General features: G+C 66.9%; 59 protein-coding genes and 1 tRNA gene (2 of these 60 cut by a window edge). 29 read left to right on the top strand and 31 right to left on the bottom strand.

Annotated elements, in window-relative coordinates; translation table 11 throughout:
• From ACT4ML_RS06230 to ACT4ML_RS06215, 4 genes are all read left to right on the top strand, one after another.
• Positions 1–1,799: the final stretch of an Eco57I restriction-modification methylase domain-containing protein gene (locus tag ACT4ML_RS06230; protein WP_444720084.1), read on the top strand. The gene continues 2,002 nt to the left of window position 1, outside the view; only the last 1,799 of its 3,801 coding nucleotides appear in the window; its start codon lies beyond the left edge, outside the window; it ends in the stop codon at positions 1,797–1,799.
• Positions 1,800–1,922: 123 nt separating this feature from the next.
• Entirely contained in the window at positions 1,923–2,063 is a 141-nt protein-coding gene (locus ACT4ML_RS06225; RefSeq protein ID WP_444720083.1) for a hypothetical protein, read from the top strand.
• A 2-nt stretch (positions 2,064–2,065) separates the two neighbouring features.
• Positions 2,066–3,565: a glycosyl hydrolase family 28-related protein gene (locus ACT4ML_RS06220; RefSeq protein WP_444720082.1), complete on the top strand. Its 1,500-nt coding sequence runs from the start codon at positions 2,066–2,068 to the stop codon at positions 3,563–3,565.
• A 106-nt stretch (positions 3,566–3,671) separates the two neighbouring features.
• A complete protein-coding gene (locus ACT4ML_RS06215; protein ID WP_444720081.1) occupies positions 3,672–4,049 on the top strand; it encodes a hypothetical protein in 378 nt (125 codons plus the stop codon).
• Between the two features lie 136 nt (positions 4,050–4,185).
• Here ACT4ML_RS06215 and ACT4ML_RS06210 read toward each other — a convergent pair.
• From ACT4ML_RS06210 to ACT4ML_RS06200, 3 genes are all read right to left on the bottom strand, one after another.
• A tRNA-Pro gene (locus tag ACT4ML_RS06210) sits at positions 4,186–4,258 on the bottom strand.
• Between the two features lie 101 nt (positions 4,259–4,359).
• Complete coding sequence (gene trmY, locus ACT4ML_RS06205; RefSeq protein WP_444720080.1) at positions 4,360–4,962, bottom strand: tRNA (pseudouridine(54)-N(1))-methyltransferase TrmY; 603 nt, start codon at positions 4,960–4,962, stop codon at positions 4,360–4,362.
• Positions 4,963–5,031: 69 nt separating this feature from the next.
• Entirely contained in the window at positions 5,032–5,589 is a 558-nt protein-coding gene (locus ACT4ML_RS06200) for a metal-dependent hydrolase (RefSeq protein WP_444720079.1), read from the bottom strand.
• A 109-nt stretch (positions 5,590–5,698) separates the two neighbouring features.
• Between ACT4ML_RS06200 and ACT4ML_RS06195 the strand changes: the two genes are divergently transcribed.
• Positions 5,699–5,884 carry an HVO_A0556 family zinc finger protein gene (locus tag ACT4ML_RS06195; protein ID WP_138246105.1) on the top strand — a complete coding sequence of 62 codons (186 nt, stop codon included), beginning with the start codon at positions 5,699–5,701 and terminating at the stop codon, positions 5,882–5,884.
• A 151-nt stretch (positions 5,885–6,035) separates the two neighbouring features.
• Here the strand turns inward: ACT4ML_RS06195 and ACT4ML_RS06190 are convergent, their stop codons facing one another.
• The 3 genes from ACT4ML_RS06190 to ACT4ML_RS06180 all read right to left on the bottom strand — a co-directional run bounded on the left by ACT4ML_RS06190 (position 6,036) and on the right by ACT4ML_RS06180 (position 7,817).
• A complete protein-coding gene (locus tag ACT4ML_RS06190; RefSeq protein ID WP_444720078.1) occupies positions 6,036–6,224 on the bottom strand; it encodes a hypothetical protein in 189 nt (62 codons plus the stop codon).
• Between the two features lie 8 nt (positions 6,225–6,232).
• The gene (locus tag ACT4ML_RS06185) at positions 6,233–6,424 is read right to left on the bottom strand and encodes a DUF7511 domain-containing protein (RefSeq protein WP_444720077.1); all 192 of its coding nucleotides are present in this window, start codon (positions 6,422–6,424) and stop codon (positions 6,233–6,235) included.
• Positions 6,425–6,707: 283 nt separating this feature from the next.
• Positions 6,708–7,817: a S1C family serine protease gene (locus tag ACT4ML_RS06180; protein ID WP_444720076.1), complete on the bottom strand. Its 1,110-nt coding sequence runs from the start codon at positions 7,815–7,817 to the stop codon at positions 6,708–6,710.
• Positions 7,818–7,960: 143 nt separating this feature from the next.
• Between ACT4ML_RS06180 and ACT4ML_RS06175 the strand changes: the two genes are divergently transcribed.
• The 3 genes from ACT4ML_RS06175 to ACT4ML_RS06165 all read left to right on the top strand — a co-directional run bounded on the left by ACT4ML_RS06175 (position 7,961) and on the right by ACT4ML_RS06165 (position 10,774).
• Positions 7,961–9,340 (top strand): tRNA pseudouridine(54/55) synthase Pus10, encoded by a 1,380-nt coding sequence (locus ACT4ML_RS06175; RefSeq protein ID WP_444720075.1) that lies wholly within the window; start codon positions 7,961–7,963, stop codon positions 9,338–9,340.
• 51 nt (positions 9,341–9,391) lie between these two features.
• Positions 9,392–10,063 carry a ribonuclease HII gene (rnhB, locus tag ACT4ML_RS06170; RefSeq protein WP_444720074.1) on the top strand — a complete coding sequence of 224 codons (672 nt, stop codon included), beginning with the start codon at positions 9,392–9,394 and terminating at the stop codon, positions 10,061–10,063.
• 105 nt (positions 10,064–10,168) lie between these two features.
• A complete protein-coding gene (locus ACT4ML_RS06165) occupies positions 10,169–10,774 on the top strand; it encodes a trimeric intracellular cation channel family protein (protein WP_444720604.1) in 606 nt (201 codons plus the stop codon).
• Between the two features lie 5 nt (positions 10,775–10,779).
• On the opposite strand, the gene ACT4ML_RS06160 is transcribed toward ACT4ML_RS06165, so the two are convergent.
• The 3 genes from ACT4ML_RS06160 to lonB are packed head-to-tail and all read right to left on the bottom strand — an operon-like array spanning position 10,780 to position 14,359.
• Complete coding sequence (locus tag ACT4ML_RS06160) at positions 10,780–11,127, bottom strand: hypothetical protein (protein ID WP_444720073.1); 348 nt, start codon at positions 11,125–11,127, stop codon at positions 10,780–10,782.
• Positions 11,128–11,152: 25 nt separating this feature from the next.
• On the bottom strand, positions 11,153–12,196 hold the full coding sequence (locus tag ACT4ML_RS06155) for a lysostaphin resistance A-like protein (protein WP_444720072.1): 1,044 nt from the start codon (positions 12,194–12,196) through the stop codon (positions 11,153–11,155).
• Entirely contained in the window at positions 12,197–14,359 is a 2,163-nt protein-coding gene (gene lonB, locus ACT4ML_RS06150) for an ATP-dependent protease LonB (RefSeq protein WP_444720071.1), read from the bottom strand. It abuts the gene before it with no gap.
• Positions 14,360–14,658: 299 nt separating this feature from the next.
• Between lonB and ACT4ML_RS06145 the strand changes: the two genes are divergently transcribed.
• Positions 14,659–15,177, top strand: a complete 519-nt coding sequence (locus tag ACT4ML_RS06145; protein ID WP_138246114.1) for a nicotinamide-nucleotide adenylyltransferase — start codon at positions 14,659–14,661, stop codon at positions 15,175–15,177.
• Between the two features lie 84 nt (positions 15,178–15,261).
• On the top strand, positions 15,262–16,113 hold the full coding sequence (locus ACT4ML_RS06140) for an SAM hydrolase/SAM-dependent halogenase family protein (protein ID WP_444720070.1): 852 nt from the start codon (positions 15,262–15,264) through the stop codon (positions 16,111–16,113).
• 37 nt (positions 16,114–16,150) lie between these two features.
• Here the strand turns inward: ACT4ML_RS06140 and ACT4ML_RS06135 are convergent, their stop codons facing one another.
• The gene (locus tag ACT4ML_RS06135; protein WP_444720069.1) at positions 16,151–16,522 is read right to left on the bottom strand and encodes a HalOD1 output domain-containing protein; all 372 of its coding nucleotides are present in this window, start codon (positions 16,520–16,522) and stop codon (positions 16,151–16,153) included.
• 121 nt (positions 16,523–16,643) lie between these two features.
• Positions 16,644–18,188, bottom strand: coding sequence for a thermosome subunit alpha (gene thsA / locus ACT4ML_RS06130; protein ID WP_444720603.1), 1,545 nt, complete (start codon positions 18,186–18,188; stop codon positions 16,644–16,646).
• A 187-nt stretch (positions 18,189–18,375) separates the two neighbouring features.
• Between thsA and ACT4ML_RS06125 the strand changes: the two genes are divergently transcribed.
• Together ACT4ML_RS06125 and ACT4ML_RS06120 are read left to right on the top strand one after the other, a co-directional pair.
• Positions 18,376–19,209 (top strand): amidohydrolase family protein, encoded by an 834-nt coding sequence (locus tag ACT4ML_RS06125; protein WP_444720068.1) that lies wholly within the window; start codon positions 18,376–18,378, stop codon positions 19,207–19,209.
• Between the two features lie 249 nt (positions 19,210–19,458).
• Positions 19,459–20,820 carry a GntP family permease gene (locus ACT4ML_RS06120; protein ID WP_444720067.1) on the top strand — a complete coding sequence of 454 codons (1,362 nt, stop codon included), beginning with the start codon at positions 19,459–19,461 and terminating at the stop codon, positions 20,818–20,820.
• Between the two features lie 78 nt (positions 20,821–20,898).
• On the opposite strand, the gene ACT4ML_RS06115 is transcribed toward ACT4ML_RS06120, so the two are convergent.
• Positions 20,899–22,251 carry a glycerate kinase type-2 family protein gene (locus ACT4ML_RS06115; RefSeq protein WP_444720602.1) on the bottom strand — a complete coding sequence of 451 codons (1,353 nt, stop codon included), beginning with the start codon at positions 22,249–22,251 and terminating at the stop codon, positions 20,899–20,901.
• A gap of 89 nt (positions 22,252–22,340) precedes the next feature.
• Positions 22,341–24,035 (bottom strand): bifunctional phosphoribosylaminoimidazolecarboxamide formyltransferase/IMP cyclohydrolase, encoded by a 1,695-nt coding sequence (purH, locus tag ACT4ML_RS06110; protein WP_444720066.1) that lies wholly within the window; start codon positions 24,033–24,035, stop codon positions 22,341–22,343.
• A gap of 176 nt (positions 24,036–24,211) precedes the next feature.
• Between purH and purB the strand changes: the two genes are divergently transcribed.
• From purB to ACT4ML_RS06090, 4 genes are all read left to right on the top strand, one after another.
• Complete coding sequence (gene purB / locus ACT4ML_RS06105) at positions 24,212–25,597, top strand: adenylosuccinate lyase (protein WP_444720065.1); 1,386 nt, start codon at positions 24,212–24,214, stop codon at positions 25,595–25,597.
• 132 nt (positions 25,598–25,729) lie between these two features.
• Complete coding sequence (locus tag ACT4ML_RS06100) at positions 25,730–26,152, top strand: EamA family transporter (protein ID WP_444720064.1); 423 nt, start codon at positions 25,730–25,732, stop codon at positions 26,150–26,152.
• Positions 26,152–26,568 carry an EamA family transporter gene (locus ACT4ML_RS06095; protein WP_444720063.1) on the top strand — a complete coding sequence of 139 codons (417 nt, stop codon included), beginning with the start codon at positions 26,152–26,154 and terminating at the stop codon, positions 26,566–26,568. Before ACT4ML_RS06100 ends, ACT4ML_RS06095 begins: the two co-directional genes overlap by 1 nt.
• An 81-nt stretch (positions 26,569–26,649) precedes the next feature.
• Positions 26,650–26,913 (top strand): hypothetical protein, encoded by a 264-nt coding sequence (locus ACT4ML_RS06090; protein WP_444720062.1) that lies wholly within the window; start codon positions 26,650–26,652, stop codon positions 26,911–26,913.
• Positions 26,914–26,979: 66 nt separating this feature from the next.
• Here ACT4ML_RS06090 and ACT4ML_RS06085 read toward each other — a convergent pair whose 3' ends face one another.
• Genes ACT4ML_RS06085 through lysA form a run of 3 tightly spaced genes read right to left on the bottom strand, consistent with a single transcriptional unit; the run spans position 26,980 to position 30,414 of the window.
• Positions 26,980–28,167 carry a M20 family metallopeptidase gene (locus ACT4ML_RS06085; RefSeq protein WP_444720061.1) on the bottom strand — a complete coding sequence of 396 codons (1,188 nt, stop codon included), beginning with the start codon at positions 28,165–28,167 and terminating at the stop codon, positions 26,980–26,982.
• The gene (gene dapF, locus ACT4ML_RS06080; protein WP_444720060.1) at positions 28,164–28,994 is read right to left on the bottom strand and encodes a diaminopimelate epimerase; all 831 of its coding nucleotides are present in this window, start codon (positions 28,992–28,994) and stop codon (positions 28,164–28,166) included. Before dapF ends, ACT4ML_RS06085 begins: the two co-directional genes overlap by 4 nt.
• A 4-nt stretch (positions 28,995–28,998) precedes the next feature.
• Entirely contained in the window at positions 28,999–30,414 is a 1,416-nt protein-coding gene (gene lysA / locus ACT4ML_RS06075) for a diaminopimelate decarboxylase (RefSeq protein WP_444720059.1), read from the bottom strand.
• A gap of 146 nt (positions 30,415–30,560) precedes the next feature.
• Here lysA and ACT4ML_RS06070 point away from each other — a divergent pair, with 146 nt between their 5' ends.
• The gene (locus ACT4ML_RS06070; RefSeq protein ID WP_444720058.1) at positions 30,561–31,310 is read left to right on the top strand and encodes a hypothetical protein; all 750 of its coding nucleotides are present in this window, start codon (positions 30,561–30,563) and stop codon (positions 31,308–31,310) included.
• A 105-nt stretch (positions 31,311–31,415) separates the two neighbouring features.
• Here the strand turns inward: ACT4ML_RS06070 and ACT4ML_RS06065 are convergent, their stop codons facing one another.
• The 5 genes from ACT4ML_RS06065 to dapA form a co-directional block, all read right to left on the bottom strand.
• Positions 31,416–31,796, bottom strand: coding sequence for a type II toxin-antitoxin system VapC family toxin (locus ACT4ML_RS06065; RefSeq protein WP_444720057.1), 381 nt, complete (start codon positions 31,794–31,796; stop codon positions 31,416–31,418).
• Between the two features lie 6 nt (positions 31,797–31,802).
• A complete protein-coding gene (locus tag ACT4ML_RS06060; RefSeq protein WP_444720056.1) occupies positions 31,803–32,054 on the bottom strand; it encodes an AbrB/MazE/SpoVT family DNA-binding domain-containing protein in 252 nt (83 codons plus the stop codon).
• A gap of 154 nt (positions 32,055–32,208) precedes the next feature.
• Entirely contained in the window at positions 32,209–33,045 is an 837-nt protein-coding gene (locus tag ACT4ML_RS06055) for a 2,3,4,5-tetrahydropyridine-2,6-dicarboxylate N-succinyltransferase (protein ID WP_444720055.1), read from the bottom strand.
• Positions 33,042–33,809, bottom strand: a complete 768-nt coding sequence (dapB, locus tag ACT4ML_RS06050) for a 4-hydroxy-tetrahydrodipicolinate reductase (protein ID WP_444720054.1) — start codon at positions 33,807–33,809, stop codon at positions 33,042–33,044. The genes ACT4ML_RS06055 and dapB overlap by 4 nt, the downstream gene beginning before the upstream one ends.
• Positions 33,806–34,732 (bottom strand): 4-hydroxy-tetrahydrodipicolinate synthase, encoded by a 927-nt coding sequence (dapA, locus tag ACT4ML_RS06045; RefSeq protein WP_444720053.1) that lies wholly within the window; start codon positions 34,730–34,732, stop codon positions 33,806–33,808. Before dapA ends, dapB begins: the two co-directional genes overlap by 4 nt.
• A 351-nt stretch (positions 34,733–35,083) precedes the next feature.
• Between dapA and ACT4ML_RS06040 the strand changes: the two genes are divergently transcribed.
• Together ACT4ML_RS06040 and ACT4ML_RS06035 are read left to right on the top strand one after the other, a co-directional pair.
• Positions 35,084–35,908: a M48 family metallopeptidase gene (locus tag ACT4ML_RS06040; RefSeq protein WP_444720052.1), complete on the top strand. Its 825-nt coding sequence runs from the start codon at positions 35,084–35,086 to the stop codon at positions 35,906–35,908.
• A 68-nt stretch (positions 35,909–35,976) separates the two neighbouring features.
• Positions 35,977–36,474 carry a LabA-like NYN domain-containing protein gene (locus tag ACT4ML_RS06035; protein WP_444720051.1) on the top strand — a complete coding sequence of 166 codons (498 nt, stop codon included), beginning with the start codon at positions 35,977–35,979 and terminating at the stop codon, positions 36,472–36,474.
• A 70-nt stretch (positions 36,475–36,544) separates the two neighbouring features.
• Here the strand turns inward: ACT4ML_RS06035 and ACT4ML_RS06030 are convergent, their stop codons facing one another.
• Complete coding sequence (locus ACT4ML_RS06030) at positions 36,545–36,721, bottom strand: hypothetical protein (protein WP_175416446.1); 177 nt, start codon at positions 36,719–36,721, stop codon at positions 36,545–36,547.
• A 140-nt stretch (positions 36,722–36,861) separates the two neighbouring features.
• On the opposite strand from ACT4ML_RS06030, the gene ACT4ML_RS06025 reads away from it, so the two are divergent.
• On the top strand, positions 36,862–37,350 hold the full coding sequence (locus ACT4ML_RS06025; RefSeq protein WP_444720050.1) for a PUA domain-containing protein: 489 nt from the start codon (positions 36,862–36,864) through the stop codon (positions 37,348–37,350).
• Positions 37,351–37,392: 42 nt separating this feature from the next.
• On the opposite strand, the gene ACT4ML_RS06020 is transcribed toward ACT4ML_RS06025, so the two are convergent.
• The gene (locus ACT4ML_RS06020) at positions 37,393–38,031 is read right to left on the bottom strand and encodes an HD domain-containing protein (RefSeq protein ID WP_444720049.1); all 639 of its coding nucleotides are present in this window, start codon (positions 38,029–38,031) and stop codon (positions 37,393–37,395) included.
• 131 nt (positions 38,032–38,162) lie between these two features.
• Between ACT4ML_RS06020 and ACT4ML_RS06015 the strand changes: the two genes are divergently transcribed.
• Together ACT4ML_RS06015 and ACT4ML_RS06010 are read left to right on the top strand one after the other, a co-directional pair.
• On the top strand, positions 38,163–38,552 hold the full coding sequence (locus ACT4ML_RS06015; protein ID WP_138246138.1) for a nascent polypeptide-associated complex protein: 390 nt from the start codon (positions 38,163–38,165) through the stop codon (positions 38,550–38,552).
• Positions 38,549–39,340, top strand: coding sequence for a methyltransferase domain-containing protein (locus tag ACT4ML_RS06010; RefSeq protein WP_444720048.1), 792 nt, complete (start codon positions 38,549–38,551; stop codon positions 39,338–39,340). The genes ACT4ML_RS06015 and ACT4ML_RS06010 overlap by 4 nt, the downstream gene beginning before the upstream one ends.
• A 389-nt stretch (positions 39,341–39,729) precedes the next feature.
• Here the strand turns inward: ACT4ML_RS06010 and ACT4ML_RS06005 are convergent, their stop codons facing one another.
• Together ACT4ML_RS06005 and ACT4ML_RS06000 are read right to left on the bottom strand one after the other, a co-directional pair.
• Positions 39,730–40,038 (bottom strand): transcription factor S, encoded by a 309-nt coding sequence (locus ACT4ML_RS06005; protein ID WP_444720047.1) that lies wholly within the window; start codon positions 40,036–40,038, stop codon positions 39,730–39,732.
• 84 nt (positions 40,039–40,122) lie between these two features.
• Positions 40,123–40,377 (bottom strand): DUF5789 family protein, encoded by a 255-nt coding sequence (locus tag ACT4ML_RS06000; RefSeq protein WP_444720046.1) that lies wholly within the window; start codon positions 40,375–40,377, stop codon positions 40,123–40,125.
• 115 nt (positions 40,378–40,492) lie between these two features.
• On the opposite strand from ACT4ML_RS06000, the gene ACT4ML_RS05995 reads away from it, so the two are divergent.
• Together ACT4ML_RS05995 and ACT4ML_RS05990 are read left to right on the top strand one after the other, a co-directional pair.
• Positions 40,493–41,782: an MFS transporter gene (locus tag ACT4ML_RS05995; RefSeq protein WP_444720045.1), complete on the top strand. Its 1,290-nt coding sequence runs from the start codon at positions 40,493–40,495 to the stop codon at positions 41,780–41,782.
• 157 nt (positions 41,783–41,939) lie between these two features.
• Entirely contained in the window at positions 41,940–42,449 is a 510-nt protein-coding gene (locus ACT4ML_RS05990) for a DUF5797 family protein (protein ID WP_138246144.1), read from the top strand.
• A 27-nt stretch (positions 42,450–42,476) separates the two neighbouring features.
• Here the strand turns inward: ACT4ML_RS05990 and ACT4ML_RS05985 are convergent, their stop codons facing one another.
• Together ACT4ML_RS05985 and ACT4ML_RS05980 are read right to left on the bottom strand one after the other, a co-directional pair.
• Entirely contained in the window at positions 42,477–43,529 is a 1,053-nt protein-coding gene (locus tag ACT4ML_RS05985) for a DUF5787 family protein (RefSeq protein WP_444720044.1), read from the bottom strand.
• 180 nt (positions 43,530–43,709) lie between these two features.
• Positions 43,710–44,147 (bottom strand): bis(5'-nucleosyl)-tetraphosphatase, encoded by a 438-nt coding sequence (locus ACT4ML_RS05980; protein WP_444720043.1) that lies wholly within the window; start codon positions 44,145–44,147, stop codon positions 43,710–43,712.
• Between the two features lie 187 nt (positions 44,148–44,334).
• On the opposite strand from ACT4ML_RS05980, the gene ACT4ML_RS05975 reads away from it, so the two are divergent.
• From ACT4ML_RS05975 to ACT4ML_RS05965, 3 genes are all read left to right on the top strand, one after another.
• Complete coding sequence (locus ACT4ML_RS05975; RefSeq protein WP_444720042.1) at positions 44,335–44,670, top strand: 30S ribosomal protein S10; 336 nt, start codon at positions 44,335–44,337, stop codon at positions 44,668–44,670.
• An 88-nt stretch (positions 44,671–44,758) separates the two neighbouring features.
• Entirely contained in the window at positions 44,759–46,042 is a 1,284-nt protein-coding gene (locus ACT4ML_RS05970) for an amidohydrolase (RefSeq protein ID WP_444720041.1), read from the top strand.
• Between the two features lie 198 nt (positions 46,043–46,240).
• On the top strand, positions 46,241–47,416 hold the full coding sequence (locus ACT4ML_RS05965; protein WP_444720040.1) for a M48 family metallopeptidase: 1,176 nt from the start codon (positions 46,241–46,243) through the stop codon (positions 47,414–47,416).
• 273 nt (positions 47,417–47,689) lie between these two features.
• Here ACT4ML_RS05965 and ACT4ML_RS05960 read toward each other — a convergent pair whose 3' ends face one another.
• On the bottom strand, positions 47,690–49,096 hold the full coding sequence (locus ACT4ML_RS05960; protein ID WP_444720039.1) for a geranylgeranyl reductase family protein: 1,407 nt from the start codon (positions 49,094–49,096) through the stop codon (positions 47,690–47,692).
• Between the two features lie 189 nt (positions 49,097–49,285).
• On the opposite strand from ACT4ML_RS05960, the gene ACT4ML_RS05955 reads away from it, so the two are divergent.
• Positions 49,286–49,618, top strand: a complete 333-nt coding sequence (locus ACT4ML_RS05955) for a 2Fe-2S iron-sulfur cluster-binding protein (RefSeq protein ID WP_444720038.1) — start codon at positions 49,286–49,288, stop codon at positions 49,616–49,618.
• A gap of 4 nt (positions 49,619–49,622) precedes the next feature.
• Here the strand turns inward: ACT4ML_RS05955 and ACT4ML_RS05950 are convergent, their stop codons facing one another.
• Positions 49,623–50,807: an MBL fold metallo-hydrolase gene (locus ACT4ML_RS05950; RefSeq protein WP_444720037.1), complete on the bottom strand. Its 1,185-nt coding sequence runs from the start codon at positions 50,805–50,807 to the stop codon at positions 49,623–49,625.
• Between the two features lie 88 nt (positions 50,808–50,895).
• Between ACT4ML_RS05950 and ACT4ML_RS05945 the strand changes: the two genes are divergently transcribed.
• Positions 50,896–51,531 (top strand): ferritin family protein, encoded by a 636-nt coding sequence (locus ACT4ML_RS05945; RefSeq protein WP_444720036.1) that lies wholly within the window; start codon positions 50,896–50,898, stop codon positions 51,529–51,531.
• 144 nt (positions 51,532–51,675) lie between these two features.
• Here ACT4ML_RS05945 and ftsZ read toward each other — a convergent pair whose 3' ends face one another.
• Positions 51,676–52,845, bottom strand: coding sequence for a cell division protein FtsZ (gene ftsZ / locus ACT4ML_RS05940; protein WP_138246153.1), 1,170 nt, complete (start codon positions 52,843–52,845; stop codon positions 51,676–51,678).
• Between the two features lie 158 nt (positions 52,846–53,003).
• On the bottom strand, positions 53,004–53,583 hold the 3' portion of the coding sequence (locus ACT4ML_RS05935; protein ID WP_444720035.1) for a D-aminoacyl-tRNA deacylase. Its footprint extends 803 nt past the window's final position; the window shows 580 of its 1,383 coding nt (coding positions 804–1,383); the start codon falls outside the window, past its right edge; it ends in the stop codon at positions 53,004–53,006.

Genomic DNA, 53,583 nt, shown 5'->3' with positions numbered 1-53,583 from the left:
CGGACGACGCGTGCGAACGACTGTCGGCCGCGCTGGGCGACGACGACGCGTGGGAGCGGCTCGCTCGAGCGGACTGGTTCGAAACCGCACAGGCGCAGGCCGACGCCGAGGGGTACGTCCACTGGCCGTTGGCGTTCCCCGAAATCTTCCGCGACGAGGACGGCACCCGGCGGGAGAACCCGGGGTTCGATGCGGTCGTCGGGAACCCGCCGTGGGTCGCCACGGCGGGCCGCGCCGACATCAGCGCGACCATCGACGCCGATCTCCGCGCGTATCTCGCGGACGCGTTCGAGGCGACCGAGGGCCAGTTCGACCTCGCCGTCGCGCTCTACGAACGCGCCGTTCGGCAGTCCCGCGACGGCCGCGTCGGGTTCGTCGTCCCCGATTCACTCCTCGCTCGCGAGCAGAACGAGCCGATCCGGGCGTTCGTGCTCGACAACACCTCGCTGTCCCGGATCGTCCGGGTCGGCACGGCGTTTCCGGGCGTCGAAACGGGAGCCGTAATCTGCATCAGCGGCGACGGCGCGGACGAGGTGTGCTGTGCCGACGCGACCGATCGGACGACGCTCGCGTCGCTGTCGTACACTGTGATCCCTCAGCGGGTGTTCGAAGCGCGGGACGCGAAGCGGTTCCTGATCCACCTCGACGACGACGCGCGGTCGATCCTTGCGACGGTCGATCGCCACCCGCCGCTCGAGGCGTTGGCCACCGTTTCGCGCGGCGAGGAGATCAGCAAACGGGCCGACTTCCTCGCGTCGAGCGAGGGGCCGGACAGCCGGCCGATCGCGCCCGGTGGGGCAGTGCGACGCTACGGGCTCGAGGACGCGGAAATACGCTATATCGACCCGGACGACGTGGCGAAAGACGAGGCGATCTATCGAGGGCCGAAACTCGTCTTCAGACAGACCAGCGACTCCCTCGTCGGCACGTACGACGACACCGATCTGGCGACGATCAAGTCGGCCTACACCATCCGCGCCGGCTCGAGCGACGAACTCAAACACCTGCTCGGGGTGTTGAACTCGCCGCTGCTGAACTTCTATCACCACTATACCCGCGCCGCGTACCGGTCCGTCTTCCCCCAGATCAATCAGTCGACCTTCGAGTCGTTTCCCATCGCGATGGACGGCGGACCGGACCCGACGCTCGTCGGTGCGGTCGACGAACGGCTCGCGCTTACCGCCGAGCGATCGCGGCTTTCGCTCGACTGCCTCGATGCGCTGGGCGGATACGAGGACGGCCCGTCGCTGGGTGCACTCGCCGACTGCCGTCGCGCCGCGGGAGTCGACGCGACGAAACTCACGATGACAACCGAGTCGTGGCCGAACCTACAACTCGGGAGCGTCGACGTCGCGGCGGACCGGTCGCCGGTCGTGCTGTCGGCGACCGTTCGGTACAAACCGAACGGCGAGGCGGCGACACTCGCGACCGATCGGTGGGGCTACGCGGAGACGGAGCCGATCCCGGCGCTCGAGTGGCCCGATCTCGGCCCGGATCGCGCGGCCCTCGTCGAAACCGTCGTCCCCGCCGCCGTCGACCGCGGGCGCGGGGTCGCGGATTTCAGAGCGGCGGCGACCAAGACGATCTCGCCGCTCGAGCGGCTGGAGGGACTGACGCTGCCGCGACTCGAGGACGTCGCGGACGACCTGCGGGCGCATCTCGGCGACCGCGCCCGCGCCGAGGCGTTGGACGATCGGATCGCGGCCCTCGATCGGCGGATCGCCGATCGGGTGTTCGATCTCTACGGGCTGTCGGACGACGAGCGGGCGCGGGTCCGGCACGAATTCGGGGAGAACTGACTCGGACCGAACAGACGGCCGGCGTCGGCGCGGTGGCCCGCTCGTCGCTGGTGTCCGCCGGAGACGCCGCCGAGATGATCGCCGCATGGCTATTTTTATACGGTATCGGGCTCGTCAGGAGGTATGACCAGTTCAGGAACGCGGCGGCGGGACGTGCTGCTGGCGGTGTCGGGTTGCGTTTCGCTCGCGGGGTGTGGCGACGACGCGGCGGATGCTCGAACCGGCTACGGCGCGTCGTACGGACGCGGCTACGGCGGCGAGTGAGCATGGCCGGGGAAACACCGCGCCTCGGGCTGGGGATCTTCGAGCAGGGCGACGACTGGGACCACACCGACACGGTCGAGGCGGTCGACGAGCACGCGATCGTCCACGGACCGATCGCCGAGCGGCCCGCGGCGGGCGAGTACGACGACGAACTCTACCACGCGACCGATCAGGGGATCACGTGGCGCTGGGACGCGGCGAGCGGCGACTGGGAGTATTTCGGCGGTCAGGGAAGCGCCGACCGGCCGGTGCCGGGAACGAGCCACTTCGAAGCGGCGACGATCGGCTCCCTCCGAACCGCGGAGTCGCCCGTCTGGAACGTCGAGGCACACGGCATCGAGGGCGACGGGAAAACCGATGTCGGCGACGCGGTCCACGACCTCCTCGAGACGGTCGCCCAAGCCGGCGGTGGTATCGTGTACTTCCCGCCCGGGCGATACCGCCTCGAGCGGACGCCGCTGGTGGGCGACGATACGATCCTGCTGGGCGCGGGGCGCTCGACCGTCTTCGACGGGCCGCGCCCCGAGGGCGAGGAGGGGCGGGCGCTCCTGTCCAACAGGGGCTACGACGAACCGGGGTACGGCGGCGCGTCGAACTGGGGCGTTTGCAACGTCCGGATCGACGCCCCGGACGCGACCGGGATCATGCCCGCACACGCGGACACCGTCCGATTGGAGAACATCTACGGCGACGCCATCTACTACCATCACATCGACGTCGTCTCGTCGAAGAACGTCGTCGTCGACGGCTACTGGGCGACCCGCGGCGGCGACGGGGATTCGGACGCGCCGGTGCAGTTCGACAACCAGAACGCGGGAACGGGCGCGAACAGCGTGTGGGACGGGTCGGAGGATACGCTCGTCGCGGCCGACGATACCCCGACCCGGAACTGCACCCTCACGAACTTCGAAATCGATCCCGAAAACGACCCCGACTACGGCGTCCACCTCCACCGCGACGGAAACGAGTCGCTCACGATTTCGGACGGCTACATCACCGGCTGCGGACACTCAGCGATCAGGGCCGACACCGGTGGACAACTCGAGGACCTGACCATCGACGGCGTCTCGTGTCGCGAAAACGCGCGGGGGATCTCGCTGGGCCACGTCGAGAGCGGCCGGCGGCATCTGACGATCGATAACGTCACGATCAGGACCGATGACGACGATCTGGCCGCCGGATCGGGACTGTACGCGAGCGGGTTCGACGAGGCCGCGATCTCGAACGTCGTCGTCGACGGCGAGTTCACGAACGCGATCCTCTTCGACGACATGGCCGACCTGAAACTGAGCCAGATCAGGGCGACCGGGCCGAAACATCAGGGATTCCGGTTCCGCGAAAACGTCGACGCGACGCTCACCACCGCTCGAGCGGCGAACTGCGGCACCGTCGGCATCTACGCGGGCCCCGGCAGCAGCGTCGCCTACGGGGGCGTCACCTTCGATAACGTCGGGACCGAGGTCGACATCGACGGCGAGACTCGAGAGTGGGTCACGTCGTAATCGACCACGCGATCTCGCTCGATGATACTCCGGTTGAGACTGGCATCGCTGCTGCTGCTTGACTTTCACAAATACATTGATAGACCAGCCGTCGGAATCGCGGTGTATGCCCGAAGCAGACACCGACGAACAGCTCAATCAGTTCTGCCGGCTCGTCGAGGAAGAGACCGGAGAAGAACCGCTCCCTGACCCGTACATCGGCGACATCTGTTGGGTTATGATTCACCATCCGATCGATTTCCACGGCGAGACGTTTACTGCCGAGTTCGACATCAACCTCTCTGAAGACGGCGTCACACCACAGTGGGGTGAAATCCGAATCGATCTCCCTGACGAGGAGCGCGAGGCAATTCTGGAAGCTGTCGCAGGTCGACTCGAGTACTCCGAGGGCGATGAAGCACTCTACGAATTTTCGGCATCCGAAGACCAGATTCCAGAGCTGATGGAAGACCTCCGGAAGGTCCACACTGAGATCTACGGGTAATCAACCTCGTTCCGCAGGGAGAGGACAGCGCCCTCATTTAACGCGCACCCTGTATTTGACTCTCGCGCGATAACAGCTCAGGTGCATCCGAAAAGCCTCGCTGTCGCTCGGGGTTCGGAGAGTGCGGGAAAGGTAGTGGGCCGGCGCGAATTCGAATCGCGGTTACGGCCACCCGAAGGCCGAAGGATACCAAGCTACCCCACCGGCCCGCATTCGGAAGGTGCGCGTCCGGCGGTTTAACGCTTGCGAAAGGGATCATTTGACCGCCGGACGGGAGTCGATTTCTCGAGCGAGCGCCCGGGAACCGACCTCAAAACCGGTCGTAGCCGTCCGTGTCCAGAAAGTGGTGTGCGACGGTGATCGCCTGATCCGCGTGCAGCAGTTCGGGCCCGAGCCGGAGCCGACGGTCCGCGTAGTCCTCGAGCAACGCTGCCTCCGCGTCGGTGAAGTCGTGATGGTCGGAGAGCACGAAAATCGAGTCCGCGAGCGCGTCCGCGCCCACGTCGACGACCGCCTCGCCGTCCTCGTGAAGCTGGACGATCGGGCCGTCGTCGGCGATTTCCTCGAGCGTGCCCTCGAAGCCGCGCCGGTAGAGTTCGATGCCGGGGCTGGGTTCGGCGGGCAGCGCGCCGATGGCTTCGTCGCGGTGCTCGAGGGCCTTGCGGACCAGCGCGGCGGTGCTTCGCTCGTCGGGGTTGAGCCGCTGGAGGTCGCGCCCGTCGAAGGTGATCGTGAGTTCGTCCTGGGCGATCAGGTGGACGCGGACGTCCTCGCGGATGCCGTGGGAGGTGACGAAGGCGGCGGTGATCGACCGGCAGAGGGCGTCGAGGCGACCGGCGCCGCCCGCGAGGTCGTCGAGCGAGAAATCGGGCTCCGTGGGAACGTCGTGGCCGATGAGTACGAACTGGCGCATATCGGTGGGTGGCGGGCCGGCGGGATAGCCGCCACGGTTCGGCGGTCCCGGCGTCATCGCGACGGGCGATCAGGATCGCGTCTCGAATCGCCGCGCGAGCGGGTCGGACACGAGTTCGAGACCCGGCATGCCGTCGCGGTACCAGACGATGACGGCGACCGCGAAGAGGCCGAACTGGACCCACTCGTAGGGGCCCAGCGCGTAGTAGTGGAGGAACGCGTCGAGGATGCCGGCGACGGGCTCTTCGGGCGGCTGCTCGAGGACCGGCCAGAGGAGGTAGGCGGCGTGTGCGAACTCCCCCGAGAGGGCTGCCGGCGGGATGTCCGTGAGGAGGTGCGAGCAGTAGCCGATGAGGAAGGCGACGCCGACCGCGCGGTGCTCGAGGCGGTCCGCGACGAGGACGACGGTCGGGACGAGGAGGGCGACGACGAACAGCGAGTGGGCGAGCGTTCGCCCGCCGGGAAGGATCCCGAAATTCCACGCGAGAGGTTTATCGATCAGGTCCGGCGTCTGCGAGCCGATCGCGAGCGCAATCGCGGGGATCGCGCGCGGCGGCCGACTGAACCGGCGGTGCGTAACGGCGGTGTACAACAGGTAGGCGACGGCGAGGTGTCCCCAGGGCCACATTCCTGCGGCCGTACACCGGAGACGGGCATAGTCGCTTCGACTCGGCATCCCGGACACACTGCATAGGCATGGCCAACCGTTTCCTCCGTCTCCCGTATCCAGTGACTATATGGCGAAATCAGAGTCCTCGCAGTCCGGCGGCAAACAGCAGTTGCTCGCGACCCTCGAGGGACGCTCCTGCCAACACTGTGCCGACGGCGAACTCGTCCGGGACACGTACAAGGACAACAGAGCGATCGTCTGCGACAGTTGCGGCACGCCGCGAGTACAGGTCTGGTCGTCCCCGCTCGACTGATTTTCCGACGTCTCGAGTTCGGACCCGACGCAAAAGCGGTCCGCCGTCCAGATTTTATTCGTGTGCAACCCGACCCGTTCTCGCTCGAGACGCGTGGCCGACTCGAGTCAGGGAGAGCTACGTCTCGCAGCGGGAAACGGGGAGCCGGCTCTCACTGCGACCGCGACCCCGAGTAGTCGTGGCCGACGACGAGGGCGAGCGCGTGGACCGCGAGCAGTGCGACGAACAGCGAGAGGCGGCTCATCGAGTCGATCCCGGCGACGATGACCGGGAGATACACAATGGGCAGCAGGGTGCCGAGCCAGAAGCCGGCAGCGGTGACTGAACTGCTCAGGTGCATTCTCGGGGCTATCGCATCGATTCGAGGGAGACGAACGAATCGTCGTAGGCCGAGATCCAGGCGGTCCGCAGTTCGTCCTCGCTGGCCTCGTGGGGGAAGATCGCACACTCGTCGGGAGCGTCGTCGTTTTCGACCGTGACGTGATCGAGTTCGGTCGTCGGTTCCTCGCTGTCTGGGGCGTGAAAGTCGGCGTCGGTCATGGGGTATCGGGCGACGGGTACTCGCGCCGACCGATGCTACCGGATTCGATACTATTGTTATCGAGTTGCTAATCCGCCGGAGACGGACGATAGCGTCCGATTCCGTTCCGATTCAGACGATTCAATCGCCCGAAAAAGAACTCGACGAGTCCTGACGTGTACGAGGAAGCTATGGAACGCAGCCGCGAAAACGGCGGTTCGCTCGAGGCCGTAACGACTCGTTTCGAACGGTTCCGGCGCGTCATTCCGACCGCAAACGACCGGTCGAATCCCGGGCGATCGCCTAGATCGACGGCCGGGTTCCGAGCGTGAGGGTTCTGGTGATCTCCCGACCGTCCCGTCGGAGCCCCACCGAGAGCGTCTCACCGGGGCTTGTCTCGAGGGCCAGATACGTCGAGAGGGCGTGGCGATCGGGGATCGGCTCGCCGTTTAGCTCGAGGATAACGTCGCCGCCGACGGGGAGTCGCTCGCCGCGTCGCTGGACGGTTCGCGTCGACGGCCGGAGGACGCCGTCCGCGGCCGAGCCGTTCGCGACGCTGACGACGAGGACGCCGGTCGCCGTCTCGAGGTCGTTCGCCTCGGCGACGAGTCGGTCGACGGTCCGCTGCTGGATTCCCACGTAGGAGTGGTCGTACGAGCCGGTCTCGATGAGCGACGGGATGACGCGCTCGGCCAGCGCCGCCGAGATCGCGAAGGCGACGTTGTCGCCGCCGCCGGAGTTGACCACTCCGACGACGTTCCCGTCGAGGTCGACGAGCGGGCCGCCGCTGTTGCCGGGGTTGACGGCCGCGTCGGTCTGGACGACGTTGGGGAACGGGAACGGCCGATCGTCGACGGAGAGCGTGCGGTCGACGCCGCTGACGATTCCCGTCGTCATCGACCCCTCGAGGCCGAAGGGGTTTCCCATCGCGGCCACCTGCTGGCCGACGACGGGCCGCTGTTCGGTCAGGGACAGCGGCGTCGCCGATTCGGGGACGTGATTGACCTCGAGGACGGCCAGATCGCTGTAGTAGTCGCGACCGACGAGTCTGGTGTCGGTCCAGTCGCCGGTGATGTACTGGAGGTCGGCCGCCTCGCCGTTGCTGATGACGTGGTCGTTGGTGACGACGTGGCGGTCGTCGTAGACAAATCCCGACCCCTGACCGCGACCTTTGGCACCGGAATCCGGGTTCGTGATCCCGAACACGCGGACCTGGGTGACCGATTCGATGACCGAATCGTAGAGGTCGGTAAAGGCCGACCCCGCCGCGAGGTTTTCCTTGTCGATAGTGGATGCGGAGTCGCCCTCGATCGAGTTGTCGGCTTGGGGCTCGGCACAGCCCGCGACGGCACCGGCGAGACCGGCGCTCGCGGCGGCGAGAAACGAGCGCCGACCCAGTCGGGAATCGTTCATTATCGAGGGATTGGACCGGTCCCATTTGAACCTCCGGACTCACAGCCGGCGCTTTCAAGCAGGGGCGACAGTCGCGGCCGGACCGGTCGTCGCCGCTCTCCCGAAGGGAAAACGTGTTACCCGCGGCTCCCCGTTCTCGAGACATGATCACGGAAGACGCCCGCGCGTTGCTGGCGACCGGAGCCGTCTGTGACTCCTGTCTCGGACGGCCCTTCGCCGAGCGGAGTTTCGGGCTGACCAACGCCGAGCGCGGCCGGGCGCTGCGGACGACGGTCGCGCTGGCCGACGACGAGGACTTCGAATCCACCGACCCCGCGGACTGCTGGGTCTGCGAGGGCTACTGCGGAACCTTCGACGCCGTCGCCGAGACGATCGTCGACGCCCTCGAGGGGGTCGAGTTCGCCACCTATCAGGTCGGTACTCGCGTCCCGCCGTTAGTCGAGGAGAACGAACGCCTGCTCCGGGAGGACGCTGACCTCGAGCCCGACGCCGGCGAGTCGATGAAACGCGAGATGAACCGCGAGGTCGGCCGGCGCGTCGGCGCGCTGACCGAGACCGAGGTCGACTTCGACCGGCCCGATGTGCTCGCCGTCGTCGACCTCGAGGGATTCGACCCGCTCGAGACCCTCGAGTCGGGCAGCGTCACGGGCCACGCGGTCGACGTCCAGATCAACCCCGCGTTCGTCTACGGCCGCTACCGCAAACTCGAGCGAGACATTCCCCAGACGGAGTGGCCCTGTCGGGAGTGTGGCGGCAGCGGGATTCAGTTGGGCGACGACGGCGAAGAGCCCTGTGACTACTGCGGCGGCTCGGGCTATATGTACGACACGAGTGTCGAACAAGTCGTCCGCCCCCACGTCGTCGACGCCATGGACGGCGACGAGGGCACCTTCCACGGCGCGGGCCGGGAGGACGTCGACGCCCGCATGCTCGAGGGCGGGCGGCCGTTCGTCCTCGAGGTGAAACGACCCCGCGTGCGAGACCCCGATCCGGCGGCACTCGAGCGGGAGATCAACGCGGCGGCCGACGGCTCCGTCGAGGTCGACGGGCTGCGGCTGGCGACCTACGAGATGGTCGAGCGCGTCAAGGAACACGACGCGAGCAAACACTACCGCGCCGACGTCGAGTTCGCCGAGCCGGTCGACGAGGCCGACTTCGAGGCGGCGCTCGCGGACCTCGAGGGAACGACCGTCGACCAGTACACCCCCGAGCGGGTCGACCATCGGCGGGCGGGCCTGACCCGCGAGCGGACGGTTTACGGCATCGACGGCGACCTGCGATCGTCGGCCGAGGCCGAAGTGCGACTCCACGGCGAGGGCGGCCTCTACGTGAAGGAACTCATCAGCAGCGACGGCGGCCGAACCGAGCCCAGTCTGGCCGGCCTGCTCGAGACCGACGCCGAGGTGACCGCGCTGGACGTGACCGGCGTCGAGGGAGAGAGCGAGCCGTTCGAGCGCGAGGAGTACTTCCTCGACGAGCCGCGATCGGAGTCCGACGACGAGGTCGCGGAGACCGCCGACTGACGACCGCGACGAGTCGCAACGACTTTCCTTACCGCAACTGACTCCCACGGTATGCCATTCGGCGTCGACGAGGCCGGCAAGGGCCCCGCGCTGGGGTCGATGTTCGCCGCGGCCGTCCACTGCGAGGACACAGCGGTCCTCCCCGACGGCATCAGGGACTCGAAACGACTCAGCCCCGAGCGACGCGAAGAACTGGCCGCGACCCTGCGAGCCGACGATCAGATCGCGGTCGGTGTCGCCGAGATCACGCCGGCGCGGATCGACGACCCCGAAACGGACATGAACTCGCTCGCGGTCGCGGCCCACGCCGAAGCGATCGAGGGCGTGGTCGACGATCTCGACCGAGACGGTACCGCAAACGAGCCGGTTTCGGGACTCTGTGACGCCTGCGACACCGACGCCGACCGCTTCGCCCGCCGGGTCGCCGACGCCTGCTCGCTCGCGGATCTCGCCGTCGACGCCCGCCACGGTGCCGACGACGACTCGCCCCTCGTCGGGGCGGCGAGCATTATCGCCAAAGTCGAACGCGATTCGCACATGGCCGCCTTCGCGGACGAGTACGGCCCGGTCGGCAGCGGCTATCCGGGCGATTCGACCACCCGCGAGTTCCTCGGGTCCTACGTCGCCGAGCACCGCGAACTCCCGCCGTTCGCGCGGGAATCGTGGTCGACCTGCGAGGACGCCCTCGCCGAGGCCGAACAGACCGGCCTCGAGCAGTTTTAGCGGCCGATTCGAGACGATGCGTAGCGCTCAAGACGCTCGCCGGCCTCGAGGAAACCAGTGACAGAAGCGTTGGCTGCGGTCTCGGTCGTCGATCCGTTCGCCGCGATGAACGCGATCGGGCTCGTGGCGTTCGCGCTGGTCGGCTCGAGCAAGGCGATCCGCGAGGAGTTCGATCTGTTCGGCGTCGCCGTCGTCGGGCTCGTCACGGCGTTCGCCGGCGGCGCGACGCGAGACGTTCTCGTCAATCGGATTCCGCTGGCGCTCCAGTCGCCGAGCGAGATCGCGCTCGGCCTGTTCGGCGTGGCGCTGGCGATCGGGGTGAGCGCCGTTCTCGAGGGGGCGGACGACCACCCGATCACGCTCTGTTCCGACGCCGTGGGACTCGCCGCGTTCACCACGGCCGGGGCCATCGTCGCGACCGAGGCCGGCGTCTCGGGCTTCGGCGTCGTCGCGATCGCGACGATCAACGCCGTCGGCGGCGGCGCGTTCGCGGACATCCTGCTCGACCGCTCCCCGTTTATTCTGCTCGAGGACTTCTACGCCAGTTGCACGGTACTCGGCGGGAGCACCTACTGGCTCGTCGTCGTGCTCGGCGGCTCCGGGAGCGTCGCCGCGGCGGTCTGTGCGGCGGTGACGGTCGGGACGCGCATGGTGGCGGTCTCCCGCGGCTGGACGGTCCCGACGGCGAAGGTCCTCCGGACGAGTCCGTGACGGTGCTACGTGGCTCGAGACCAGACCGCGTAGACGTAGCAGCCGACGCCGAGAAAGACGAGCAGCGAGGAGAGCCCGTCGGCGACCGCGGATGCGGCGAGGACGGCGACGAACTGCAACAGGCCGCCGGCGACGAGCGAGCCCGCGGCCGCGAGCAGCGCCGGTCCCGGATCCGTCACTTGCTGGTACAGCAACGCGCCCACGGCGATCGCGATGATACCGAACCCGAACGCCGCGACGGTAAGCGCCAGCGGATCGTTCGTCACCGTCGCGTAGGCTAGCAGGGCGAAGTACCCGAGAATCAGGGCGACGATCGCTCGAGACCGAGCCGTCGACCCGGCAGTCGCGTTCATACCGTTCTCAATCGGGTCCCGGCCCTTAGCCTTCGAGGGTCTCGGCCCACTCGAGGCCCAGTCCCTCGTGGACGACGAACTCGAGGGCGTTGACGAGGTAGTGAGCGACGACGACGACCAGCAGGCTCCCGGTGACGATGAAAACGGCCGCGAGGACGAACCCGAGGAGGCCGGTGACGACGACCCCGATCGAGCCCTGCATGCCGTGGCCGAGCGCGAACGCGACCGAGGAGACGACCGCGAGCAGCCACGGCGAGAGACCGAAGCCGGCGGCGGGAACGCCGATCATCGCCGCCCGGAAGAGGAACTCCTCGAAGACGGCGATGATCGGCAAGACCCCGCCCAAGAGGAGCAGCCAGCCGCCGACCGACTCGGGCGAGAGCAGTTCTCGAAGGTCCTCCTCGTGGTCGAACCCGAAACGGGTCGCGGCCGCTGCGGCGAGTTCGTTCGCGAGGTAGAAGACGACCCCGGCGGCCGCCCCCCAGAGCAGTCCCGTCTCGAGGTACGCGACGGAGAACTCGATGCCGAGTGCCGAGGCCGGAATCGCCGTGTAGACCGCCGCACCGAGCAATACGACCGCGAACAGCCCCTGTGAGAAGGCCACGTTCGCGAGGACCATCCCGGTCGACAGCGAGTCCGGATCGACGCCGCGGTCGGCGGCGGCCGCGTCGCGACCCGTCCTCGAGTCCCAGTGCGGTCCGGTCGGATCGGCGGCGGTCCGGTCCGGTCGGTCGTCGACGGTATCGGCGGGCCTCGAGGACGGTCCCGGGTTCGACGACTCGTCGACGGCTCGAGTGCCCTCGGCCGGATTGTGCGCTGAGGAACTGGCCGAATCCGGGTTCGTCTCGCCGCGTTTGGACTGGTCGAACTCGGAGTTTTCAGTCGGAATGTCGACCGCGATATCGGCGCGGTCGGCGTCGGTGTCGACCGGCGGTTCAGGTGGGCGGTCGGACTCTTCGTCGGAGCCGGAATCGCCGTCACTAAACGAGGATTGGGTGAGATGCGATAAAACGAGCAGCAAGACGAGGACGACGCCCGTTATGCCGACGAACGCCGCCCACTGGGGCATTTACTGCGGGCTGGGATTCGAGCCGCCAGCGGAACTGACGGAGCCTTGGTCGAACGCCGTGCCCGTGATCGACTTGAGGCGGTCGACCAGCGAGTCCTTCTTCGGTTCGCCCATCAGGGCGACGTCGAGGACTTCGCTGATGTTCGAACAGGGGATGATCTCGACCATCTCCTCGTATTCCTCTTCGATCATCACGTCCTGCTCGTTGGCTTTGGGGATGATGATCTTGCTACAGCCGGCCTTGGCGGCGGCCTCGATCTTGTGGGTGACCCCACCGACCGGGAGCACGTCGCCGCGGACCGACAGCGAACCGGTCATGGCGACCGACTGGTCGACCGGGATGTTCTCGAGCGCGCTGATGACGGCGGTCGCCACCGTGATGGAGGCGGAGTCGCCGTCGACGCCCTGCTGGCCGGCCTGGACGAACTGGATGTGGATGTCCTTCTCCGAGAGGTCCACGTCGGAGAACTTCTTGATGATCGCGGAGACGTTCTGGACCGACTCCTCGGCCATCTCCTGAAGCTTCCCGGTGGCGATGACCTGACCGCCGCCCTGTGCGGGGGCGATCTCGGCCATGACGGGGAGCATGATCCCCGAGTCCTCGCCCATGACGGCGAGCCCGTTGACGCGGCCTTCGACGCCGCCTTCGTTGACCTGCAGTTCGTAGTCCTTGCGCCGTTCGATGTAGTCGTCGGCGAGCTGTTGCTCGATCGAGCGCGAGCGGCGCTTGGCCTGCAGCACGTCGTCGCGAGTGGTGTTCTCGCGGTCCTCGGCGCGGGCGATGTCGCCCGCGACGCGGACCAGTCCACCGAGGCTGCGGAACAGCAGCGTGAGGTGGTTTTTGCGGCCCGAGCGGCGCTTGGCCTCGAGGATGACCTCTTCGACCGCTTCGTCGGTGAAGTGGGGCAGGCGGCCGTCGCGTTCGACCTCCTGTGCGATGAAGCGGGCGTACTTGCGCCGCATTTCGGGGGTGTCCTCGATGGTGTCGTCCATGTAGACCTCGTACCCGTACCCCTTGATCCGGTTGCGGAGGGCGGGGTGCATGTTCTCCATGGCGTCGAGGTTCCCGGCGGCGACCATGATGAAGTCACAGGGGACGGGTTCGGTCTGGACCATCGCGCCCGAGGAGCGCTCGGACTGGCCCGTAATGGCGAACTCGCCCTCCTGAATCGCAGTCATCAGCTTCTGCTGGGTGCGGATGTCGAGCGTGTTGATCTCGTCGACGAACAGCACTCCCTTGTTGGACTTGTGAATCGAGCCCGGTTCGACGCGGTCGTGGCTGGGGGTCTCCATGCCGCCGGACTGGAACGGGTCGTGGCGGACGTCGCCCAGCAGTGCGCCGGCGTGGGCACCCGTCGCGTCCTCGAAGGGCGCGACGCGCTGATCGCCGTTGTTGACGATCATGTTGGGCACCATCGCGTCGGTGCCACGAGAGGTGTAGCGGAAGATCAGCCAGATGATCCCCGCCGCGAGGACGCCGAGCAGAATGCTGGCGGGGCTGAGGATCGCGTAGCCGATGACGACCGCGATGATGATCCACATCAGGATCGAGCGCATCTGGTTGCGCTTTCGGGCTTCCTCCTTGTGGGCGTCGATGATCTGTTCGCCCTTCCCGGCAGGAACGGTTCGGACCTTCGGCTCGTTGCCGTCGTCCGGGTTGTGGTAGACTAAGACATCTTGGAGATCTTCCTTCGGAAGCAGTTGGCTCATCGCCTTCGCCAGCATCGACTTGCCGGTCCCCGGCGAGCCGATCATCATGACGTGCCGGCGCTGCTTCGCTGCCTTGATGATGATATCTCGTGCTTCGTCTTGGCCGATGACCTGATCGACGAGCCGATCGGGGACTTCGATGTCCGCCGTGGAGTCGATCTTGAGGCCGCCGAGAAGGTCGTCCTCGGCGATATCCTCGTCGACCTCGACGCCCGGGTCGACCTCGACTGTACTGCCGAGGTCTTCGACGGTCTCGATATCGTCGCCGTCCTCCTCGTCGGGCGACGGCTCGAACTCGTCGATCGGATCGTCGACGTCGGTGCGACGGTCACCGTCCTCCTCAGGCGGCGACCGGTCTCCCTGACGCTCGGACTGCTCCGCGGGGGTGTCCCCGTCCGGAGCGGTCTCCGAGGCGTCTTCGGGAGGGTCGTCAACGTTCGTATCGTTACTCATAGAACTCTGTTCGGTACCTGATTCGAAGGGATTGCGACTGATATACTTTCTCCATGCGGAGGATGGTGTCAGTCGCTGATACCGGAGAGAACAGCGGTCGACGGTCGGAATCAGGTCACAGCGGCCGTTCCTTTAATGAGGGTTCGGTATTTCCGGAATATACGGTTCGCTGATCGGTCGCGATCGACGCCACCGAGCCAGAGCCGGAACCCGTCGTCACGGACTTCGGCCAGCATGCCGGTGACTCGGCTCGTGGGGAACTCGCCACGCTTAAGCGCCGCGCCCGAGCAGTGTCCGGCATGACTCGGGGGTTCTACATCGGTCGCTTTCAGCCCTTCCACAACGGCCACCAGAGCATGGTCGAACAGATCGCCGAGGACGTCGACGAACTCGTCCTCGGAATCGGGAGCGCCGACGACTCTCACACCGTCCGCAACCCGTTTACCGCGGGCGAACGGATCATGATGATCACGAAGTCGCTCGTCGATTACGACCTCGTCACCTACGCCGTCCCGATCGAGGACTTAGAGCGGAACTCGGTCTGGGTGAGCCACGTCCAGAGCATGAGCCCCGACTTCGATGTCGCCTACTCGAACAACCCGCTCGTCATCCAACTCTTTCGAGAAGCCGACATCGACATCCGCCAGTCGCCGATGTTCAACCGCGAGGTCCTCGAGGGCTCGGAGGTCCGCGAGCGGATGATAACGGGCGGCGACTGGGAGTCACTGGTCCCCGAACCCGTCGTCAACACCGTCAACGAGATCGGCGGCATCGAGCGGATCCAGATGGTCAGCGACTCGGACTCGAACGGGGAGTGACGAGTCGCGAACCCCCGATAGCTGCGACCGCATCGCCGGTGCGGAGACGTATCGATTTTCACCGTTCGTGACCTACGACCGACCATGATCACGCTCGCGTCCGATTTCCGCACGCCGTATCCGGCGGCGATGAAGGGAGTGCTGTTGCAACGAACGGACGCCAGACTGGTCGATATCGCACACGACTTCCCCCGGCAGGACGTTCGAACGGCCGCCTTCTGGCTCCGAGAGGTGTTGCCGTACTACCCGCCCGCGACTCATCTCGTCGTCGTCGATCCCGGCGTCGGAACCGACCGGAACGCGATCGTTCTCCGCGCGGGCGAGCATACCCTCGTCGGCCCCGATAACGGCGTCTTGCTCCCCGCGGCGCGGCGACTCGCCGGAAGCGAGGACCGACTCGAGTCCGCCGTGATCGACGAAGACGCCCTCGAGCCCGTGGAACCGACGACGCCGAAAGAACCGATGGACGACTCGAGTGCGAGCGCCCGTCGGTCGCCACGGGGCCGAAGCAATACGTTCCACGGACGAGACGTCTTCGCCCCCGCCGCCGCTGCGGTCCACGACAGCGATAGCGGCGCGCTCGACTCGCTCGAGTGGCTCGAGCCGGCCCCAGTCGCCGTCGACCTCGAGTTTCCGGATCCCGTCCTCGCGGACGAACGAGCGACGGGCGAAGTGCTGGTCGTCGACGATTTCGGGAACGCGATCACGAACGTGCCCGGCTCGTACCTCGATGGGCGGGAACGGGTGGCGGCGAACGGCGACCCCGTCCCGGTCGGCGAGACGTTCGCGGCCGTCTCCGTCGGGGATCGACTCGCGACCGTCGGCAGCCACGGCTACGTCGAACTCGACGTGAATCAGGGTCGCGGCGACGACGCCTTCGGTCTCGAGCCCGGTGATCGGGTCATCCTCGCGCCGGTCTCAGAAGGGACCGACTGACTCGAGCGGGCGAACGCGGGTCGTGGCCACGGGTCGGTCAGCCGTCGGCCAGCACGATGTTCCGTCGCGTCGGATCGATGACGATCTCGCCGTCGGCGTGGACCGTGACGTGACACCGTGAGAACGTAAACGAGATCGAGCCGTCGCCGACTCGCGGCTCGTCGCCCCGCCAGTGGACGAACAGGGCGTTCAGCGCGTCCGGTTCGACGCACTCCGAGAGCGCCTCGAGGTCGTCGGGTTCGACCCCGAGCACCGACGAGACGGTCATGAGTAGGGCGGTGCTCACCGGCTCATACGCGTCGTCGTCGCACCACGTGTGGTATGTCCCCGTCCCCTCATCGTAGTAGACCGTGCGGCCGTCAGTGGAACCGATCGGTATCAGGGTTTCTCGCGGAGCGGGTCCGGACATCACATATCTGACTATTGTGTGTTAACACTTAACAATAATGGCCAACGGATACGGTCGCCGCTGTGTCGCTTGATTTCAAACAAAAGACGGGTATCTGAAACCGCTGCCGCGAACAGCGACGTTATTCGGCGGCGATGACGTCGTCGATGCGGGCGATCATCGTGGCGGCTTCGGTCGCGCTCTCGACGGCTTCGCGTTTGACGTCGGCGGGGTCGACGACGCCGTGTTCGAAGGGATCGTCGATCGTGACCTCGTCGCCGCTGGTGATCAGTCCCGCTCGGCCCTCGGACTCGTGGGCAGCGCGGAGATCCACGAGCACGTCGATGGGGTCTCGGCCGGTGTTGGCCGCGAGCGTTCGGGGGATGATGTCGACCGCGTCGGCGAAGGCCGTCACGGCGAGCTGTTTGCGGCCCTCGATACCGGCGGCTTCCTCGCGGATCTTGTCGGCGATCGCGATCTCGGTCGCGCCCGCGCCGGGGACGACTTCGCCGGATTCCAGCGCCGTCGCGACGACGTCGAGGGCGTCACCGATGGCGCGCTCGAGTTCGTCGACGATGTGTTCGGTGCCGCCGCGGACGAAGACGGTGACCGTCTCAGCGGCCGCGCCGCCTTCGACGAAGGCGAGGTCGTCGTCGCCGTAGGTCTCGGTGTGGATGCGGTCGGCCGAGCCGAAGTCGGATTCCTCGAGGTCGTCGAGGTCGCCGACGCGGCGTGCGCCGGTCGCGGAGGCGACCTGTCGGGCGTCGCTGTCGCCGAGGCCCTCGAAGACGAGGACGCCCTCGTTGGCGAGCGCGTTGGCGACGCGGTCGTTGACATCCTCGGTCGTGAAGACGACATCCGCACCGCTCTCGGCGACGGTTTCGGCGTAGCCCTCGAGTTCGCCTTCCTCGGCGTCGATGGCGGCGTTGAGCTGGTCGATCGAGTCGATGGCGTACTCGGCGTCGACGTCGCCGGTTCGGACGCCGAGTTCGACGTCCAGAATGGCGATCGACGCGTCCTCGACCTCGCTCGGCATGCCGTCGTGGGCGGGCTCCTCGTCGACGATGATCCCGGGGACGAGTTCGGTCGCGTTCGAGGAGGCACCGATCTGCGTGTGAACGGTGACGTTGTCGCGTGCGACGCCCGCGTCGGTATCGACGTGGCGGATCGCTTCGACGACGGTCTCGGCCAGCGACGCGGCGGTGAGTCCGCCGGTGCCCTTGCCGGTCATGCTCGACTCGGCGACCTGTCGCAGGATTTCGTCGTCGACGTCGGCCTCGTTGACCTGCTCGGCGATCGCCTCGAGGGCGATGTCGGCGGCCTCGTGGTAGCCCTCGACGATCGTCGTCGCGTGGACGTCCTGCTCGATGAGGTCCTCGGCCTCGCCCAGCAGGTTGCCGGCGAGTACCGCTGCTGTGGTCGTCCCGTCGCCGACTTCCTCCTCCTGCGAGTCGGAGACTTCGACGATCATCTGGGCCGCGGGGTGCTCGATGTCCATCTCGTTGAGGATGGTCGCGCCGTCGTTCGTGATGACGACGTCCCCGCCGGAGTCGACGAGCATCTTGTCCATGCCGCGGGGTCCGAGCGTGGTCCGTACCGACTCGGCCACGGCCTTGCCGGCCATGATGTTCGACGACTGGGCGTCGCGACCCTGCGTTCGCTGACTATCCTCGCTCATAATGAACATGGGCTGCCCACCCATGCGTCGCTGTTGTGCCATCGTTGTTCCTCACTAACCATGTCGTTAGCACTTCTATATAATTCTTTCCCTCCAACCACCGCTCCGTCTTGCGATTGCGCGTGTGAACCGGACACAGGCGAACCGGTCGGAGAGCCGGTAGCAAAATATGGGTCGGCCCGAAACGGATCGGTAGATGCTGGAGTTGGAACACGAGTTTCGCGTCGTTGATATCGCGACGCGGCTGCCGCCGACCGACGGGGGTGGGGACCCGACCAGCCGAGCGATCGGGCCCGATCGGCTCGAGCGGGAGATGCATCAGGCGGGAATCACCAAATCGGCCGTCTACCCGCCGTCACAGCCGGACACGAGCTATCTCGCGCCGAACAACGGCGTCGCCAGACGGAGCGTCGATCGGCCCTTCGTCGCCTTCGCCCGGATCAACGGCACCCAAACGCCGGGCCGAAAGGCCACGAGTCGGTTGCGAAACGCCGTCGCCAGCCGCGACGAGCACCACACCTCCCCCAGCGACATCGAGAAGTACGCCTACGACGACCGCTTTCACGGCTTCGTCCTCGATCCAACCGTCGACGACTACCCCGACGACGAGGTCCTCGCAGCCCTCGAGGACGTCGACCTTCCGGTGATCGTCCGCGGCGGCGTCGACGCGCCGCCCGAGACGCTCGCCGACGTCTTACTCGAGCGCTCCTTTCCGGTCGTCGTCGGCCGGTTCGGCGGCCACCCGCTGAACCGCGAGCTGATGGACGAGATGATCGATCTGCTCGACGAGTACGACGACTGCTACCTCGAGACGAGTTTCGTCCGGTATCGCGAGCAACTCGAGCGAGCGCTGTTAGAACACCCCGACCGCGTCTTCTTCGGCAGCGGCGCGCCCGCCTGCCACCCCAACGTCGCCGTCATGGAGATTCTGACCCTCGACGTCTCGGAGGACCTGCTCCGGCGCGCGTTTTCGAAGAACGCCTGTCGCGTGATCGAAGAACTCGCACCGGCCGCGAAACGCCGGGGTTAGGGTTCGATCGAGGCCGCGCGGTCATCGATCCGCTCGCCCGCGACGCGCTCGTGTTGCTGTTCCTCTCACGACGACCGGTGATCCGCTACGGCTCGCAATTGAATCGACAGACAGACCGTGTGGAATTTCGACCGGCATATTCTATACGTCCGATATCAGGCTATATCTAGGCTCTACACCTACTTTGAATACCACGACGAGCTGGCGGATCGGTACATTCATCATATTTCATGAACGGGAACCGACCACATGCTCGATGGATTCGCACTGATACTGTTGCTCGCCGCGGCGGTGGCCTTTATCATCATCGCCACGGCGAAGTTGGATCTGCACGCGTTTCTCGCACTGTTGCTCGCCGCCTACCTGACCGGTCTCGCGGCGGGGATCGATCCCGCGGAGGTTGCCTCGCTCGTAACCGACGGGTTCGGCGGCATCCTCGGCTACATCGGGATCGTCATCATCGCCGGGACGATCATCGGCACCTGCCTCGAGCGGTCGGGTGCCGCGATCGTCATCGCGGAGACGATCCTCGACTACGTCGGCGAGGAGTACACGACCCAAGTGATGGCGATCACGGGGAGCGTCGTCTCCATTCCGGTGTTCTGTGACTCCGGGTTCGTCATCCTCTCCGGACTGAACCGATCGCTCGCCCAGCGGTCCGGGCTCTCGCTGTCGACGCTCGGTGTGGCGCTCGCGGGCGGGCTCTACGTCACCCACGTCTTCGTTCCGCCGACGCCCGGCCCGATCGCGGCCGCGGGAATCATCGGCGCCGACATCGGCCTCGTCATGCTCGCCGGCCTCGTCGTCAGCGCGCCGATCGTCTTCGTCGCCGCGACGTGGGCCGACAGAGTCGCCTCGAACTACCACATCGATCCGGACCCGGAGATGACGATCGACGAGATCAAAGCCGAGTACGGGACGATGCCCTCGCGGGCGGCGTCGTTCGCGCCGCTGCTCGTCCCCATCGCGCTCATCGCACTCGGCTCGATCGCCGCCTACCCCGAGGCCGAGAATCCGGAACTCATCACCGGCACGCTCCAGCGCTGGCTGCTCTTTATCGGCGATCCCGCCGTCGCGCTGATCATCGGCGCGTTCATCGCCTTCGCGATCGTGCCCGACTTCACCAGCGACGTGACCGACGACTGGGTCTCCGACGGGATCACGAACGCCGCCGTCATCCTCGCGGTGACCGGTGCCGGCGGCGCGTTCGGTGAAGTCCTCTCCGCGCTGCCCCTCGAGGGCTTCATCACCGACACGCTGGGCGGCCTCGGCATCGGCCTCTTCGCCGCCTTCGTCGTCGCCGCGGCGATGAAGACTGCGCTCGGTTCCTCGACGGTCGCGATCCTGACCACGGCGAGCCTCGTCGCGCCGCTGCTGGGCTCGCTCGGACTGAACACCGAAATCGGGCAGGTGTTCACCGTCCTCGCGATCGGTGCCGGGAGCATGACCGTCAGCCACGCCAACGACTCCTACTTCTGGATCATCACGGAGTTCTCCGACATGGAGACCCAGACGGCCTATCAGGCCTGGACGCTCGCGACGCTGGTGCTCGGCGTCTCGAGCATCCTCTGGATCGTCGTCCTCCGAAACGTCGCGGGACTGGTCTTCTGAGAACGGCTCCCGTTCGCGGCTGATTCGGGAGTCGGACACCCGTTCTCGACCCCCGTCTCGTCTCTGATGGAGCGGCCGCTACGACCGGACGACCAGCACCCGCAGATCGTTCAGGTTCGTTCCGGTCGGCCCCGTCAGGACGAGGGCGTCACGAGCCTCGAGATACGGGTACACGTCGTTTTCCTCGAGCGCCGCACGCGCCGTTTCGGGATCCTCGACGGTCGCCCCGTCGACCAACGCGCCGGCCGCGTCGGTCGCCCCGTCGATGCCGTCCGTGTCGACCGCAGCGACGGCGATGTCGCCGCCGTCTCCCGTAGCGGCCTCGCCGCCGGCCTCGAGTTCGAGCGCCGCGCTCGTCGCGAACTCCTGATTCGGCCCGCCGGTCCCGTCGCCCCGGACCGTCACCGTCGTCTCGCCGCCGGAGAGGACCACGGCCGGCGGCTCGATCGGCGTCCCCGTCGCCCGAATTTCCTCCGCGATGGCGACCTGCATCGTGGCCGCGTCGCGGGCCTCGCCGCGGACGCGCGAGGAGAGCACGAGCGGTTCGTAGCCCCGCTCGGCCGCCGCATCGCTGGCTGCCTCGAGCACGGTCATCCCGTCGGCGACGACGTGATTCGAGACGCGCTCGAACGCCGGATCGTCGGGCCCCGGCGTCTCGCCGACCTCGCCGGCCGCGCCGCGCTCGAGGTGTGCCGTGACGGCGGCAGGCGCGTCGATCTCGTACCGCTCGAGGACCGCGAGCGCCTCCGCGAACGTCGACGCGTCGGGCGCGACGGGGCCGCTCGCGATCACGCTCAGGTCGTTGCCGACGACGTCGCTCAAAATCAGCGAGACGACGGTTGCGGGGGCGGCGCGGCCGGCCAGTCGACCGCCCTTCAGTTCCGAGAGGTGCTTCCGGACTGCGTTGATCTCACTGATATCGGCCCCGCTCGCGAGCAGCGCGTCGGTCGTCGACTGGAGGGCGGCGAGCGACACGTCTCCCGCGGGGGCGGGCATGACGGCGCTGCCGCCGCCGGTGATCGCCGCCAGCACGAGCGTCTCCTCGCCGGCCGCGTCCGCCGCCTCGAGCACCGCTCGCGTCCCCTCGACGCCGCGCTCGCTCGGCACCGGATGGTCGCCCTCGCGGACCGTCACGCGCTCCGTTTCGACGGGGTCGTCCGTGACGACGACGCCGCCGTCGATCCGGTCGCCCAGAACGGTCTCGAGCGCGACGGCGACGTGTGCCGCAGCGTTTCCGCCGCCGAGGACGACGATCTCGTCGTACTCGCCGAGGTCGTACATCGCGTCGGCGATCCGAAGGGTGTCGCCCTCGAGCGCGACGGCGTCGCGGACGACGGTTCGGGGATGGCCCGCTTCGATCCCGGCTTCGATACACGCGAGCGCGACCTCGCGGGCCTCGCTCGAGGCGAGTCGGTCGCGGTCCTCGATCATCGTCGACTCCTTCATGCACGACCGGTCCGTCGCGACCGGCTAAAACTAGGGGATTTGGAACGCGGTTCGGTACGACGGAGTACCAGCGTTCAGTCGTGTCGGAAACTCCGCTGCCCCGTGAACGCCATCGCCATGCCGTGCTCGTCGGCGGCCTCGATCACGTCTTCGTCGTTGACCGAGCCGCCGGGCTGGATCACCGCCTCGATGCCCGCCTCGGCGGCCTCCTCGATGCCGTCCGGGAACGGGAAGAAGGCGTCCGAGGCCATGACCGCGCCCTCGGCGTCTTTCCCCTCGGCGTGCTCGTCGGCCTTCATCGCGGCCAGTCGGACCGCGTCGACGCGGGAGACCTGTCCCATGCCGATGCCGACCGTCTCCGTGCCGTCCGCGAAGAGGATGCCGTTCGATTTGACGTGTTTGAGCGTCTGCCACGCGAAGACCATCGTCTCGAGTTCGTCCTCCGTGGGCTCGCGCTCGGTGACGACCTCGAGGTCGTCAGCCGAAATCGACTGCAGGTCGCGCTCTTGGACGAGTCGACCACCGACCAGCGGTTTCTCGGTGAAGCGCTCGGTGCGTTCGCCCAGTTCACCCACGTCGAGCACGCGCAGGTTGTCCTTCTCGAAGAGCACCTCGAGGGCGTCGTCGGTGTAGCCGGGCGCGACGACGACTTCCTTGAACGAGTCGATGATCTGCTCGGCGGTCTCGGCGTCGCACTCGCGGTTGAGCGCGACGATGCCGCCGAAGGCGCTCATCGCGTCCGTCGAGAGGGCCTTCTCGTAGGCCTCGGCCAGCGAGTCGGCGGTCGCACAGCCCGCCGGGTTGGTGTGTTTGATGACCGCCGCCGCGGGCTCGTCGAACTCCTTGATCAGGTTGAGCGCGCCGTCGGCGTCGTTGTAGTTGTTGTAGGACAGCGCCTTCGCGCCCTCGTTGAGTTGGTCGGCGTGGACGACGCTCGCCTCGTCCGTCGTGTAGTCGGTGTAGACCGCGGCGTCCTGATGGGGATTTTCGCCGTACCGGAGGGTGTCCGCGCGGTCGTCCGAAACGAGTCTGCGCGCCGGCAGGCCGTCGTGGTCCTCGTCGCCGACCGTCGCCACGTCGCTTTCGACGGTGACCTCACCGGTCTTGCGGGTCGCTTCGCTCCCCGCGCGACTATCCGAGGCGCTTCGCGCCTCGCTCGCCTCGAGGTCGATATCGACCGCGCCCTCGGCGAACCACTTCACGGCGCGCGGGTACGCGCGGAACTCGCACTCGTAGAGGACCCGCTCTTTGAGGGCGTCCTCGTCGTCGCCCTCGTAGACCGGAATCGGCTCCTGCGTGACGATCGGCCCGGCGTCGACGTCCGCGTCGACGACGTCGCCGTTCTCGTCGGTCGCGTCCGTGACGACGTGGACCGTACAGCCGGTGACCGAGACGCCCGCCTCGAGCGCGTCGCCCCACGCGTCCATGCCGGGGAACGACGGCAGCAGGGCGGGGTGGACGTTCAGCGTGATGGGTGCCTCGTCGAGGAACGTGTCGGAGAGGATCCGCATGTAGCCGTCCAGACAGACGAGGTCGAACTCGTAGTCTGAGAGGGCCTCGAGGACCGCCTCCTCGTGCTCGCTGCGGCTCATCCCGTCCTCGAGCGGGACGACTTCGGTCGGAATCCCGCGCTCGGCCGCGGCCTCGAGCACCGGCGCGTCCGCGTCGGTCGTCAGGACGACGGCGAACTCGGCTCCGCCCGGTTCGCGGTCGGCGATGTTCAACAGGTTGCGCCCTCGGTTGCCGGCCATCCCGGCGATTCGCGTCATGGTTGGACGCCCGCCCGCGAGCGGCAAAGTGGTTGCGGTCTCGGAAGGGTATGTATGCACGTTCGTGTATCATTCCGACAGTATTCTCTCGTCTGTCGAGAGAGGTATGCACGCACGTGGCCTCGAGCGCTCCGGGTTTCGATACGCTTTTGCACCGCGCTGGACAGACTCGCACCATGACCGAGACCGACGCTCTGTACGCCGTCTCGCCGCTGGACGGCCGGTACGACGGCCGGACCGCGCCGCTGTCGCCGTACGCGAGCGAGGCCGCGCTCATGCGCGCCCGCGTTCGCGTCGAAGTCGAATACCTGATCGCGCTCGCCGATTGCGAGGCGACGCCGCTCGAGATGGACCTCGAGGAGCGCACCCACCTCCGCGGGCTGTACGAACACTTCGCCGAGGAGGACGCCCGGCTGATCAAGAAACTCGAGACGGAGGGCCACGCCGACTTCGAGGCGACGAACCACGACGTCAAAGCGGTCGAGTACTTCGTCCGCCACCGGCTGGACGAGGACAGCGACGCCTCGCCGTGGATCCACTTCGGGCTGACGAGCGAGGACGTGAACAACCTCGCCCACCGGCTGCTCGTCCGCGACGCGGTCGACGAGGTCCTGCTGCCCGAACTGTACGGCGTACGGGACACCCTCGCCGACATGGCGCGCGACTACCGCGACCTCCCGATGCTCGCCCGCACCCACGGCCAACCCGCAACCCCAACGACCTTCGGCAAGGAGATGGCCGTCTACGCCGCGCGGCTGGGCCGGGCCACCGGTCGCATTCGGCAGGCGACCGACGAACTCAGCGGCAAGCTCGGCGGCGCGTCGGGCACCTACGCGGCCCACGTCGCCGCCTACCCCGATGTCGACTGGCAGACGTTCGCGCGGGACTTCGTCACGGATCTGGGCCTCGAGTTCGAACAGCTCACGACGCAGGTCAACCCCTGTGACGACCTCGCGGCGCTGTTCGACGCGTTCCGCGGGGCCAACACCGTCCTGCTCGATCTCGATCTGGACGTGTGGCTCTACGTCTCCGACCGCTACCTCGGACAGGAGGCCGTCGAGGGCGAGACCGGCTCCTCGACGATGCCCCACAAGGTCAACCCGATCGACTTCGAGAACAGCGAGGGCAACCTCTCGAAGGCGAACTCGGACCTGACCTTCCTCGCGGACTACGTCACCACCTCCCGGCTCCAGCGGGACCTCTCGGACTCGACGGTCAAGCGCAACATCGGCGGCGCCTTCGCCCACTGCCTGATCGCCTACGGCAAGACCGCTGCGGGACTCTCGAAGGTCGTCCCCAACGAACAAGTCATGCGCGACGACCTCGAGGACACCCCCGAGATCATCGGCGAGGCCGTCCAGACGATCCTCCGCCGCGAGGGACAGGCGGACGCCTACGAGCGCGTCAAGGCCGTCACCCGCGGGAAGGACGTCACCCTCGCGGACTTCCGCGAGATGTTCGACGATCTCGACATCGACGAGGATGTCCGCGAGGAACTCCACGCATTGACGCCAGCGGGCTACACCGGCGTCGCGAGCGAGCTGGTCGACGACCTCGAGTAAGTCACGGCCGACCGTTCCGGTTGTCGCCTACGCAACTGGTCTCGCCAATCCACGTCCGATTTCCGGGACCCTGCTCCCGGCTCTCGATTCCGAGACCGTGACTGTATTAATCGGCCTGCGCCGAGAGTCGGTATGGAGTATCTCGTGTGGGTGCTCGTCGCCCTCGTGGCCTACGGACTGATGGCACCACTGACGAGCGTCGTGACATCGGACGTGCCGCCCGCGGTCGCGCTCTTCCTCTCGACCACGATCTTCCTCGGGCTGACGACGGTCGTGCTCGTCGCGACGGAGACCGGCAGCCTCGCCGACGTGACGACCCCGTCTGCTGGCATCGTCTACGTCGCCGGCCTGTTCCTCTCCTCGGGCATTCTCGCCTACTATCAGGCACTCGAGCGAGGACCGGTGAGCGTCGTCGTGCCGATCTACGGCCTCTTTATCGTCGGGAGTTCGATCATGGGAATCCTCTTTCTCGGCGAGGAATTGACCGCGACTCGCGGTGCCGGCATCGTCGTCGCAGCGATCGCGATCTACCTCGCCGCCGGGGGTGAGCAGTGATGCGGCGCTATCTGGGCCTGTCGCTGGTCGCCTGTCTGACCTACAGTCTGGTCGCGCCGCTGATCTCGGTCGCGATGACCGATCTCCCCAGCACGCTGGCGGTCTTCCTCTCGAACGCCGTCATGTTCGTGACGATCGGCCTCGTGATCGCCTATCGCGGCCTCTCGGTGCGGCCGTATCTCAGCCATCCCCGCACGCCCTACATCGGCGCGATGGGCGTGCTGTTGACCATCGGCCTGCTGACCTACTACCGGGCGCTCGAGCTCGGTCCGGTGAGCATCGTCGTGCCGATCTACGGCCTCTTCATCGTCATCAGTTCGCTGGCCGGCATCGTGGCCTTCGACGAAACCGTAACCCCCCGCAAGATCGCCGCGATCCTGTTGAGCGTGCTGGCGATCGTCCTCATGTCGATTTGATCGGCCGTCGTTCGTCGCTCTCAGTCCCCGAACTGGTTAGCGAACCGAAAGGATATTGTCCGACCGAGCCGATGTCGAGTCGTGCGACCCGCTCTCCGCTATCACGCGTCGATGGCCGTCACCGGCAGCGTTCTCGGGCTCACGGGCCTCTCCACCCTCGTCTCGGGAAACGTGACCATTCCAGCCGCCGGGTTGTCGATCGGCGGAATCGGGATGGTCCTCAGCGCGATCTACGAGCGGTACGTTTCGGACGATCCGGCCGTTCCCGATGGCCGAGTGATCCATCTCATGACACTCGGCGCAGTCCTCGCGCTCCTCGGCGGAGTCATCTCTCTCGTGACGTAGCGGCCAGCCTGTCGACAGGCTCGAACGATCGCTCGCTCGAGCGTCGACCAATTGTTCCGAACGGCGTTACCCGACCAGTTCCGCGAGCGTCGCCTCGAGCGCCCGAGCGGCGTCGTGGACGGCGTCGACCCGCACGTACTCCCGCGGCGCGTGCGCGACGGCCCCTTCGTCGTCGGCGAGCACGCCGGGCCCGAAGACGACCGTCGGAGCGTCGGCCGCGAAGTAGGAGGCCTCGGTCGCCGCCATAAAGGGACGGATCTCGCCGCCACTGGCGGCCGCGAGCGTCTGGGCGACTCGCGCGTCGGGATCGGTGTCCCACGCCTCGAGGAACGGCGTCGGCCGGTCGGTAAAGCGGAACTCGAGGCCTACGTCCTCGGGGAGTGCGGCTCGCAGGTGTGCGGTCAGTGCCTCGTGGAACTCGTCTGCCGTTTCCGGTGGGACACTGCGGCGGTCGACCGTCAGCGCGCAGTCGGCCGGCACCTGATTGGTCGCCTCGCCGCCCTCGACGACGGTCGGGGTGAGCGTCGCCGCGCCGAGTTGCGGGTGGGTCGGCGGCGCGTCCGCGCGCTCGCCGAAGGTCCGGATCGCCCCGAGGACGGGCTCGAGGGCGGCGACGGCGTTCGTTCCGGTTTCGGGTTCGGCGGCGTGGGCGTTGGCACCGGAGAGGTGAATCGTTCCCTGAAACCGCCCCTTTGCGGCCGTACAGACGTCCAGATCGGTGGGTTCGCCGACGATCACCGCGTCCGCGTCGCGCGTGGGCGAGTCGTCGCCGGAGACCAGCGCGTAGGCACCCGTCGAGAGCACCTCTTCGTCGGGGGTGATCGCGATCGTGACCCGGCTGTCGGTCGGTTCGACCGCGAAAAAGGCCGAGAGCAGAGCCGTGAGCGGACCCTTGGCATCACAGGAGCCGCGGCCGCGGATGACGCCGCCGTCGGCACCGGCGTCGTCGACAGCAGTTGCATCGTTACCAGCGTCGTCGCGCTCGTAGGGGACGTGCGGCGAGACGGTGTCGATGTGCGTGTTCAACACGACGTGGGTCTCGGCGTCGCTCGCCGGAACCCCCCGGCTCGCCAGCACGTTCCCGGCGTCGTCGACGCGGGGCTCGACGCCGCGGGCCTCGAGCGTCTCGCAGAGGAACTCCCGCATCGGACCGACATCCTCGTGGGACGGCCGCTGGACGGCAGTCTCGAGGAACGCGATGGGGTCGAACGTGCCGTCGCCTCCGGCTCCGCCGGCGGAATCGGTGTCCGTCACGGCTCGACCGGTGACTCGACGGCTACCTCGCCGTCGAACTCGTGTTCGACGGGGCCGGCGAGGGTGGGGCGGCCGCGCTCGTTGAAGCTGATCCGGAGATCGCCGCCCGGCGGATGGACGTCGACCGGGTCGGCGTCGGTGAGGCCGAGGCGGCGGGCCGCGACGGCGATGGCGACCGCGCCGGTGCCACAGGAGTCGGTTTCGCCCTCGACGCCGCGCTCGTAGGTGCGCTGGCGGAAGCCGCCGTTCCCGTCGGGGCTGGCCACGCAGACGTTCGTTCCCTTCGGGAAGACGTCGGCGTAGCGTACCGGCGGGGCTATCTCCTCGAGGTCGACGGCGTCGACGTCGTCGACGAAGCTCACCGCGTGGGGGACACCGGTGTTGACCATCGAGACCTCGAGCCCTTCGATCTCCTCGTTCAGGACGGGTTCGGCGGCGTCGACGGGGATCTCGTCGGGGTCGAACGTGAGGTCGGTCATTTCGATGACGACGTCCTCGCCGTCGCATTCGGCGCGCAGGGTGCCCGCCTGCGTATCGATCATCACGCTGTCGGTGCCGGTGCGGTCCATCGCCCACTCGGCGGCACAGCGGGCGCCGTTGCCGCACATGGGTGCCGTCGCGCCGTCGGGCTGGAACAGCGTCATCACGACGCGTGGCGGATCGAATTTGTCCTCGAGGGCGAGAAAGAGGACCCCGTCGGCACCGACGCCGTCGGTCCGGTCGCACTCGCGTTCGGCGAGTGCCCCCCGGTCGGGGACGTGTTCGTCCGCGTGGATGATGAGAAAGTCGTTGCCGGTGCCGTGGTACTTCTGGAATGGGACAGTCATCGTGCTATCGTTCGTCGTTGTCGGTGTCGCTCGCTCGGCCGTGGTCGTTCTTTCGGTCTGCGTTCGAGGCCCGCCGCGCCTCGCGTTCCGGCCGCGTCACGTCGTCGACCGTCTCGCGGTGGCGAGCGAGTCGAGCGTCGCCGTCCGCGAGGACGACGGACGCGGGCCGGGGTCGGGAGTTGTACTGGTTCGCCATCTCGTAGCCGTAGGCCCCCGCGTTGCCGATCGCGAGGTGATCCCCGCGTTTGCTTACCGGTAGTTCGCGGTCCGTACAGAAAACGTCGCCGCTCTCGCAGATCGGGCCGGCGACGGTCTGGGGAGCCGTCTCGCGGCCGTCGGCAGCGCGCTCGGTGCGATCGCTCGAGGCGGGCGCGTCGGCGGTCAGGTTCCGAATCGGGTGATAGGCGTCGTACATCGCGGGCCGGATCAGCGTCGTCATCCCCGCGTCGACGCCGGCGACGGTCGTCTCGCGGGCGTCCTTGACGGTGTTGACTTCGGTCAGCAGCACGCCCGCGTCCGCGACGAAGTAGCGACCCGGCTCGATCGTCAGTTCGGCGTCGATCTCGCCGAGCGCGTCGCGCGTCGCATCGGCGACCGACTCGAGGTCCAGCGGGTCCTCGTCCTCGCGGTACGGAACGCCGAAGCCGCCGCCGACGTCGACGAACTCGAGGCCGTCGACAGCCTCGCTCGCCTCACGGGTCGTTTCGCTCCCCGTTCGGCCATCCGAGGCGCGTAGCGCCTCGTTCACCTCCCGAGCGAGATCCCCCATCCGCGCGACGAACTCCCGGTGGGCGTCGAGTTGGTCGCTCGAGACGCCGGAGCCGACGTGGGCGTGGATCCCGACGACGTCGAAGCCGCGGTCGGCGGCGTCGGTAAGCACGTCGACGGCGCGCTCGGCCGGGACGCCGAACTTCGCGGCAGCGCCCGTCCGCACTTTCTCGTGGTGGCCGGCGCCGATCCCCGGATTCACCCGCAGACAGAGCCGACCGTCGTAGCCGCGGTCCTCGAGGCGGTCGATCGTATCCTCGGAGCCAGCGGTGACCGTCAGGTCCGGGTGCTCGTCCCACGTATCGACGATCCAATCGAGGTCGCGAGCGGGCGGGTTGACCGCCGTGTAGTGAATTTCGGCCCCGGACGCGCCCGCCTCGAGCGCCCGCTGTACTTCCCCGGCTGAGGCACACTCGAGGCCCGCACCTGCCTCGCGAAGCGTCGAGAGCACGTCGCCCAGCGCGTTCGCCTTCACTGCGTAGAGGATGTCGGCGTCGGGGAACGCGGCCTCGAGCCGCCGGTAATTCTGTCGGACGCGCTCGAGGTCGAGGACGTATAGCGGCGAGCCGTACTCCTCAGTGAGCGCCAGTAGTTCGGCCGCGTCCCAGTCGGAGAGGCGGCGAACGGGCAACGAATCCGCAGCGTCAGTCATTGTCATGTCCACGCGACCGTGAGAATTCAAGGTTTGGATTCCGGGCTACCGTCTCACTCCGCGGTCCGACGGTCCAACCGGATATCATACGCCGACCCATGGTTGGATAATAAATATTATCTCGCTGCTCTCGGGACATTCGCTCGATGCCCTCCTCGTTCCGTCGCGATGTCGGTCTCGCCCTCCTCGCGCTCGGGTTGCTCGCTGCGCCGCTGTGGGCGCTCCCGTTGCACTTGGACGATCCGACCTATCGGTACGAGGGGACGGCGGTGACAGCCGGCAACGGCAGCATCGACTATGCCGACAGCGACATGGTCTCGCACGAAACGCCGCTTCGCGACGAGATCGCCTGTACGGACGGGTTACCCTGGGAGGTCCGACCGTGTGCGTTCGAGCGATTACTGCTCGAGAATCGGACCGTCCCGACGGATATCCAATACGGCAGTGTCGGTCGCGTACGGCCGCCGGTCGACGACCGCTACCAGTACGTCCTCCTCAACGGGAGCGTCTACGAGACGACCTACATCGCGAACGAGTCGGTCCAGCGGCACGGCGACTACCGCATCGATCTGGCCCTCGAGCGGACGACCCTCGAGCAGGTGCTACAGGACGTGAGTCGCCCCGTGACGGCCGCAGAGGTGTCGCCGACCGTCGCCGAAGCCGCACGGAGCGGCGACGCCCGGTCCCACCGTGAGGTCGAGAGTGCCGATACGCTGCTCCGACTCGAGGACGGGACGTTTCAGTACGTTACGCTGACCGAGGAGAGCGAACCGCCTCTGTCGGCACGCAATCTCGACTTCCTGTTGACGTATTTCGCGCCGCTGCTCGGGATTTCGCTGCTCGGCTATCTCTCTCGGCGCGTCGAGGTGACCTACGTCGGGGACGAGCGCCAGTAGTTCGGCCACGTCCCAGTCGAAGAGGCGGTGAACGGTCGACAAAGCCGCGGCGTCAGCCAGTAGCGTATGCAAGTACCAGGAGAATTCGAGCGTTTGGCTTCTCCGCTACGTCGATTCCGTTTCTTCGATCGCGATCCGATCGGCCGCCACCTCGCCGATCGATTTGTCCGACGAAGCGATCGGGTCCTCGTCCGCGTAGGCGACGTGGTACGCATCGAACGCAGTGAGTCCCGACTGTTCCATGTAGTCCGCCGCCTGAAACAGGACGGCTTCGTCTTCGGGGACCGACGCGATCTCGAGCGCGTACGTGAGTGCTTCCATTCGATCGAACTCGAACCGATCGGAGATCACGAGCAGTTCGAGTAGCGTCGCGCGTGACGTGTAGATCTCTCCCTCGTTCTCGAGTGCGATCTCAACCGCCCGATCCTGCAGCCAGTCGTCGTTTTTCACCAGTGCGATGAAGAAGTCGGTGTCGGCGTAGATCATCGGATCCTACTCGCTCGTGTCGTCCGTCGCGTCTTCTCGAGCGGCCTCACGCGCCTCTCGTTTGATCTCGTCGATCGACCTGCCGTCGAAAGCGTCACCGACGGCGTCTCGAAGCCCCTCGATCGGATCGTCTTGCAGCGGGATCAGTTCGACACGATCGTCGAGTTCGACGACGCGGTACCGGTCGCCGTGTCGCTCACGGATCTCGTGGGGAATAACGATTCGACCCCTGTCGTCGGCCTCTGCCCGTTTGCTCATTACCGTTCTCTATCGGGGGAACAGTGAAAAATCCTCCCACTGTCCGTATCCCCTTCCCCACCAATCTTCGATCGTATACGGACCCGCGGCTACGTCGGCCACTATCGAGCGGTGTGTCACACTGTCGTCGTGAGAAAGCCGTTCGAAAGGGCAGCTATTCGCGCAGCGCGTCTTCGCGTTCGGTCGCCTCGAGCGTCTCCGTCTCCAGATCCGTCGCGACGACGGCGGGCTTGTAGGCCCCGCCGTCGAAGAGGTCGTGGTCGCTGATCGAGGACTCGACGAACCGCGTGAACGCGCGGCGATCGGCCGGCAGTTCGCCGTAGAGGACTTCCTCCTCGACGAGGTCGTAGACCGGAATTCGGGGGGTGAGTAGGGTATTCTCGCCAACGACGCTGTTCTCGCCGACGACGAAGCCGCTCGTCACGCGACAGCCCGCGCCCAGCGAGACGTTGTCCTCGACGATGACCGGCGCGTTCTCGACGGGCTCTAAGACGCCGCCGATGAGCGTGTTCGCGCCGAGTTTGACGTTGTCGCCGATCTGTGCACAGGAGCCCACCGTATCGCAGGAGTCGACGAGGGTACCGTCGCCGACCCGAGCGCCGATGTTGACGAACGCGGGACTCATCAGGATGCAGTCCGAGCCGATGTTCGCGCCGCGGCGGACGACCGTACCGTCCGGCGTATTGCGGCTCCCGCGGTCGCCGTACGCGCTCGAGTCCGCGAGCGGGAGCACGTCGTTGTACGTCGTGCCGCCGTGGTCGTACTGCTGGATGTCGCGGAGCCCGAAGTTCAGCAGGATGCCCTGCTTGACCCACTCGTTTGCCTCCCACTCGCCGCCCTGTTTCTCGGCGGCGCGGACCTCGCCCGCCTCGAGCGCGTCGAGGAAGGCCTCGAGCGTCGCGTATTCGTCTTCGCCGGCGGTCTCGGCGCTGATGTCGCCGTTCTGTTTGCGGTCCCACAGCTCGCCGATTTCGGTTTCGAGTGCGCTCATTCGCTGATCACGTCCGCGAAGTCGTACCACCCTGCCTTTTGTCCAGCGATCCAGACCGCCGCGTCGACCGCCCCCGCGGCGAAGACGCCGCGGTCCTCCGCGCGGTGGGTGAGCCGAACCTCCTCGTGGTTGCCCGCGATGACGATCTCGTGTTCGCCAGTGACGTCGCCCGCTCGCAGCGCGTGGACGCCGATCTCGCCCGCCTCGCGGGGGGCCTCGCCCTCGCGGCCGTGCGTGCGCTCGGAGAACTCCCCGTTGGCTTCGATCTCCTCGAGCAGGCGATTCGCGGTGCCGCTCGGGGCGTCGCGTTTGCCGTTGTGGTGGGTCTCGACGAGTTCCACGTCGTAGCCGGGTAAGTTCCGGACCGCGTCGCCGACGACGTTGACCAGCGCCTGCACGCCGCGCGCGAAGTTCGGTGCGTGGAGCACGGCGACGTCCTCGCTGGCGTCCTCGAGCGCCTCGTACTGGTCGTCGTCGAACCCGGTCGTCCCGGTGACGAACGCGACGCCGGCGGCGGCACAGACCCGCGCGTAGTCGTCGGCCGACTCGGGGCCGGTGAAGTCGATCACGGCGGTCGGCTCGCGGTCGGCGACCAGCGACTCGAACTCGGCCGCGGGCTCGATGTCGACGCCCTCGACGGTCTCGCCGTCCGGGTCGCGGTTGACGGCGAAGACGACCTCGCAGTCCTCGCGGCCCGTCGCGGCGCTCAGAACCTCGCGACCCATGCGACCGGTCGCGCCGGTGACGCCGAGCCGGACCGTCATCGGTCGCCCTCCGCCGCGTCGGCGACCTCGGTCGTGTCGCGCTCGAGGTCGGCGAGTACCGCCTCGAGGTCGTCGCGGTACTCCTCGGCCAGCCGGGAGAGCGGCGGGCGCATGCGAGCGGGGCCGTAGCCGCGGATCTGCATGGCCTCCTTGACCGGAATCGGGTTGGTCTCGACGAAGAGCCCGCGGAACAGCGGCCCGAGTTCGTGGTGGAGGCTCCGCGCGCGCTCGTAGTCGCCGTCGAGCGCCGCGCCGACCATCGCGCAGGTTCGCTCGGGTTCGATGTTCGCGGCGACGCTGATCGTCCCGGTGCCGCCGACGGAGATGGTCGGCAGGGTGAGCGCGTCGTCGCCCGAGAGGACCGCGAAGTCCTCGTCGGTCGTGCACTCGGCGATCTCGCCGATCTGGCCGAGGTCGCCGCTCGCGGCCTTGAAGCCAGCAATATTGTCGTGGCTCGCGAGTTCGACAACGGTGTCGGGTTCGATGTTGCGGCCCGTCCGCGAGGGGACGTTGTAGACGATCTGGGGCAGGTCGACCGCGTCCGCGATCGTCCGGTAGTGTTCGATCAGTCCGCGCTGTTCGGGCTTGTTGTAGTACGGCGAGATGAGCAACAGGCCGTCGGCGCCCGCTTCGGCGGCGCGTTCGGAGAGCTCGAGCGCCTCGCGCGTGTTGTTCGATCCGGTGCCCGCGATGACCGGCACGTCGTCGACGGCCTCGATGACGGCCTCGACGACGCGCACGTGTTCGTCGTGGGTCAAGGTTGCCGATTCGCCGGTCGAGCCGACGGGAACGAGCCCGTCGACGCCCGCGGCCTCGAGGCGCTGGGCATCGGCCTGCAGTGTTTCGAAATCGATCCGCTCGTCCTCGTCGAAGGGCGTACACATCGCCGGGAAGACGCCCGAAAGGTCGATTGCTGAACTCATGTGTTGTGTGGTGTCGGTGGGTCGTGTCTCGGCCGCCGATCGGGAGGGTGTATCGGTTCCGATCGGCGGGGTGTCAGTGGTGGTCGGTGGTGTCCGTGCGCGGTCGAAACGTCCCCGGGACGGGGTGCCAACCCGCCGCGAGCACACTCACGCGCGTTTACGTTTGATAAAACGAGGGCAGACGCCGCTCGCGACGGGACCGCCGGTTGAGGGAGCGACGTGGCGCATATACGCTCAACGGTGTTGATCCGACTTATTCGTTGTGTCTTTGACCGGACCGATCGCCGTGTTATTCGATATCTCACATACAATTCCGCGTAATTTATCCCCGAGCGTTACTTACCAACAGCTATGACAGATTTCGGACTGAAAGTGCGAATGGCGATCGTCGGCTCGATCCTGTTCGCGTTCTACATGCTCGTCGGCGGGTTCGGGCTGCTCTGGCTCGGCTCCGGTGCGTGGCCGCTCGTTCTGGTCGGCCTTCTCATCTTGCCGGCCATCCAGTACAAGATCGGGACGTGGTCGGCGACCAGAAAGGCCGAACCGATGCCCGAAGACGGACAGTATCAGGAGATCCATCAGATGACCGACTCGCTGTGCCGAGATATGGGCATCAAAAAGCCCAAACTGATGGTCATGGATATGGGCGTCCCCAACGCCTTCGCGACCGGTCGAAAGGGCAAGGGCGTCGTCGTCGTCTCGACGGAACTCATCCGACTCCTCCAGCGGGACGAACTCGAGGGCGTGATCGCCCACGAACTCGCACACATCAAGAACCGGGACGTCCTCGCGATGGTCTTCGGGAGTTCCATCTCGATGATGGTCGGATGGGTCGCCTATATGGTCTACATGATGGGCGGCGAGCGCAACATCGGCAGCATCTTCGTCGGCATGATCATCTCGAACATCGCACAGATGCTCGTCATGATCTTCGTACTGGCCATCTCGCGGTACCGCGAGTACGTCGCCGACGAGGACGCCCGCCAGTACATCGGCAGCGGCGACCCGCTCGCCCGCGCACTCGAGAAGATTTCGCAGGGCTCGCAGGGACGCGAGCCGCAGGTCCAAGACAGCGTGAACGCGCTGTGTATCTTCAACTCCGACAAGAGTCTGCTCTCGAAGCTGTTCGCGACCCACCCGCCGACGGAAAAGCGCATTCAGAAGCTCCGAAGCTGAGAGCGACCGACGGTCGACGCGACGGCCGAACGCCGCGATTTTTATGCTGGCCCGCGACAGCCTAACACGTGACTGAGATTCATCCCGGTCAGCGCGTCGCCGTTCTCGTCGACGCCCAGAACCTGTATCATACGGCACAGAGCCTCCACAGTCGGAATATCGACTATTCCGCGCTGCTCGAGAAGGCGGTCCAAGACCGCCAGCTCACGCGCGCCATCGCGTACGTCATCCGCGCGGATTCGCCCGAGGAGGAGAGTTTCTTCGAGGCGTTGACCGACATCGGCTTCGAGCCGAAGATCAAGGACATCAAGACCTTCTCCGACGGCACGAAGAAGGCCGACTGGGACGTCGGGATGAGCCTCGACGCGGTGACCCTGGCGAACCACGTCGACACGGTCGTCCTCTGTACGGGCGACGGCGACTTCTCGCGGCTCTGCTCGCACCTGCGCCACGAGGGCGTCCGCGTCGAAGTGATGGCCTTCGAGTCCTCGACGGCCGAAGAGTTGATCGCCGCGTCCGATTCGTTCCTCGACCTCGGCGACCGACACGAGACGTTCCTGCTCTGAACTCGCCGCGGCGTCGAGTCGGACGACTCTCGGCCGGACTGGTCTCGAGAACGGGACGACAAATGCGGGGTCAGTTCGGCTGTCGGCACTGCCAGAGACCGACCAACAGCGCGTACCCCGAGACGAGCAAGATTGCGCCGGTCAAGAGATAGACGAACGGCCCCGTGACGAGCGTGGCCGGACCGGCGAGCGTCAGGGTGCCGATAACGAGCAGGGCGACCCCGAGGCCGATTTGCGTGACGTCCATGCTGGCGGTAGTACCGAATCGACTATTATAATATTCACCATTTCGTTCAGGTCGGATTCTCGACTGCAAGGGCCCACGGCACGTGGCCGGCACGCGGACAGGTCGAAGGGCTTTCGACCCGCCCCGTCGAATCCCGGCCAATGAGCGAGCCAGCAGACGGGAGCGCGGGCCTGCCCCAGCTCCGGACGATCGCGGACTACCAGTTCGGTGCGGGCGCGGGCGCGGCGCTGTTCCCGTCCGACGAGTCGCTGACGGTCAAACGCACCTCCTCGGGACGCCCCCAACAGGTCCACGCCGACGGGAGCCGTATCGTCTCCTTCGGTATCGACGGCCGGTTCACCCTCGGCCTCGAGGGCGGTCGCCGACTCGAGGCGGCCCTCGCCGAGCCCGCCTACCGCGTCGTGGTCGACGACGAGAGCGAACCGTTCGTCCGCGACGAGAAGAACGTCTTCACGAAGTTCGTCCTCGAGGTGGGCGAGGAGATCCGGCCGGGCGACGAGGTGCTGGTCGTCCACGAACGCGGCGAGTTGCTCGCGGTCGGAACGGCGCGACTCGACGCCGGCGCGATTCGGGACTTCGAGACGGGGATGGCAGTGAGCGTTCGCGAGGGCGCGCCCGCGGGCGACTGACAGAACGGTCGAAAGGCGGTCAGCAAGCGGTCGGTTCGTCGGCTACAACTGACATTCGCGACCGAGTTCCCGTTCGTAGCGCGCCTTGATCTCCTCGAACAGCCGTTCGCCGATCGCCGTTCGGAACCGCAGCGCGGCCGTCGCGAAGAACTCGTCGAGGTTCTCGTACTGCGAGAAGGCGTCGTTCGGCTCCGTTTCGTCGTAGCGGTCCCCGCGCTCGTATTTGAGCGCCTGCAGGCAGTTATCGAGCAGGTCCATGTCCTTGACGAACCGCGCGGTTGGCGTCTCGCGAGCCTCGTACTCCTCCCAGAGGGATTCGAGGTCGAGATCGCGGTCCCGATCTCCGTTCCCGCCTTCGAACGGAGCGAAGAGGTCGGTGACGGCCGCCCGCTCGAGGGCCGCCTTTTCCTCGCCGGACATCCGTTGGTCGCCGTCGTCCGCTCGAGTCGCGATGTCGCCCGTGCGCGCTTCACCGAGGTCGTGGACGAGCGCCATCGACACCGCTCGGTCGCGGTCGACGTTCTCCTCGACCCGATCGGCGTACAGCAGACACAGCGTCGCCGTCCCCCACGTGTGGGCCGCGACCGATTCCGGCGACTCGATCCCGCGGAGCACCCACCCCGTCCGGCGTTCGTCTTTTAGCTCCAGTGCCTCGAGCAGAGCGTCGATCTCGTCGGTCATTACGTCCCATCACGGGCCAGCGCCGATTGAAAACGTCGATCGTCGGGTACCCCGTCGGATTCGGGTGTCGGAGACCGCGCCGCTCCCGCTGAACAACAAAGTAAAAGGTCGCCCGTGGCGACGTGGCGAGTATGTTTGGAGGAGGCGGCGGCGGACTCAATCCGCGCAAGATGGAACAGATGATGGAGCAGATGGGCATCGACGTCGAGGACATCGACGCCGAGGAAGTCATCATTCGGACCGACGAGTTCGACCTCGTGTTCGACGACGCCGAGGTCACCAAGATGGACGCCCGCGGGCAGGAGACCTATCAGGTCATCGGCTCGCCCGAAGAGGTCGAGGCCGGCTCCGCCGGCGGAAGCGCTGGTGGTGCCGACGCCGGTAGCGATGCCGGCCCGTCGATCCCCGACGACGACGTCGAACTCGTCGCCACGCGAGCCGGCGTCAGCGAGGACGAGGCCCGCGAGGCACTCGAGGACAACGACGGCGACCTCGCCGCGGCGATCGAGACCCTCGAGTGACCCGCGTGAGCGGCTCAGACGGTACGGACGAAGACGCGTCCGATGCCGACAGCGACGGCGTGCCGGTCCTGCTCGTCCGCGGCGACCGCGAGTACCTCGTCCAACCCGGCGGCGAACAGGGGACCGACCTCGGCGTCCTCGAGGTCCCCGAGGATGTCGAGTCGGGCGACACCCTCGAGACGCATCTGGGCGACGAGTTTCAGGTACGCCGACTGCGCGGCCCGGATCTCTTTCATCACTTCGAACGGACGGGCGCACCGATGGTGCCCCGCGACATCGGCCTCGTAATCGGCGAGACGGGAATCGCTCGCGGCGACCGCGTCCTCGACGCCGGCACCGGAACGGGCGTGCTCGCGGCGATGATGGCACGGGCCGGCGCGTCGGTCGTGACCTACGAACAGGACGCCGACTTCGCCGACGTCGCCCGCGAGAACATGGCACTCGGCGGCGTCGAGGACGATGTCGACGTTCGAACCGGTGACGTGACCGAGGAAATCGACGCCCTCGAGTCCTCGTCGTTCGACGTGCTCACCCTCGATACGGCCGACGCGCCCGCGATGGTCGAGCACGCACCCGACCTGCTCGTCGACGGCGGCTTCGTCGCAGTCTACAGCCCGTTCATCGAGTCGACTCGAGAAGTCGCGGAGACGGCCCGCGAGGTGGGCTTGTCGGACGTGACGACTCGAGAGACGATCCAACGCGAGATGCAGTTCGACGAGCGCGGCTCGCGGCCGACGACTGCGCCCGTCGGTCACACCGGCTATCTGACGATCGCGCGCAACGAATAGGACGACTCTCTTCGATCGAGGCGTTGTTGCGCTCACGGAGACGCACCTCGACCCAGTCGTGCCGATTCAGTAATCCCTCGAGTGAGCCGTGGCCGGGAGCGGGCTCCGAGCATCGCGAGGAGCCCGCGACTCGGGGGAGGGCAGGCGGTTCACCGAGACTCACCGCGAGCGAGGCCAGAGGCCGAGCGAGCGGGCCGACGACTGACCCAGAAGCCGCGCGTTGCGCGGCTGGCGGGGAAGGAAGAGTGCTTTTGATCGAAACTGAGCGGGATCTTCGATCCCGCGAGGTCCAAAAGAGCGCGAAGCGCTCTTTTGAAGATTTTGCCGAGGGACATCGCGAGCGAGGCGCTGAGCGCCTCGCTCGCGATAGACCGCAGCGCAAAATTTCGCTAGTTGTCGTCCTCGCGCCACTTGTGCTCGCACTCGGTACAGATGAAGAAGCGCGTCTCGGACTCGTCGGCCGCGCGAATCTGTTGCATGTACCAGTGGGCGCGGTCGTTGCCACACTTGGGACAGCGGGCGTCGGTTTCGGGCAGCGAGGTCTCGCCGGAGGACTCGATGACCTCGCCGATCTCTTGGTCGTCGGTGATGACGTACTGGTCGGCGTCACCTTTCGGTTCCGTGTACCCGCAGCTACCGCACTCCCAGATCCCGTCCTCGGCTTTCATCATCGAACCGCATTCGTCGCAGAATTCCATCGTTGTCCGGGCTACGGGGGTCGAGCGACTTAAGGGACCCGTTTAGGATCGTTGACCGGTCGCGCTCCGACCGTCGCGGGGCGCTTATCCCTCGCCCTCCGACTGGTACGGCTCGCCGACGGCTTCCCGCGGGAGGACGTTGTGCAGTTCCGACTCGAGGTCCTCGACCGACTCGAAGCGGTCGCTCCCGCTCTGTTCGATGAGCGCCCCCAGATTTCGCTCGCCGTCGGCGAGGAGGAGCGTGGTGGCTCCGAGTTCGGTCGCCGCCCGCTCGTTCGTGACGGGGTACTCGAGGTCCGCGAGGACGCTTTCGACGCGGCTGAGTTTGACATCGGTCATGGCCGAACGAACGCGGGCGACGGGCTTGTAGCTCCGCCCCGCTGGGGCGGACTCTCAGGTGTGTTAACATTTCGATTCGAAACTATAATCGGACGCGGTCACGCAGGGAAAGTCGATGCGGAGACTCGTGGATCGGATTATCGCGCCCTTCGCCGTGGATCGGCGGGTGCTCGCGCTGGCGGGTGCCCGGATGGCGGACGGGATCGGGAACTCGTTTCTGATCATCGTGATCCCGTTGTACGTGAGCAGCGGCGTGGTGAGCGGAACGGCGTTCGGCCTCGGGGAGTCGATGATCATCGGACTGATACTCTCGCTCTTTGGCTTTCTCAACAGCAGTTTTCAGCCGTTTACCGGCCGCCTGTCCGACCGAATGGGTCGGCGAAAGCCGTTCATTCTGGTCGGTCTCGCCGGCCTCGCGCTGACGAACCTCGCCTACGTCTTCGCGGAGACGTACGTCTCACTGCTCGCCATCCGCGGGTTGCAGGGTGTCAGCGTGTCCTTCATAATCCCGGCCTCGATCGCGCTGGTGAACGAACTCGCGACGACCGGCAATCGCGGCGGGAACATGGGCGTCTACAACACGTTCCGACTGGTCGGCTTCGGTGCCGGCCCGGCGATGGCCGGCGCGGTCGTCAGCCTCGGCCCGTACACGCTCCCGGTCGGAGTGACGATTTCCGGGTTCGACGCCGCCTTCTACACCGCGGCGATCACTGCCACGATCAGCTACGTGCTCGTGACCATCCTGGTCTCCGATTCCGACTCGGCGGCCGCAAACGCCGGCGCTGACCTCTCGATTCCGATCCTCGATCGGTCGGGGCCCAACCTGCTCGATCCGATCTTCACGCTCGGCGTCGCGTCGTTTTTCATGGCGACCGCGATCGCGCTCTTTTCGACCATCCAGCCGCAGGTCAACGCCCGCCTCGAGCAGGGCGCGACGTGGTTCGGCCTGCAGTTCGCGGCCTTCATCATCGCGCAGGTCGTGCTCCAGACGCCGATCGGGCGGGCCTGCGACCGGTACGGCCGGCGACCGTTCATCGTCACCGGAATGGTGTTGCTGATCCCGACGACGCTCGCGCAGGGATTTCTGTTCTCCTCCGTGCTGATGTTCGTCGCTCGACTGTTCCAGGGCGTCGCCGCCGCGATGGTGTTCGCGCCGTCGCTGGCGCTCGCGGGCGACCTCGCCGGCGAGGGCGAATCCGGCTCGAAACTGTCGGTGCTCACGATGGCCTTCGGCTACGGGATCGCCGCCGGGCCGCTGTCCTCGGGCGCGCTGATCAGGTTCGGCTTCGGAGCCCCCTTCGTCTTCGGGACCGCGCTCGCGACGCTCGGACTGATTCTGGTGTATACGCAGGTCGAGGAGACGCTCGAGGCGACGGCCCCGGTGCCGGTCGTCGGGAGCGATTGACGCCGAAACGATTGCTCGAGCGGGTCTATTCGACTCTCGCTCGCCGGTCGGCCCTCGGCAGACGGACCGTCAGTCGGGGTTCGAATCGCTCGACGAGACGTTCCGCGGAACTAGCGGGACGCAACGCAAAAGTACCGGATACGCATACGGTTCTACGATGACGCTCTCGGAGGAGGCCACGGACCGGTTGGCGGACGTAGTGGAGCTACAGCCGACGAAAAATTCCGAGTTACAGGACCGGTGGGGGATGGAAAGCGGCAGCGAGGTCCACCAGTACCTCGAGAACGAACTCGGGGACTACTACTTTCGGGACGACAACAGCCTGATCCGGGCGACCGCGGAGGCGGCCGATCTGGTCGACGTCGAGCCGGGAATCGAGAGCGACCCCGAGGACGACGGCGTTCCCTCGAAGATCCGGGTTCCCGAGTTACAGGCCCGGATCGTCGCGGTGCTCGCCGGACCCGAGGAGCGTTCCGAGAGCGTGGTGTCGGTGCTCCACAGCCTCCGGGAGGAGTACGATATCGACCCGGAGGCCGAGGACGTCCGGTCGGGACTGCAGAGCCTGCGCCGCAAGGGCGTCGTCGAGGTCGAGTACCGGACCGTGCCGACGTTCCGACTGACCGTGGAGCGCGACGACCTCGAGGTCTCCGTTTCCGACTCCGACTGAAACTGACCGTGGAGCGCGACGACCGGGCTACAGCCCCGGTCGCCGTCGCCGGCGGCGCTCCTCGAGAATCCGCTGCGATCGTTTTCCGGGCCCGCCCTCGATCGGCCAGCCGCGGGTACGCCAGACCGGTGGCTCGGGTTCGAAGTCGGCACAGGAACCCGAACACTCGGCGGCCGTCTGGCAGCGGCCCTTGGCGGCGCAGTACGGCAGCGCCTGCTGCGGGTCTCGAGCGCGCAGTTGGAAGTGCCGGCAGTCGGGGCGCATCGTGTCGACGAACGAACGCCAGCCGCGCTCGTAGGCCCGTTCGGCGATCGCGAGCCGTTTCTCGGCCTTCGTTTCCGGATCGACATATTCGACCCGGGCGGCGGAGCCGTCCCGTTTCCCGCCGTCGGGCCGCTCGAGGATGCGGGTGCCGGGCTCGTCGACCGTGAGCGAGCGCGGGTACCACGAGACGTCGGCCGTCAGCGTCTCCGGCTCGAGCGCGAGGATGCCCGCCGCGACCGGCAGGTCCTCGAAGAGCGCGGGGTCGACGCGTGTGCCCGTCTCCTCGGTCGCGACCCAGACCTCGTCGGCCAGCCCCATCGCGACGTCGTACTCGAGTTGCGAGGCGAGCGCGCGGGCGGCGCTGGCGTCGAGGTCCGGTTTGTTCTCGATGGCGACGATCCGCTCGACCCAGTCGGGATAGACCCACTTGCGACGGATCTCGATGCGATTGCCGTTCTTTCTGATCTCGAGGATTCCGCGGTCGGCGGCGCGGTGGATCGCCTCGCGGACGTAGCGCCACGGGTAGCCGGGATGGGGCAGTGTGTCGCGGTAGTAGGTCCACTCCGCCGGGGCGTTCCGGACGACGTGGAGCAGATCGCTATCGAGGCGCTCGGCACCGAAGTTCGCCCGCTGCCGGAAGGCCTCGGGGTCGCACTCGAGGACGATGGTGTCCCAGCGGCGGCGCTTGGTGCCGAGTTGGCGGGCGACGACGATCGCGGTGCCGTCGCTTTCGGATTCCGCTCCCGGCGGCCACGCGAGCTCGGCCCAGCGGCAGGTCCGGAGCTCGAATCCGAACTCGGCGGTATGAGAGGGCACACAGGGGATTTGAGCCACGAGCGCAAAAGCGCTACTCGATCGATCGACGGCCGCGGCTCGTGATCGACGGCAGCACCGCTCCCAACCCGCTATCGGGGCCGAACCGTGATCCCATCCGATTGTAACGTCGTCACTCCACGCAGTGGGAGTTATCCGACGGCGACGGCCGACGTGCGTCGCTTACTCTTCGTCCTCCTCCTCGAGTTCGTCGAGAAATTCGTGGGCGTCCTCGAGGATCTCTCGAGGGCCGTCCTGCGTGACGGTGTTGACCGCCTGTTCGTAATCGCGCCACTGGAGGTCGCGATGTTCGTTCGATAGTTCCGCGCTCGCCTCGAAGGACTTCGCGACGAACAGGTGGACGGTCTTGTGGATCGTCTTGCCGTTTGCCTCGAAGACGTAGTCGTAGTCCTTCCGAAAGCCGTCGAGTAGTCGGAACTGTTCGATACCTGCCTCTTCCGTTACTTCGCGGATCGCCGTCTGTTGTAGCTCTTCATCTCCTTCGACACCGCCCTTGGGGAACTCCCAATCGCCTGGGCGGCTCTTGAGTAGAAGATACTCGCGCCGGCCCCGCGTATCGCGGAAGAGGATCGCGCCTGCGCTCGTAGCTTCGACTGCCATTAACTGGGCTAACAGGTGCGACGTTAAGAGAATATCGGACTGTTCGTCCAACGGACACTGATTCCGGACCCGATTTTCACGACGACGACGGCCGATCGACTGCAGTCGGTCACCGCTCGCGCCGGTGATCGGTGCGTCTCAGCAAGTTTTTACGCGCCGCCCGACGACGTATGCGACAGTACCAGCCATGACCTTCGTCACCCGTCTCACCCTCCAGAGCGGCGATCGCGCCGCGCTCGATGGTATCGTCGAGGACATCAAAGCCAACGCGGAACGAAAGGGCGCAGCGCTGAAAGGCCCCCACTCCCATCCGCCCGAGAAGCACTCGGTCCCCCAGCGCTGTCGGCTCCACGCCGACGACGACCGGCAGTTCTCCTCGTGGGAGTACACCGTCTTCACCCGCGAACTCGAGATTCACGGCCACGACAGCCTCGCGCGCAACATCGCCTCGCAGAGTTTTCCGGACTCGGTCCACATCGAGGCCGAGGTCGAACAGATCCACGGCGCGGGCCGCGGGAACTGAGCGAGCGTCGTCCGACACAGACGGGCCTGCTCCGTCTCGACGTGTGACCGTCGGGAGCACTTTTTACCGTTCCCGATGAGGTCGACATATGACCGCGGACGACCTCGTTTCACTGCGTCGAGACCTCCACCGAAAACCCGAGCCCGCGTGGCGGGAGTTCTACACCACTGCGCGCATCGTCGACGAACTCGAGTCCCGACTGGGCGACGACCTCGACGGACTCCACGTCGGGCCCGAGGCCATCGCGGGCGATCACCGGATGGCGGTCCCCGACGACCCAGAGCTCACCCACTGGTACGAACGGGCGCGGGACGCCGGCGTCGACCCGGACGTGCTCGAGCGACTCGAGGGCGGGTACACGGGCGCGGTCGCCGTCCTCGAGCGCGGCGATGGGCCGACGGTCGGCCTGCGCGTCGACATCGACGCGCTCCCCCGGCGGGAGTCCGACGACCCGACCCACGCGCCTACCGCGGCGGGCTTTCGCTCCGAACACGAGGGGGCGATGCACGCCTGCGGCCACGACGCCCACGCGACGATCGGCGTCGGCGTCGCGGAGCGGATCGCCGCTAGCGACGACTTTTCTGGGACGCTGAAAGTATTCTTCCAGCCCGCCGAGGAGGTCGTCGGCGGCGGGAAGTCGATGGCCGAAAGCGAGCACATACAGGATATCGATGCTCTGCTCGCGGTCCACATCGGGCTCGATCACCCGACCGGCGAAATCGTCGCCGGCATCGACGGCTTTCTCGCAGTCTCACACCTCGAGGCGGAGTTTACCGGCGAGTCGGCACACGCGGGTGGTCACCCCGAACAGGGGCGCAACGCCGTCCAAGCGATGGCGACGGCGGTGCAGAACCTCTACGGCATTCCCCGGCACAACGACGGCAAAACTCGGGTCAACGCGGGGGTCGTCGAGGGCGGCAGCGCCGCGAACGTCATCCCGGACGAGGCCAGAATCGTCGCCGAAGTCCGCGGCGAGACGACCGACCTCATGGAGTACATGAAGGGCCGAACCCGGCAGGTCCTCCGGAGCGCCGCCCGGATGCACGACTGCGAGGTCGACATCGAGACCGGCGCGGAGGCACCGAGCGCGACCAGCGACGGCGAACTCGTGTCGATCGTCGCCGACGTTGCAGGCGACACGACGGGCGTCGATCGGGTCCTCGAGCGCGACGAACTCGGCGGCAGCGAGGACGCGACGTTCTTGATGCGAGCGGTACAGGAACACGGCGGCACGGCCTGCTACGTCGGCGTCGGCACCGACCACCCCGGCGGCCACCACACCGCGACGTTCGACGTCGACGAAGACAGTATCGGACACGGAATCGACGTGCTCGCGGGCGCGATCGAGCGTCTCGGGGACGAGAGCGTCTGAGTGGACCCGAATCGCCGGAACGGTACTCGCTGGGCTCCGTCGACTCGAAACGGTGGAATCGGACGGGGCAAGTACCGTGACAGTGAGTCGGAACCTTATTCCATACTCGATAGCTGGGAACAGTACAGACAGACGGCTCGATCGGGAAATCCGATCGAACCGTCGACGAGAGCCGACGAACGACCCCTCGTGCGACCGATGACTACTCTCCGTACTTACCTCGGACTCTGGATCCGAACGCTCGTCGCCGGCGTCGTCCTGACCGGAGCGTTGCTTCTCCTCCTCGCTGCCGAGTTCCTGCTCGTGTTCGTCCTGACGGGTCTGCCGTACGTCGTCGTGCTGAGCGGGAGCTTCCTACTCTTGGGGTTCCCGTCGATCGCATTCCTCGTCGGCCTCGGGTGTTACGTCGGACTGCTGGTCGGCTGGTATCACGTGACGAACTCCACACCTGCCTCGAGACGTCGAAAGATCGTCGGGCCGATCCGTCAACGGGCTGGTTCCCGAGTCGGTATCCTCGCGCTCTTCGGGTCGCTCGCACTCGTCGTCGGCAGCGTCTGGCTCGCCGGGCAGACGACCGCCGGCGGGGCCGTTCTCGTCGTTCCGGTCGCCGTGACACTGTTCGTTGTCGGGCGGCACCTCGTTCACACCGTGGGGACCGAACTGTCCGGCGACGTCGCAGCGCTTCGAACGCTGGACGACTCGATACCCCTCTCGGACGACGCCGACCGCAATCCGGAACTCGAGGAGATCCGCCGCCGCGTTGCGCGCCTAGCACAGCAGGTCGGAATCCCCGCGCCGACCGTCGAAATCGCCGCGACCCGAACGCCGGCGGCGATGACGGTCGGATACCGCCCTGCTGAGTCGACGATCGTCCTCTCTCGCGGGCTGCTCGATGACGTGCTCGATCGCGAACTCGAGGCCGTCCTGGCACACGAACTCGCCCACGTCGCGAACCGCGACGCCGCCGTCATGTCGGCTCTGATGGTTCCGGCGTCGATGGCCGTAGAGTTCTGCGAGCGCTACGCCGGTGGCAGCCTCCTCGGATCGGTCGTGACCGTGTTGCAGGCGCTCTCGCGATGGTCGATCGCCCTCGTCGCGCGCTACCGCGAGTACGTCGCCGACGACGGTGCCGTCGCGATCACTGGCGACCCCGCCGCCCTCGCGAGCGCCCTCGAGACGCTCGATCGATCGGTCGAGCGCCGACCCGCGAGCGACCTGCGTCAGCACCGCACCGCGGCCGCGTTCTCGATCGTGCCCCCGCCGTGGGAGGAACACCGCTTTTTCGACCGCACGCGACGGGTTATCACTCGGACGCTGTTCGGCACCCACCCGCCGACCGAAAAGCGGATCGAACGACTTCGCGCACGATCGTGAGAGAACCGACACCTTCGCGATGCTCTGGCCGGGAGCGGGCTTCGAGCACTGCGAGAAGTCCGCGACTCGGGGGAGGGCAGGCCGTCACCCGGTACCGACCGCGAGCGAACCCGAAGGGTGAGCGAGCGGGCCGACGACTGACCCAGAAGCCGCGCGACGCGCGGCTGGCGGGGAAGGAGGAGTGCTTTTGATCGAAATTTTGCCGAGCGTCGGCGAGACGTGCGCCAGCGATGCTGGCGTCGTCTCGCCAGAGCGCAGAGCAAAATTTCGTTGTTAGTACTTGGGGTCCGCTCCAGTCGTCTCGTAGACCTTCTCCATGAGGTCGTCGCGGCGGGCCTGCCAGCCGGCGAGTCCCTCGGGGCTGGTCGGGTAGTTCTCGTAGTGGGCGAGGAGTTCGTCGGCGCGGCGCTTGGTCTGGTAGAGGTTCCAGATGGTGCCCCAGTGGCCGCGGCTCTTGATCAGGGACTCGAGTTTGAGTTTGAGCCCGATATCCGTACTGCCGGAGTAGAGGGCTTCGGCGAGCTTGTCGCCGGGCATCGCGGCGAGCAGGCCCATCAGGTCGTCGACGTCGACGGCCGTCGAGAGGATGTTGTAGACGTCCAGCGCGGCGTAGCGCGCGCCGAAGTGGTCCATCACCTTCTCGTTGTACTCCCAGAGGGTGTCCTCGCTGAAGTCGCCGGTCTCGAGGGCCTCGATGGCTCGCTCGGCGGCGTACTTGCCGCCGTAGGCAGCGCCGGCGATGCCGCCGCCGGTCGTGGGGTTGACGTGGCCCGCGGCGTCGCCGATGGCCATGTAGCCCGGATGCACGGCGGAGTCGTAGGGCCGCCGGGTGGGCAGCGCCGCGCCGAGTTTGTCCTCGACCTCGGCACCGTCGAACTCGGGTCGGTTCTCGAGGTCGCGTTTGAGGTCGTCGACCAGTTGCATGGGTTCCTCGGTCATCTGGAAGCCCAGCCCGGCGTTGATCTCGGTGTCGGTCCGCGGGAAGTACCACAGATAGCCCGCGGCGCGCTCGGTCGGCTTGAAGACGAGCGCGTCGTCCCACTCGACGGGTTCGTCGACGCGAACGATCTCGCGGTAGGCCGAACAGAAGTGGCTGTAGTCGACGTTGGTGTCGAACGTCGACTCCGAGAAGTCGACGTTGTCCTGCAGAACCGAGAGCGAACCCGCCGCGTCGATGACGATATCGGCCTCGTACTCGAGGGGGTCGCCCTTCCGGATGGCTTCGACGCCCGTGACGCGGCCGTCGTCGTTCTGGACGACGTTTTTCACGACGGTATCGTAGTGGAAGTCGACGCCGGCGTCGCCCGCGCCGTCGATGATCCGCCGGCCGTACTCCCAGCGGTCGATGACGGCGAGTTCGCCGGGGACCGGAATCTCGAGGACGGTGTCCTCTTGGGGGATTTCGAAGCGGCCGTGGTCGACGCCCGTGTTGGTAAAGGCCGGCTCGAGTTTCGACTTCGGAATCGCCTCGGGGAAGGCGTCGGCACCCTTCAGCGCGTCGCCACAGGCGATGTGGCCCGCCTCGTCCTCGTCTTTCCGCTCGAGGATGACGACGTCGTACCCCTCCTGCGCGATGGTCGCTGCGGCGTAGCACCCTGCGGTGCCCGCTCCGACGACGACCGCGTCCGGCGACTGCGTTCCCGTCGTCGTGGCGGCGGCCGACTGCTCCTGCGTACTCATACCAACAGTGTGGACACCGCGGTAAGAAAACGTTTTATAGTCGATTCGTCGGACTGTCAAGGGCGAAATCAGATGCCGGGGCCGGCCGAGGAGTCGCCCGACGGACCGCGACGCCGTCTCGCGGAACCGGCGCACTGATTTCCCGCGGGTAGATAAAGAGTTTTAGTGAGGTCTTCCGTACCGGGCCGTATGACTGAGTACACCATCGAGTTCGTCGGGACGGGTGAGACCATCACCTGTACCGACAAGGAGACGATCCTGAGCCGGTGTCTCGAGGAGGGAATCGCGCAGGAGTACTCCTGCCGAGTCGGGATGTGTCTGGCGTGTTCCGCCGAGATCGTCGAGGGCGAGGTCACCCAGCCCGCTGCGCGGGGGCTCACCGAGCAGGAGGCCGAAAACTACGCGCTGACCTGCATGGCGCGACCCCAATCCGATCTGAAACTCGATCGCGGCAAGTACCCGCCGAGCATCGAGGGCGACCTCGCAGACGGCGCGAACGACGGCGCAGTGGCGGACGACTGACCCGTCAGTCGGCAACTGCGCAGTTGTTCGGCCCCAGTTCGAGTTCGAAGGCCGTCTCCTCGTCGATAGCTTCGAGCCCGAGGTTGACGGCCACGATCCGTTCGTCGTTTGCCGGCCGCGGCGGGAGGTCGCTCGTGGTGTGCTCGACGAACTCGTTTTCGTCCATCGAGAGCGCTGCGAGTTGGTCGCGCAGGGTCTCGAGCCGTGCGATATAGGTCCCGTCTTCCCGCGGCTCGGCGGCGTCGCCGTAATGGCCCGGTGCGATCGTCGTGTCGCCCGGCTGCTCGCAGATCCGATGTTGGAGCGTCTCGTACAATCGCCGCGCAGCCGCGGCCGCGTCCTCGGTACCGGGCTCGAGGTCCGGCCGGCCGACACCCTCGAGAAACAGCGTGTCGCCGGTGAACAGGAGCGGGTCGTCGCCGCCCTCGAGGCGAAGCGAGACGGATTCGGTCGTGTGACCCGGCGTCGCCACGGCGGTCAGCGTCGCGTCGCCGATTCGGATCTCGTCCCCGTTGGCGACGGTCGTGGCGTCGAACGCGAGCCCGCGGTCGCGAGCGCCGTCGGGGACGATTGCCTCCGCGTCGGCCCGCGACACGAGGTCGCGGACGCCGCTGACGTGGTCGGCGTGGACGTGGGTGTCGACGGCGTACTCGATCGTCGCGTCGCGGTCGGCAGCGTCAGCCTCGTACCGGTCCGCAAACGCCCGCAGCGGGTCGATCACGGCCGCCTCGCCGCCGCTGACGACGAGATAGGCGAGACAGCCGCTCGAGGGACGGTCGTACTGCAGGACCGTCGCGGGCGCGTCGACCTCGAGTTCGCGGGCCGTGTACAGGTCGGCCCACGCGTCCATGCCGCCGGCGAGGTTCCGCGCCTCGACACCCGCATCTCGAAGGAGTCCGACGGCGTGGCCGCTCGCTTCGCCGCGGCCGCAGACCGCGACGATCGGTTCCTCGAGGTCGGCGACGAGGTCGGTCACGTCGCCGGTGGCCTCGGCTTGAACGAACTTCATGTGGGGGATTTGGACGGCGTCGATCCCCTCGCCCTCGAGGTGCCAGCGCTCGAACTCGTCGCGGTTGCGAACGTCGAGGACGGTCGCGCGATCGCGGGACCGCAGCAATTCGGCCAGCGTCTCGGGAGCGATCGAGGACGGGTCGTCGGCCGGATCGGCGGGGTCGCTCCGGTCGGTCATGTCCGTCGGTACGCGCTCGAGGCGGGTAACGGTCGCGGGCGGGCGAACCGCCACCAACGTTCAACACGCTCCGCGGTGTCGACTCGGTATGGACGCCGCCGAATTCCAGGATTCGGTCGCGGGATCGATGGCCGTCGAACTCGAGCGGCTCGGGTCGTCGAAACTGCTCGTCGCGCTCACCGACGCGGACCTCGCCGAAGCGACCGTCCTCCGAATCGCCGCAGAGAGCGAACGGGCGGCGATGGAGACGTTCGAGGCGTGGGCCGACGACGAGGGCCACGAAGACGCGCGGCAGCTCTTCGATGACTATCACGAGCAGGAACGGGATCACTACGATCGGATCGCGGCCGACCTCGAGGACGAATCGGCGGTCGACGCCGGCGACATCGGACCGATGCACGAACACCTCCGATCGCTGGAGACGACGGCGGCTCGGCTCGGCGGGCTGGTCGGACGAGCGCTGATCGGCGATCGAATCCACCTGCAGCTCGTGAACTTCTTCGTCAACGAGGGCGACGAGAAACGCGCCGACCGGTTCCGAGAGTTGCGGACCGAAACGGCCGCGCAGGGTGACCGGGCGGCCACGTTGCTCGAGGAGGTCTGTACCGAGGACGACGACTGGGAGCGAGCGCGGACGGCGGCCGCGGACGCGATCACCGCGGCCTACGAGGCCTACGCCGATTCGTTGGACGACCTCGGTCTCGATCCGAAGCCGATCTGTTGAGCGGTGAGCACTGAGCGCGGAGAGCGGTTCGAAATCGTCGACTCGGAATCGGAACGAATCCGGAAGGCCGGGCGCTGCCGTCGGTTCGCGGAGAGAAACAACTGCGTGGACTCGAATCGCGACGCAGGTCGGCCGGTAGTTCGATTACTCGACGAAGTCGATGTCTTCGCCTTGAGCGGGCGCTTCGGGCTGGACGGCGTCTTCGCCGTCGGGCCGGCCGTAGATCTGTGGCGATTCGACGCCGGTGACGACGATCATCGTCCGCATGCTGCCCTCGAGGCTCTCGTCGATCGAGGTCCCCCAGATGATGCGGGCGTCGGGGTCGATCCGGTCGTAGATCTCCTCGACGACGCCTTCGGCCTCCTCGATGGCCATGTCGTTGCCGCCGGTGACGTTGACCAGCGCGGAACTCGCGCCGGAGATGTCGACGTCGAGCAGCGGCGAGCGCAGCGCGGTCTTGACCGAATCTTCGGCTTTCGCCTCGGAGTCGGACTCGCCGAGGCCGATCATGGCGACACCGCCCCGTTCCATGACGGTGCGAACGTCGGCGAAGTCCAGATTGACGAGGCCGGGTTTCGTGATGAGTTCCGTGATGCCCTTGACCGAGCGCATCAACACCTCGTCGCTGACCTTGAACGCCTGCCGGACGGGGAGTTTGCCGACCGAGTCGAGCAGTCGGTCGTTGGGGACGACGATCACGGTATCAGAGACGTCGCGCAGGCGCTCGAGACCGGCCTCGGCGTTGGTCCGCCGAACCTCGCCCTCCGCGGTAAAGGGCGTCGTGACGATCGAAATCGTGAGCGCGCCGGCCTCGCGGGCGGCCTTCGCGACGACCGGTGCGGACCCGGTCCCGGTGCCGCCGCCGAGGCCGGCCGTGACGAAGACCATGTCGGAGCCGTCGATGGCGTCGTAGATGTCCTGTTGACTCTCGAGGGCGGCTTCCTCGCCGACTTGGGGCAGGGAGCCGGCCCCGCGGCCGCCGGTCTTCTCCTCGCCCATGAGGATCTTGGTGTCGGCGTCGATCTCCACGAGGTGCTGGACATCGGTGTTGGCGGCGACGAGTTTCGCGCCGTGGATGCCCTCCTCGTGCATTCGGTTGATCGTGTTCCCGCCGGCACCGCCGCAGCCGACGACCGTGATATCGGTCTGGAGATCCTGTAGAACGTCTTCCAGTTCGTCGTCGGTCATCGTCCCGGTCTGTCGGCCGTCTGATCCGTTCGTGCCGGCCGACTGCCCGCCCTGTGGCGCGTCGGCGGGGTCCGCGGCCTCCCCGTCCTCGGCCTCGTCGATTGCGTCGTCGATTAGAGAGTCCATTCTTGGCCCTGTCTAAAAGATGGAGCATAATTACCTTTCCCCTACACGTCAGCCGTCTGTCTGACACGTTAATAGACTCTTATGTGTCTGGACAGAAATATATCGGATCCTCCGGACGCGGAGGCGTAAGCGGTACTTACTGTCGATCCGCGAGCCGATCAGATCGGAAACCGACGCGTTCGCTCGGTCCGAACCCTCTCGGGATTGACCGTTTCCCCGTCGACGGTGACCGATTCGCCGTCGGCGAGCGCGCCGAACTTCGGCCCCTCCGGCACGCCGACCTGCCGCGCCAATCTGGGGTCGAACGCCGTCTCTTCGGCGACGACAGCGTCGTCTTCGACCGTCACCGCGTCGTACTTTTCCTCGAGCACGCCGGCCAGTTCTTCGATCATCGACTCGAGCGGATCGCTCGAGGGGTCCTCGCGCTCGGATTTACCTTCGGAATCAGTCTCGGCAGTTTCGGATTCGCTCTCGGGAACCGCCGCCCGCGATCCGACGCGACTCCCGCCGTTGTCGGTCGTGAAGGCGATGGTCTCGGCCTCGACGATCGCTCGGACGCGGTCGGGATCGATCCCCTGTGCGGTACTGACGAGGTCGACCGGGAGATCGACGACGGCGAACGGGTCCGCGAGTCGGTCGCCGAAGCGGACGCCGTCGTCGACGGCTCCCAGATCGGACTCGACCGCATCGACCAACTCGAGCGGCCGGTCGTCGACCTCGCGCAGCCACGTCTCGCTG

Source organism: Natrinema sp. LN54 (assembly GCF_052439245.1).
GTDB classification, from domain to species: Archaea; Halobacteriota; Halobacteria; order Halobacteriales; family Natrialbaceae; genus Natrinema; species Natrinema versiforme_A.
This window is presented reverse-complemented; position numbering and strand designations above follow the sequence as displayed.

Bases quoted from the DNA above. Each gene is read 5' to 3' on its own strand.
- ACT4ML_RS06015 (WP_138246138.1), top strand. From the start codon at position 38,163: ATGTTTGGAGGAGGCGGCGGCGGACTCAATCCGCGCAAGATGGAACAG.
- ACT4ML_RS06025 (WP_444720050.1), top strand. From the start codon at position 36,862: ATGAGCGAGCCAGCAGACGGGAGCGCGGGCCTGCCCCAGCTCCGGACG.
- ACT4ML_RS06220 (WP_444720082.1), top strand. From the start codon at position 2,066: ATGGCCGGGGAAACACCGCGCCTCGGGCTGGGGATCTTCGAGCAGGGC.
- ACT4ML_RS05990 (WP_138246144.1), top strand. From the start codon at position 41,940: ATGACGCTCTCGGAGGAGGCCACGGACCGGTTGGCGGACGTAGTGGAG.
- ACT4ML_RS05960 (WP_444720039.1), bottom strand. From the start codon at position 49,096: ATGAGTACGCAGGAGCAGTCGGCCGCCGCCACGACGACGGGAACGCAG.
- ACT4ML_RS06160 (WP_444720073.1), bottom strand. From the start codon at position 11,127: ATGAACGCGACTGCCGGGTCGACGGCTCGGTCTCGAGCGATCGTCGCC.
- ACT4ML_RS06165 (WP_444720604.1), top strand. From the start codon at position 10,169: ATGAACGCGATCGGGCTCGTGGCGTTCGCGCTGGTCGGCTCGAGCAAG.
- ACT4ML_RS06175 (WP_444720075.1), top strand. From the start codon at position 7,961: ATGATCACGGAAGACGCCCGCGCGTTGCTGGCGACCGGAGCCGTCTGT.
- ACT4ML_RS05965 (WP_444720040.1), top strand. From the start codon at position 46,241: ATGACTACTCTCCGTACTTACCTCGGACTCTGGATCCGAACGCTCGTC.
- lonB (WP_444720071.1), bottom strand. From the start codon at position 14,359: ATGAGTAACGATACGAACGTTGACGACCCTCCCGAAGACGCCTCGGAG.
- ACT4ML_RS06195 (WP_138246105.1), top strand. From the start codon at position 5,699: ATGGCGAAATCAGAGTCCTCGCAGTCCGGCGGCAAACAGCAGTTGCTC.
- trmY (WP_444720080.1), bottom strand. From the start codon at position 4,962: ATGCGCCAGTTCGTACTCATCGGCCACGACGTTCCCACGGAGCCCGAT.
- ACT4ML_RS06055 (WP_444720055.1), bottom strand. From the start codon at position 33,045: ATGAGCGCACTCGAAACCGAAATCGGCGAGCTGTGGGACCGCAAACAG.
- ACT4ML_RS06225 (WP_444720083.1), top strand. From the start codon at position 1,923: ATGACCAGTTCAGGAACGCGGCGGCGGGACGTGCTGCTGGCGGTGTCG.
- ACT4ML_RS06145 (WP_138246114.1), top strand. From the start codon at position 14,659: ATGACTCGGGGGTTCTACATCGGTCGCTTTCAGCCCTTCCACAACGGC.
- ACT4ML_RS06060 (WP_444720056.1), bottom strand. From the start codon at position 32,054: ATGAGCAAACGGGCAGAGGCCGACGACAGGGGTCGAATCGTTATTCCC.
- ACT4ML_RS06180 (WP_444720076.1), bottom strand. From the start codon at position 7,817: ATGAACGATTCCCGACTGGGTCGGCGCTCGTTTCTCGCCGCCGCGAGC.
- ACT4ML_RS06005 (WP_444720047.1), bottom strand. From the start codon at position 40,038: ATGGAATTCTGCGACGAATGCGGTTCGATGATGAAAGCCGAGGACGGG.
- purB (WP_444720065.1), top strand. From the start codon at position 24,212: ATGACCGAGACCGACGCTCTGTACGCCGTCTCGCCGCTGGACGGCCGG.
- ACT4ML_RS06140 (WP_444720070.1), top strand. From the start codon at position 15,262: ATGATCACGCTCGCGTCCGATTTCCGCACGCCGTATCCGGCGGCGATG.
- ACT4ML_RS06185 (WP_444720077.1), bottom strand. From the start codon at position 6,424: ATGACCGACGCCGACTTTCACGCCCCAGACAGCGAGGAACCGACGACC.
- lysA (WP_444720059.1), bottom strand. From the start codon at position 30,414: ATGACTGACGCTGCGGATTCGTTGCCCGTTCGCCGCCTCTCCGACTGG.
- ACT4ML_RS06120 (WP_444720067.1), top strand. From the start codon at position 19,459: ATGCTCGATGGATTCGCACTGATACTGTTGCTCGCCGCGGCGGTGGCC.
- ACT4ML_RS06070 (WP_444720058.1), top strand. From the start codon at position 30,561: ATGCCCTCCTCGTTCCGTCGCGATGTCGGTCTCGCCCTCCTCGCGCTC.
- purH (WP_444720066.1), bottom strand. From the start codon at position 24,035: ATGACGCGAATCGCCGGGATGGCCGGCAACCGAGGGCGCAACCTGTTG.
- ACT4ML_RS05955 (WP_444720038.1), top strand. From the start codon at position 49,286: ATGACTGAGTACACCATCGAGTTCGTCGGGACGGGTGAGACCATCACC.
- ACT4ML_RS06125 (WP_444720068.1), top strand. From the start codon at position 18,376: ATGCTGGAGTTGGAACACGAGTTTCGCGTCGTTGATATCGCGACGCGG.
- dapA (WP_444720053.1), bottom strand. From the start codon at position 34,732: ATGAGTTCAGCAATCGACCTTTCGGGCGTCTTCCCGGCGATGTGTACG.
- thsA (WP_444720603.1), bottom strand. From the start codon at position 18,188: ATGTTCATTATGAGCGAGGATAGTCAGCGAACGCAGGGTCGCGACGCC.
- ACT4ML_RS06115 (WP_444720602.1), bottom strand. From the start codon at position 22,251: ATGATCGAGGACCGCGACCGACTCGCCTCGAGCGAGGCCCGCGAGGTC.
- ACT4ML_RS05945 (WP_444720036.1), top strand. From the start codon at position 50,896: ATGGACGCCGCCGAATTCCAGGATTCGGTCGCGGGATCGATGGCCGTC.
- ACT4ML_RS06095 (WP_444720063.1), top strand. From the start codon at position 26,152: ATGCGGCGCTATCTGGGCCTGTCGCTGGTCGCCTGTCTGACCTACAGT.
- ftsZ (WP_138246153.1), bottom strand. From the start codon at position 52,845: ATGGACTCTCTAATCGACGACGCAATCGACGAGGCCGAGGACGGGGAG.
- ACT4ML_RS06200 (WP_444720079.1), bottom strand. From the start codon at position 5,589: ATGTGGCCCTGGGGACACCTCGCCGTCGCCTACCTGTTGTACACCGCC.
- ACT4ML_RS06190 (WP_444720078.1), bottom strand. From the start codon at position 6,224: ATGCACCTGAGCAGTTCAGTCACCGCTGCCGGCTTCTGGCTCGGCACC.
- ACT4ML_RS05980 (WP_444720043.1), bottom strand. From the start codon at position 44,147: ATGGCAGTCGAAGCTACGAGCGCAGGCGCGATCCTCTTCCGCGATACG.
- ACT4ML_RS05975 (WP_444720042.1), top strand. From the start codon at position 44,335: ATGACCTTCGTCACCCGTCTCACCCTCCAGAGCGGCGATCGCGCCGCG.
- dapF (WP_444720060.1), bottom strand. From the start codon at position 28,994: ATGACTGTCCCATTCCAGAAGTACCACGGCACCGGCAACGACTTTCTC.
- ACT4ML_RS05950 (WP_444720037.1), bottom strand. From the start codon at position 50,807: ATGACCGACCGGAGCGACCCCGCCGATCCGGCCGACGACCCGTCCTCG.
- ACT4ML_RS06065 (WP_444720057.1), bottom strand. From the start codon at position 31,796: ATGATCTACGCCGACACCGACTTCTTCATCGCACTGGTGAAAAACGAC.
- dapB (WP_444720054.1), bottom strand. From the start codon at position 33,809: ATGACGGTCCGGCTCGGCGTCACCGGCGCGACCGGTCGCATGGGTCGC.
- ACT4ML_RS06020 (WP_444720049.1), bottom strand. From the start codon at position 38,031: ATGACCGACGAGATCGACGCTCTGCTCGAGGCACTGGAGCTAAAAGAC.
- ACT4ML_RS06000 (WP_444720046.1), bottom strand. From the start codon at position 40,377: ATGACCGATGTCAAACTCAGCCGCGTCGAAAGCGTCCTCGCGGACCTC.
- ACT4ML_RS06100 (WP_444720064.1), top strand. From the start codon at position 25,730: ATGGAGTATCTCGTGTGGGTGCTCGTCGCCCTCGTGGCCTACGGACTG.
- rnhB (WP_444720074.1), top strand. From the start codon at position 9,392: ATGCCATTCGGCGTCGACGAGGCCGGCAAGGGCCCCGCGCTGGGGTCG.
- ACT4ML_RS06215 (WP_444720081.1), top strand. From the start codon at position 3,672: ATGCCCGAAGCAGACACCGACGAACAGCTCAATCAGTTCTGCCGGCTC.
- ACT4ML_RS06155 (WP_444720072.1), bottom strand. From the start codon at position 12,196: ATGCCCCAGTGGGCGGCGTTCGTCGGCATAACGGGCGTCGTCCTCGTC.
- ACT4ML_RS05995 (WP_444720045.1), top strand. From the start codon at position 40,493: ATGCGGAGACTCGTGGATCGGATTATCGCGCCCTTCGCCGTGGATCGG.
- ACT4ML_RS06135 (WP_444720069.1), bottom strand. From the start codon at position 16,522: ATGTCCGGACCCGCTCCGCGAGAAACCCTGATACCGATCGGTTCCACT.
- ACT4ML_RS05970 (WP_444720041.1), top strand. From the start codon at position 44,759: ATGACCGCGGACGACCTCGTTTCACTGCGTCGAGACCTCCACCGAAAA.
- ACT4ML_RS06030 (WP_175416446.1), bottom strand. From the start codon at position 36,721: ATGGACGTCACGCAAATCGGCCTCGGGGTCGCCCTGCTCGTTATCGGC.
- ACT4ML_RS06040 (WP_444720052.1), top strand. From the start codon at position 35,084: ATGACAGATTTCGGACTGAAAGTGCGAATGGCGATCGTCGGCTCGATC.